This window comes from Amycolatopsis sp. DSM 110486 (assembly GCF_019468465.1).
GTDB lineage: Bacteria > Actinomycetota > Actinomycetes > Mycobacteriales > Pseudonocardiaceae > Amycolatopsis.
Window position 1 is genome coordinate 3,662,929 of the sequence record NZ_CP080519.1, and the last position, 57,671, is coordinate 3,720,599.

51 protein-coding genes (1 of these 51 running past the window's edge) are annotated in these 57,671 nt (G+C 70.7%); 26 read left to right on the plus strand and 25 right to left on the minus strand.

The window, feature by feature from the left end; genetic code table 11:
- Together macS and K1T34_RS17755 are read left to right on the plus strand one after the other, a co-directional pair.
- On the plus strand, positions 1–753 hold the 3' portion of the coding sequence (gene macS / locus K1T34_RS17750; RefSeq protein WP_220245360.1) for a MacS family sensor histidine kinase. The gene continues 450 nt to the left of window position 1, outside the view; only the last 753 of its 1,203 coding nucleotides appear in the window; its start codon lies beyond the left edge, outside the window; it ends in the stop codon at positions 751–753.
- Positions 750–1,400: a response regulator transcription factor gene (locus tag K1T34_RS17755; RefSeq protein ID WP_220245361.1), complete on the plus strand. Its 651-nt coding sequence runs from the start codon at positions 750–752 to the stop codon at positions 1,398–1,400. The genes macS and K1T34_RS17755 overlap by 4 nt, the downstream gene beginning before the upstream one ends.
- Positions 1,401–1,403: 3 nt before the next feature.
- Here the strand turns inward: K1T34_RS17755 and K1T34_RS17760 are convergent, their stop codons facing one another.
- On the minus strand, positions 1,404–2,363 hold the full coding sequence (locus K1T34_RS17760; RefSeq protein ID WP_255638567.1) for a hypothetical protein: 960 nt from the start codon (positions 2,361–2,363) through the stop codon (positions 1,404–1,406).
- A 159-nt stretch (positions 2,364–2,522) separates the two neighbouring features.
- On the opposite strand from K1T34_RS17760, the gene K1T34_RS17765 reads away from it, so the two are divergent.
- The gene (locus K1T34_RS17765; RefSeq protein ID WP_220245362.1) at positions 2,523–3,176 is read left to right on the plus strand and encodes a DUF1707 domain-containing protein; all 654 of its coding nucleotides are present in this window, start codon (positions 2,523–2,525) and stop codon (positions 3,174–3,176) included.
- Positions 3,177–3,245: 69 nt separating this feature from the next.
- On the opposite strand, the gene ptsP is transcribed toward K1T34_RS17765, so the two are convergent.
- The 4 genes from ptsP to K1T34_RS17785 form a co-directional block, all read right to left on the minus strand.
- Positions 3,246–4,892 (minus strand): phosphoenolpyruvate--protein phosphotransferase, encoded by a 1,647-nt coding sequence (ptsP, locus tag K1T34_RS17770; RefSeq protein ID WP_220245363.1) that lies wholly within the window; start codon positions 4,890–4,892, stop codon positions 3,246–3,248.
- Positions 4,885–5,622: a hypothetical protein gene (locus K1T34_RS17775; protein WP_220245364.1), complete on the minus strand. Its 738-nt coding sequence runs from the start codon at positions 5,620–5,622 to the stop codon at positions 4,885–4,887. Before K1T34_RS17775 ends, ptsP begins: the two co-directional genes overlap by 8 nt.
- Before the next feature lie 28 nt (positions 5,623–5,650).
- Complete coding sequence (locus K1T34_RS17780) at positions 5,651–6,523, minus strand: ribokinase (RefSeq protein ID WP_220245365.1); 873 nt, start codon at positions 6,521–6,523, stop codon at positions 5,651–5,653.
- 261 nt (positions 6,524–6,784) lie between these two features.
- A complete protein-coding gene (locus K1T34_RS17785; RefSeq protein WP_220245366.1) occupies positions 6,785–7,795 on the minus strand; it encodes a hypothetical protein in 1,011 nt (336 codons plus the stop codon).
- 98 nt (positions 7,796–7,893) lie between these two features.
- Here K1T34_RS17785 and K1T34_RS17790 point away from each other — a divergent pair, with 98 nt between their 5' ends.
- Entirely contained in the window at positions 7,894–8,304 is a 411-nt protein-coding gene (locus K1T34_RS17790) for a hypothetical protein (RefSeq protein ID WP_220245367.1), read from the plus strand.
- Between the two features lie 9 nt (positions 8,305–8,313).
- Positions 8,314–9,051, plus strand: a complete 738-nt coding sequence (locus tag K1T34_RS17795; protein ID WP_220245368.1) for a TetR/AcrR family transcriptional regulator — start codon at positions 8,314–8,316, stop codon at positions 9,049–9,051.
- Here the strand turns inward: K1T34_RS17795 and K1T34_RS17800 are convergent.
- Positions 9,048–9,215: an SDR family oxidoreductase gene (locus K1T34_RS17800; RefSeq protein WP_220245369.1), complete on the minus strand. Its 168-nt coding sequence runs from the start codon at positions 9,213–9,215 to the stop codon at positions 9,048–9,050. The two genes, K1T34_RS17795 and K1T34_RS17800, sit on opposite strands and share 4 nt — an antisense overlap.
- A gap of 96 nt (positions 9,216–9,311) precedes the next feature.
- On the opposite strand from K1T34_RS17800, the gene K1T34_RS17805 reads away from it, so the two are divergent.
- Both K1T34_RS17805 and K1T34_RS17810 read left to right on the plus strand, forming a co-directional pair.
- Positions 9,312–10,187, plus strand: a complete 876-nt coding sequence (locus tag K1T34_RS17805) for an ABC transporter ATP-binding protein (RefSeq protein WP_220245370.1) — start codon at positions 9,312–9,314, stop codon at positions 10,185–10,187.
- Positions 10,184–10,966 carry a hypothetical protein gene (locus K1T34_RS17810; RefSeq protein WP_255638568.1) on the plus strand — a complete coding sequence of 261 codons (783 nt, stop codon included), beginning with the start codon at positions 10,184–10,186 and terminating at the stop codon, positions 10,964–10,966. Before K1T34_RS17805 ends, K1T34_RS17810 begins: the two co-directional genes overlap by 4 nt.
- On the opposite strand, the gene K1T34_RS17815 is transcribed toward K1T34_RS17810, so the two are convergent.
- From K1T34_RS17815 to K1T34_RS17825, 3 genes are all read right to left on the minus strand, one after another.
- Entirely contained in the window at positions 10,963–11,586 is a 624-nt protein-coding gene (locus K1T34_RS17815) for a hypothetical protein (protein ID WP_220245371.1), read from the minus strand. The genes K1T34_RS17810 and K1T34_RS17815 overlap by 4 nt on opposite strands.
- Before the next feature lie 79 nt (positions 11,587–11,665).
- Complete coding sequence (gene leuS / locus K1T34_RS17820) at positions 11,666–14,563, minus strand: leucine--tRNA ligase (protein ID WP_220245372.1); 2,898 nt, start codon at positions 14,561–14,563, stop codon at positions 11,666–11,668.
- Between the two features lie 162 nt (positions 14,564–14,725).
- On the minus strand, positions 14,726–15,904 hold the full coding sequence (locus K1T34_RS17825; protein ID WP_220245373.1) for an esterase-like activity of phytase family protein: 1,179 nt from the start codon (positions 15,902–15,904) through the stop codon (positions 14,726–14,728).
- A gap of 65 nt (positions 15,905–15,969) precedes the next feature.
- Here K1T34_RS17825 and K1T34_RS17830 point away from each other — a divergent pair, with 65 nt between their 5' ends.
- Positions 15,970–16,389 (plus strand): SdpI family protein, encoded by a 420-nt coding sequence (locus tag K1T34_RS17830; RefSeq protein WP_220245374.1) that lies wholly within the window; start codon positions 15,970–15,972, stop codon positions 16,387–16,389.
- Here the strand turns inward: K1T34_RS17830 and K1T34_RS17835 are convergent.
- Both K1T34_RS17835 and K1T34_RS17840 read right to left on the minus strand, forming a co-directional pair.
- Positions 16,386–16,967 carry a YqgE/AlgH family protein gene (locus K1T34_RS17835; protein ID WP_220247264.1) on the minus strand — a complete coding sequence of 194 codons (582 nt, stop codon included), beginning with the start codon at positions 16,965–16,967 and terminating at the stop codon, positions 16,386–16,388. The genes K1T34_RS17830 and K1T34_RS17835 overlap by 4 nt on opposite strands.
- A 196-nt stretch (positions 16,968–17,163) precedes the next feature.
- Positions 17,164–18,456: a class I SAM-dependent methyltransferase gene (locus K1T34_RS17840; protein ID WP_220245375.1), complete on the minus strand. Its 1,293-nt coding sequence runs from the start codon at positions 18,454–18,456 to the stop codon at positions 17,164–17,166.
- A gap of 178 nt (positions 18,457–18,634) precedes the next feature.
- Here K1T34_RS17840 and K1T34_RS17845 point away from each other — a divergent pair, with 178 nt between their 5' ends.
- The 6 genes from K1T34_RS17845 (at position 18,635) to K1T34_RS17870 (ending at position 27,114) form a co-directional block, all read left to right on the plus strand.
- The gene (locus tag K1T34_RS17845) at positions 18,635–19,933 is read left to right on the plus strand and encodes an MFS transporter (protein ID WP_220245376.1); all 1,299 of its coding nucleotides are present in this window, start codon (positions 18,635–18,637) and stop codon (positions 19,931–19,933) included.
- Positions 19,934–20,049: 116 nt separating this feature from the next.
- Positions 20,050–20,421 carry a hypothetical protein gene (locus K1T34_RS17850; RefSeq protein ID WP_255638569.1) on the plus strand — a complete coding sequence of 124 codons (372 nt, stop codon included), beginning with the start codon at positions 20,050–20,052 and terminating at the stop codon, positions 20,419–20,421.
- Between the two features lie 27 nt (positions 20,422–20,448).
- The gene (locus K1T34_RS17855; protein ID WP_255638570.1) at positions 20,449–21,831 is read left to right on the plus strand and encodes a TNT domain-containing protein; all 1,383 of its coding nucleotides are present in this window, start codon (positions 20,449–20,451) and stop codon (positions 21,829–21,831) included.
- Entirely contained in the window at positions 21,832–24,078 is a 2,247-nt protein-coding gene (locus K1T34_RS17860) for an ADP-ribosylglycohydrolase family protein (RefSeq protein WP_220245377.1), read from the plus strand.
- A 28-nt stretch (positions 24,079–24,106) separates the two neighbouring features.
- A complete protein-coding gene (locus K1T34_RS17865) occupies positions 24,107–25,180 on the plus strand; it encodes an ADP-ribosylglycohydrolase family protein (protein WP_220245378.1) in 1,074 nt (357 codons plus the stop codon).
- Between the two features lie 41 nt (positions 25,181–25,221).
- Positions 25,222–27,114 (plus strand): TNT domain-containing protein, encoded by a 1,893-nt coding sequence (locus tag K1T34_RS17870; protein ID WP_220245379.1) that lies wholly within the window; start codon positions 25,222–25,224, stop codon positions 27,112–27,114.
- On the opposite strand, the gene K1T34_RS17875 is transcribed toward K1T34_RS17870, so the two are convergent.
- The 3 genes from K1T34_RS17875 to K1T34_RS17885 form a co-directional block, all read right to left on the minus strand.
- Positions 27,100–27,939, minus strand: coding sequence for a class I SAM-dependent methyltransferase (locus K1T34_RS17875; RefSeq protein ID WP_220245380.1), 840 nt, complete (start codon positions 27,937–27,939; stop codon positions 27,100–27,102). The genes K1T34_RS17870 and K1T34_RS17875 overlap by 15 nt on opposite strands.
- 22 nt (positions 27,940–27,961) lie before the next feature.
- Positions 27,962–29,302: a sensor histidine kinase gene (locus tag K1T34_RS17880; protein ID WP_220245381.1), complete on the minus strand. Its 1,341-nt coding sequence runs from the start codon at positions 29,300–29,302 to the stop codon at positions 27,962–27,964.
- A 186-nt stretch (positions 29,303–29,488) separates the two neighbouring features.
- Positions 29,489–30,934, minus strand: a complete 1,446-nt coding sequence (locus tag K1T34_RS17885; protein WP_220245382.1) for a CCA tRNA nucleotidyltransferase — start codon at positions 30,932–30,934, stop codon at positions 29,489–29,491.
- Between the two features lie 113 nt (positions 30,935–31,047).
- Between K1T34_RS17885 and K1T34_RS17890 the strand changes: the two genes are divergently transcribed.
- Positions 31,048–31,554, plus strand: coding sequence for an NUDIX hydrolase (locus tag K1T34_RS17890; RefSeq protein WP_220245383.1), 507 nt, complete (start codon positions 31,048–31,050; stop codon positions 31,552–31,554).
- A 14-nt stretch (positions 31,555–31,568) separates the two neighbouring features.
- Complete coding sequence (locus K1T34_RS17895; protein WP_220245384.1) at positions 31,569–33,734, plus strand: DUF6049 family protein; 2,166 nt, start codon at positions 31,569–31,571, stop codon at positions 33,732–33,734.
- 115 nt (positions 33,735–33,849) lie between these two features.
- On the opposite strand, the gene K1T34_RS17900 is transcribed toward K1T34_RS17895, so the two are convergent.
- Positions 33,850–34,026, minus strand: a complete 177-nt coding sequence (locus K1T34_RS17900) for a hypothetical protein (RefSeq protein ID WP_220245385.1) — start codon at positions 34,024–34,026, stop codon at positions 33,850–33,852.
- Positions 34,027–34,455: 429 nt separating this feature from the next.
- On the opposite strand from K1T34_RS17900, the gene murJ reads away from it, so the two are divergent.
- From murJ to K1T34_RS17940, 8 genes are all read left to right on the plus strand, one after another.
- Positions 34,456–36,195 (plus strand): murein biosynthesis integral membrane protein MurJ, encoded by a 1,740-nt coding sequence (gene murJ, locus K1T34_RS17905; protein ID WP_370643826.1) that lies wholly within the window; start codon positions 34,456–34,458, stop codon positions 36,193–36,195.
- An 82-nt stretch (positions 36,196–36,277) separates the two neighbouring features.
- The gene (locus tag K1T34_RS17910; protein ID WP_220245387.1) at positions 36,278–37,876 is read left to right on the plus strand and encodes a protein kinase family protein; all 1,599 of its coding nucleotides are present in this window, start codon (positions 36,278–36,280) and stop codon (positions 37,874–37,876) included.
- 31 nt (positions 37,877–37,907) lie between these two features.
- The gene (gene sigM / locus K1T34_RS17915; protein ID WP_220245388.1) at positions 37,908–38,570 is read left to right on the plus strand and encodes an RNA polymerase sigma factor SigM; all 663 of its coding nucleotides are present in this window, start codon (positions 37,908–37,910) and stop codon (positions 38,568–38,570) included.
- The gene (locus K1T34_RS17920) at positions 38,567–39,367 is read left to right on the plus strand and encodes a hypothetical protein (RefSeq protein ID WP_220245389.1); all 801 of its coding nucleotides are present in this window, start codon (positions 38,567–38,569) and stop codon (positions 39,365–39,367) included. Before sigM ends, K1T34_RS17920 begins: the two co-directional genes overlap by 4 nt.
- Before the next feature lie 104 nt (positions 39,368–39,471).
- Positions 39,472–40,464 (plus strand): thioredoxin-disulfide reductase, encoded by a 993-nt coding sequence (gene trxB / locus K1T34_RS17925; RefSeq protein ID WP_220245390.1) that lies wholly within the window; start codon positions 39,472–39,474, stop codon positions 40,462–40,464.
- A gap of 32 nt (positions 40,465–40,496) precedes the next feature.
- Positions 40,497–40,823 carry a thioredoxin gene (gene trxA, locus K1T34_RS17930; RefSeq protein WP_220240252.1) on the plus strand — a complete coding sequence of 109 codons (327 nt, stop codon included), beginning with the start codon at positions 40,497–40,499 and terminating at the stop codon, positions 40,821–40,823.
- Between the two features lie 280 nt (positions 40,824–41,103).
- Positions 41,104–42,252 (plus strand): N-acetylmuramoyl-L-alanine amidase, encoded by a 1,149-nt coding sequence (locus K1T34_RS17935; RefSeq protein ID WP_220245391.1) that lies wholly within the window; start codon positions 41,104–41,106, stop codon positions 42,250–42,252.
- Positions 42,253–44,306: 2,054 nt separating this feature from the next.
- Positions 44,307–44,615 (plus strand): SRPBCC domain-containing protein, encoded by a 309-nt coding sequence (locus tag K1T34_RS17940; protein WP_220245392.1) that lies wholly within the window; start codon positions 44,307–44,309, stop codon positions 44,613–44,615.
- Here the strand turns inward: K1T34_RS17940 and K1T34_RS17945 are convergent, their stop codons facing one another.
- The gene (locus K1T34_RS17945; protein WP_220245393.1) at positions 44,616–45,260 is read right to left on the minus strand and encodes a GNAT family N-acetyltransferase; all 645 of its coding nucleotides are present in this window, start codon (positions 45,258–45,260) and stop codon (positions 44,616–44,618) included.
- 183 nt (positions 45,261–45,443) lie between these two features.
- On the opposite strand from K1T34_RS17945, the gene K1T34_RS17950 reads away from it, so the two are divergent.
- Positions 45,444–46,763, plus strand: a complete 1,320-nt coding sequence (locus tag K1T34_RS17950) for a PLP-dependent aminotransferase family protein (protein WP_220245394.1) — start codon at positions 45,444–45,446, stop codon at positions 46,761–46,763.
- A 33-nt stretch (positions 46,764–46,796) separates the two neighbouring features.
- Positions 46,797–47,741, plus strand: a complete 945-nt coding sequence (locus tag K1T34_RS17955; RefSeq protein ID WP_220245395.1) for a D-alanine--D-alanine ligase — start codon at positions 46,797–46,799, stop codon at positions 47,739–47,741.
- On the opposite strand, the gene K1T34_RS17960 is transcribed toward K1T34_RS17955, so the two are convergent.
- The 9 genes from K1T34_RS17960 to rpmH form a co-directional block, all read right to left on the minus strand.
- Positions 47,742–48,353: a DinB family protein gene (locus tag K1T34_RS17960; RefSeq protein ID WP_220245396.1), complete on the minus strand. Its 612-nt coding sequence runs from the start codon at positions 48,351–48,353 to the stop codon at positions 47,742–47,744. It lies immediately after the preceding gene.
- 154 nt (positions 48,354–48,507) lie between these two features.
- Positions 48,508–49,527, minus strand: coding sequence for a ParB/RepB/Spo0J family partition protein (locus K1T34_RS17965; protein WP_220245397.1), 1,020 nt, complete (start codon positions 49,525–49,527; stop codon positions 48,508–48,510).
- Positions 49,524–50,450, minus strand: coding sequence for a ParA family protein (locus K1T34_RS17970; RefSeq protein WP_220245398.1), 927 nt, complete (start codon positions 50,448–50,450; stop codon positions 49,524–49,526). Before K1T34_RS17970 ends, K1T34_RS17965 begins: the two co-directional genes overlap by 4 nt.
- A gap of 87 nt (positions 50,451–50,537) precedes the next feature.
- Complete coding sequence (gene rsmG / locus K1T34_RS17975; protein ID WP_220245399.1) at positions 50,538–51,218, minus strand: 16S rRNA (guanine(527)-N(7))-methyltransferase RsmG; 681 nt, start codon at positions 51,216–51,218, stop codon at positions 50,538–50,540.
- Positions 51,219–54,832: 3,614 nt separating this feature from the next.
- The gene (locus K1T34_RS17980) at positions 54,833–55,408 is read right to left on the minus strand and encodes a R3H domain-containing nucleic acid-binding protein (protein WP_220245400.1); all 576 of its coding nucleotides are present in this window, start codon (positions 55,406–55,408) and stop codon (positions 54,833–54,835) included.
- A gap of 28 nt (positions 55,409–55,436) precedes the next feature.
- Positions 55,437–56,630 (minus strand): membrane protein insertase YidC, encoded by a 1,194-nt coding sequence (gene yidC / locus K1T34_RS17985; RefSeq protein ID WP_220245401.1) that lies wholly within the window; start codon positions 56,628–56,630, stop codon positions 55,437–55,439.
- 4 nt (positions 56,631–56,634) lie between these two features.
- On the minus strand, positions 56,635–56,967 hold the full coding sequence (gene yidD, locus K1T34_RS17990; RefSeq protein ID WP_220245402.1) for a membrane protein insertion efficiency factor YidD: 333 nt from the start codon (positions 56,965–56,967) through the stop codon (positions 56,635–56,637).
- Between the two features lie 5 nt (positions 56,968–56,972).
- Complete coding sequence (rnpA, locus tag K1T34_RS17995; RefSeq protein ID WP_220245403.1) at positions 56,973–57,404, minus strand: ribonuclease P protein component; 432 nt, start codon at positions 57,402–57,404, stop codon at positions 56,973–56,975.
- Between the two features lie 21 nt (positions 57,405–57,425).
- On the minus strand, positions 57,426–57,569 hold the full coding sequence (gene rpmH, locus K1T34_RS18000) for a 50S ribosomal protein L34 (RefSeq protein WP_220245404.1): 144 nt from the start codon (positions 57,567–57,569) through the stop codon (positions 57,426–57,428).
- Between the last annotated feature and the right edge of the window lie 102 nt (positions 57,570–57,671).

Consider the following 57,671-nt stretch of genomic DNA (forward strand, 5'->3'; position numbering starts at 1 on the left):
GGTGTGCTGCTGTGCGCGAGCAGCGTGCTGATCGGCATGGCGGCCACCACGGCGCGGCGCTCGGCGGACGCGCTCGCGCTGGCGTTGCGCACGGAAGCCGCGACGGCCGAACGGGAACGGCTCGCGCGCTCGATCCACGACAGCGTGTTGCAGGTGCTCGCGCGCGTGCGCCGGCGTGGCATGGAGGTCGGCGGCGAGGCGGCCGACCTGGCGCGGCTGGCCGGTGAGCAGGAGATCGCGTTGCGCGCCTTGGTGACCACCGAACCGTCCTGGGCGGTGGCGAGCAACGGGACCGCGGACCTGCGTTCGGCGTTGCAGCTGCTGGCCACGCCGTCGGTTCAGGTCGCGACTCCCGCGGGGACCGTGGACCTGCCGGCGCACGTGACTTCGGAACTGGTGGCCGTCACGCGCGAGGCACTGTCCAATGTGGAGAAACACGCGGGACCGGACGCCCGCGCGTGGGTGCTGCTGGAGGAACTGGCCGGGGAGGTCGTGGTGAGCATCCGCGACGACGGCCCGGGCATTCCCGAAGGCCGGCTGGCACGCGCGGAGGCCGACGGGCACCTGGGTGTGGTGGAGTCCATCAGGGGCCGGGTGCGCGATCTCGGCGGCACCGCGGCCCTGGACAGCGCTCCGGGCCGCGGCACGGAGTGGGAGGTGCGCGTGCCGAACACGCCGGTGCCGAACAAGACCGCGCCGAACAAGAACGTGCCGAACACGAACGTGCGAAACAAAACGAGGGGCGGACGATGACGATTTCCGTGATGGTGGTCGACGACCACCCCATGTGGCGCGACGGCGTCGCCCGCGACCTGGGCGAAAACGGCTTCGACGTCCGCGCCACGGCGCCCGACGCCCCCTCCGCCGTCCGCATCGCCCGCACGGTCAGCCCGGACGTCGTCCTGATGGACCTCAACCTCGGCGGCACCTCCGGCGTCGACGCGACGCGTGAGATCACGACGGAACTGCCGGACACACGGGTGCTGGTGCTGTCGGCTTCCGGCGAGCACTCCGACGTGCTGGAGGCGGTGAAGGCGGGTGCCTCGGGATACCTGGTGAAGTCGGCGTCCGCGGCGGAGCTGGTGGACGCCGTTCGCCGCACGGCCGAGGGCGATCCCGTCTTCACGGCGGGTTTGGCGGGGCTCGTGCTGGGGGAGTACCGGCGGATGGCCGACGCGCCTTCGTCCGCCGAACCGGCGCCGCCGCGGTTGACCGAACGCGAGACGGACGTGTTGCGGCTGGTCGCGAAGGGGCTTACCGCGCGCCAGATCGCGGAGCGGCTGGTCCTGTCGCACCGGACGGTGGAGAACCACGTGCAGTCGACGCTGCGGAAACTGCAGCTGCACAACCGCGTGGAACTGGCGCGGTACGCGATCGAACACGGCCTCGACGAGGACTGATCGCTACGAAGCGCTGACTGCGGCCGTCTGCAGAGCGCCGGTCAGCTTGGCTTTCCCGAGCCGCCACGCGGGTTCGCCTGGGTGCCAAGCCGCGACGACCCCGTCGTCGAGCACGAGGTCGCCATCGTCGGTCCAGTCCAGCGACGAGTGCTTGAGGTTCTCGGTGGCGAACGGCATCGACGGTGACTGCTGCCAGGTCAGGTCCGTGAGGTCGAGCAGCCACACGTCGCGGGTCTGGAGGTCGGAGTTGTGCCACGAGGGCGAGCCGAAGTCGACGGCCGCGAAGTTGCCTTCCCGGCTCGGGACGACCAGGGGATTGCTCTGGGCCACCGGCGGCTGGACCTTCTCGCGGCTCCCGTCGCGCAGGTCGACGACCGTCAGGTCCGTGAGGCCGCCGAGGATGAGCCGGTTGCCGATCGCGGCGAGAATGCTCGGGGCCTGCTGCACGGTGCGTCCGGTGTCGGGGTCGATGAGGACGTCGACGGTTTCGGCGGTGCCGTTGTTCACGGTGATCAGCAGGCCGCGGGAGGTTTCCTCCCGCAGGATCGTGGTGCAGCTCGCCGTGGTGCCGCCGCCCAGCGCCGAGCCGGCGAGCGACACGTGCTCGAGCCGGCAGCTGTCCGGGGCGTCCTGGCGGATGACCCACACGCTCTTGGCGTCGGCGCCCGGCGCGAGGCTCACCGCCTGGCCGAGCGGCGTGGCCACGCCCGCGTAGGCGTAGACGTCGAACGGCTGACAGGTCTGCTGGCACCGCGGCGAGGTGAGGATCACCGGGGTGCGACCGACGCGCTGCACCCAGACCAGCCGATCACCACCCGGCACGCCGGGCACGGTTCCCTTCGCGCCGGTGTCGGCGTCGAACAGGGTCGGTGGTGACGTGGCGAGCAGCAGCTGCACGTCGATCCCGCCGGTGGTGACCGACCCGGTGAGCCCGCTCGGCGGCGGCCCGCTCGGCCTGGGCATCGTCGTGGCCCTGGGGCTCGGAGCCGGGGTGGGGATCCCGCCCGTACACGCGGCCAGGAGGAAACTCGTCGCAACGAGGGCGACGCCGGCGCGAAATACGGGTCTGTTCAGGGTTTTTCCCCGATCTGACGAGGGAAATACGGTTCTACCATCGTTTGCATGGCCGAGGAAGAGACGACCGGCGCGGAGACCGCGACCGAGACGAAGCCGTTGACCGCGCGCGACATCCGGGTGTCGGACGACGAGCGCGAACACGTCGTCGCCGTGCTCCAGAAGGCGATCGGGCTGGGGATGCTCAACCTCGACGAGTTCACGGAGCGCACCGACAAGGCGCTGGCGTCGCGTACGCGCGGCGAGCTGAACGCCGTGCTCACGGATCTGCCCGGCCTGCTGCACCCGGGGGCCGCGCCCAGTTACCCGGCCTACCAGCCCCCGACCAGCACGTATGCACCCGGTCGGCGCCTCGAGCTCAACGCCAAGTACTCGTCGCTGCAGCGCGGCGGCCCGTGGCTGGTGCCGGCGGCGCTGGTCGTGCGCAACAAGTACGGCAGCACGAAGCTGGACTTCACCGAGGCCCAGGTGTCGACGCCGGTCGTCGAGATCGAGCTGGACTCCAAGTGGGGTTCGGTCGAGATCATCATCCCGCCGCAGGCCGCGGTGGACTACAACGCGATCACCGAGATCAAGTTCGGTTCGCTCGACGACAAGACCGGCAGCAACGGCCGCGCCGGCAACCCGCGCTACGTCATCACGGGCCGCATCCACGGAGGCTCGCTGGTCATCCGCAACCCTCGGCGGGGCTTTTTCGGCTGACCGGCGATGCGGTGCCGGACCCGGTTTTCCATCCGTCGGCCGGGTCCGGCTCCGTCTTTTTCAGTTCTTTTAGTTCGCTGCCGCGCGCGCCGTGGCCGGATCGGCGCTGGCCAGCGCGTTGGTTGCTTTCGCTTCCGCCTCGGCCAGCGTGACCGCAGCCAGCGAAGCGCCGACCGCCCGCACCGCCGCCGCGTTCATCGACAAGCTCGTGAGGCCCAGGCCCGCCAGCACCACCGCGAGCCGCGGGTCGGCCGCCGCTTCGCCGCAGACGCCGGCGGGCTTGCCCGTCGCCTTCGCCGCGTCGCCGATCAGCTTGAGCAGCCGCAGCAACGCGGGCTGCCACGGGTCGTTCAGCTTCGCGACGGCGCCGAGCTGCCGGTCTGCCGCGAACGTGTACTGGGCCAGGTCGTTGGTGCCGACTGACACGAAGTCGACGACGTCCAGGATCTCCCGCGCGGACAACGCCGCCGCCGGGATCTCGATCATCACGCCCGCGCGCTCGATGCCCGCCGCGCGCACGCGTTCGGCGAACCACGCGGCTTCCTCGGCCGTCGCGACCATCGGGGCCATCACGGAGACCAGCGCGCCCGAATCCTGGGCCGCGCCCGCGATGGCCTCGAGCTGGCGGTCGAGCACCTCGGGCCGGTCGAACGCCACGCGCAGGCCGCGCACGCCCAGCGCCGGGTTGGGCTCGTCGTCGGGGTTGAGGAAGCCGAGCGGCTTGTCGGCGCCCGCGTCGAGCGTCCGCACGATCACCGGCTTGCCGCGGAACGGCGCCAGCACCGCCGCGTACGCCTTGCGCTGCTCGTCGACGGACGGCTCCGCCGGGGCGTCGAGGAAGCTGAACTCGGTGCGGAACAGGCCGACGCCCTCCGCTCCCGCGTCTGCGGCCGCCTGCGCGTCGGCGGGCGAGCCGACGTTGCCGTAGACCTTGACGACGTGTCCGTCCGCGGTCTGGCCCGTGCCGTTCCACTCGGCCGGCCCCGAGGCGACGGCCATGAGGACGGGCGCCGCCGGGTCCGCCGGCCGGACGAGGCCTGTGTCACCGTCGACGGCGAGCGCCTCGGCGTCGAGGGCGAGCAGCCCGCGAACAGCCACGACCGCCGGGATCCCGAGCGCGCGGGCGAGAATCGCGGTGTGGCTGGTCGGGCCGCCTTCCTCGGTGACAAGGGCGAGCACCTTCGCGGGATCCAGCCCCGCCGTATCCGCCGGCGCCAGGTCCCGCGCCACCAGCACGCTCGGCGACACCAGCTGCGGCACTCCCGGCGGCGCGACGCCCAGCAGCTCGGCCACCAGCCGGTCACGCACGTCGCGCACGTCGCGCACACGCTCCGCCATGTACCCCCCGGCCGCGGCCAGCGCCTCGGCAAACCCTTCGGCCGCCTGGTGAACCGCGCGCGCCGCCGGCAGGTTCTGCTCCGTCACCAGCTTCTTCGCCTGCGCGGCCAACGCCGGGTCGCCCGCCATCGCCGCGGTGGTGATCAGGATCGTCGCGGCCTCACCGGTCGCGGTCTCGGCCTGCGCCTCCAGCCGCGCGGCCACAGCCTGCGCGGCGGGCTCGATCCGCGCGGCCTCGGCGGCGGGATCGGCCGGTGCGGGGGTGCTCGCGGGCTCACCGAACGGCTCGGGGACGCGCACGACGGGGCCGCTCGCGCGCCCCGGGCTCACCGCGACCCCGGTCAGGGTCACGTCGGCGGTGGACTGACTCTCAGGCATGGTCTAGACCATAGCTCAGATATGTCTCGATATCCCGGGGTGGCGCGCACAATCCCCGGGACCGCACTCGTTCCAGCACCGGTCGCACCTCCTCCTGCCACCACGCGTCGGCCAGCTCTTCGCGGCTGCGCAGCGGGCGGCCGGTCAAAGTCTGCCGGAAACCCCAGGCCTCCGCCGAATCCGCGAGACGGAACCAGTCGGCCGGCTCGTCGAGCCACAGGCCCACGCGCACGTCGTCGGCGAGCGGCACGCGTTCCAGGAACAGCCGTTCCGCGGTCTTCGACGGCAGATCGGCCAGCGTCAGGCAGCTCAGCGCGCACGCGACGGTGCTGATCCAGTGCACCTGGGCAGGCACCACCTTGGCGCCCCGCGCCCGGGCGAGCGCCACGCGGTGGTGGCCGTCCTCCACGAAGTACAGCTCGCCGAGGCGCACGAGCCGGACCGGCGGAAGGTCGGCCGCCGTGGTCGCGAGGGCCTCCCACCTCGGCCGCAGTGCGCGGTTGAGCGGCCGGAAGAACCGGTCGAAGTCACCGACGCGCGCGACCGTACCCACCACGCGCGTGACCGGGATGTCGCGGACGCCCTCGTCGGTCTCGGCCTGCCTGCCGAGCGCCGCCAGCGTCTCGTCGAGCGGCAACAGGGCCAGCGCGTCGGGACGGCGGGCGTCGGCGATCGCCTTCAGCTGTGCGGCGTACCCCCGCCACCAGGCGGAACCGAACGAATCGCCCATGTAAAGGACAACGCGGCCCGGCCGCGGGTCATTCCAGCTCGGCGGACGTCGGGTACGACGGCTGCGCACCAGGGCGGGTCACGCTCACCGCGGCCACCCGCACCGCACGGCGCGTAGCGTCGACGAGCCCCGCCCCCTCGGCCAGCGCGGCGGCGAGAGCTCCGGCGAACGCGTCGCCGGCGCCGGTCGTGTCGACGGCCTGGACCTGCGGCGACGCGACTTCCGTGACGCCTTCGGATGCCACCACCACGGCGCCCTTCGGACCCAGCGTGACCACGGCCGCGCGCGGGCCCAGCTCCAGCAGCTCGCGTGGATCGGCGCCGGGCGAGCCGAGCAGGTACGCGGCTTCGTGCTCGTTGACCAGCAGGACGTCGAGCGCGCCGAGCGTCTCGGGCGGCAGCCGGGCGGCGGGCGAGAGGTTGAGCAGCACCGGCACACCCTTCGCCGCGGCGCGCGCCACGGCGTGCTCGACGGTCGGCAGCGGCACTTCCAGCGACAGGACCACGATCTTCGCGCCGTCGAGGACCACATCGGTGAGGTCGCCGGGCGCCAGTGCGGAGTTGGCGCCGGGCGAGACGAGGATCGAGTTCTCGCCGTCGGGTGTCACGGTGATGTAGGCGATGCCGGTGGGCCTGCGGACAGTCCGCAGGTGCTCGGTGCCGACACCCGCGCCAGCGAGCGAATCACGCAGCAGCTCGCCGTACGGGTCGTCGCCGATCGCGCCGAGCAGAGCCACGTCCGCGCCAAGACGGCCCGCCGCGACGGCCGTGTTCGCGCCCTTGCCGCCGGGGGACAGGACGGTGTCGCCGCCCAGGACGGTTTCGCCGCCGGCCGGGCGGCGGTCAACGGGGACGACGAGGTCGGCGTTGGCGGAACCCACCACCAGCACGGCTGCACACATGGTCGACACCTTGCCACGGGTGCGCTCGGGCGCAGGTCACGCACCGTCCGTGCGCAAAAGTGAAGGTTTTTGTAACTTATCCGGCGCCCAGTGCGACAATCAGGCGAGCAGCGGCTGCCCGTCACTCGATCGGGGGATCCATGTCCCCCAGGCGTCACTTCTGACACGGGTTCCGCTCTTGTGGAGCGTCACTGTCCTAGAGCCAGTGGCGTTGCCCCGACCGGAAGCGCACCGGAGAGGGCATCGGGTCGCCGGCGCCGATCACGTAGCCCCCCGAGTGATCGGCGTCGGCGGCGCCCCGACCAGCGCGGCCACGGCCCGCGCGGCCGGCATCGAGACACCCGAAGCGAGCACGAAGTCGCCGCCATCGCGCGACAGCACGCGCACGACGCCGCCCGCCTCGGCCGTCAGGGCGGAAATCTCCTCGCGGCGCACCGAGACCCCGTTGTCGTACCGAGGTATCCACACCACACCGTCGCCGTCCACAGTGAACGCGCCCCGTGTGCCACGGTGCCGGGTCCACACCAGCGCGGCGACGCACAGCGCGACCGCGATCAGTCCGGGCACCGTGACCGGCAGCCACGTCCGCACGATGAGCACGGCCGCGAGCAACGCCACCGTGCCCCCGATCGCCGCCTGGCGCGCGCCCGAAGCCTTGCTCGCGCGCACCGTCACGCTCTCGCCGGCAGCCGGCGTTCGCTTCACCGAGGCCCACCGCACCACCGTCGCCGCCACCCGTTGCAGGCCGAACCCGCCGCGCCGGACCTCCAGGGACGGCCACCGCACCAGCCCCGGCCGCTCCGTCTCGACGGCGGCCGCCAGCCGGTGGGCCTCGCCGGGTTCGAACAGCGTCGACAGGACGAAGCCGTGGGGACCGCGGCGGCTGAACCGGTTGACCAGGCGATCCTCGGCAGAAGGAGCCAGGTACACCTCGACCCGGTTGTGCTTCTCGACCAGCACGACCGCGCTGAGGTCGCCCCACGGCAGCACGAGCCGCGCGTCGTGAACGGGGAACCGCAGGCCACGCGAAGTGACCTCGACGCTCAGCCGCTCCTTGCGCATGCCGCGCCGCCCGACGGGGATGCAGCCCAGCAGCACGAGCCCCACCAGGGCGATCACGGACCCGGCGTACAGACCGGCGCGGCTCACCGTCATGAGCACGCCGCCGAAACCCGCGATGAGAAGCCCGGGCACCAGCAGCAGCAACGTCGCCAGCCGCACCTGATCCGGTGGAACAGGCGCGGGGTAGGTGACCGTGGTGATTTCGTCCATCTCGGACGAAGTGTGACAGAACGCGCCCGGGGTTTCCCTACCCCGTTCGGCGGACGACCGGGTGTTTTCGCAGCTCAATGACCGCTAGCGTCGAACGCATGAAAATTTCGGACTGGAAACGAGTGGTCTACGCCCTGCTCGCCCTGCCCGCCTGCTTCGGCGGCAGACGCGCCCGGCAGCTGCTCGCGGAGCGACTCTTGAACGTCCCGCCGCGCGAAGGGACCCCTCGCTACCTGGCCGCGGCCGGGGTGAGCGTGGTGGCCATCCCGTTTTCGCTGCTCATCGGGTTCCTGGTGTGGCGGATCGCGACGTACGGCCTGTTCTGGGACCCCTCGACGGCCGACGAATCGTGGGGCGGACCGTCGCTCATCGGGGCCTGGCTCGTGCACTTCTGGTGCGCACTGGGCATGGTCGTGGTGGCCATGTGGGTGCTGCGTCCGCTCACCGATCTGCAGGCCCGGCTGCTCTCCGGCCACGTTGTTACGGGAACAACGGTGCCGACCACCTAGAATGTCCGGATGAGCAGCCCCACGCGAAGGGGCCGCGCGCGAGCGGCTACCGAGCAGGACATCCGCCGGACCGCCCGGAGACTGCTGGTCGAACAGGGTCCGGACGCCGTGACGCTCCGGGCGATCGCCCGGGAGCTGGGCATCACCGCGCCGGCCCTGTACCGCTACTACGAATCGCGCGACGACCTGGTGGAGAAGCTGCGCCTCGACGTGATCGCCGATCTCGCCGCCGAGCTCGCCGAGGACGTCGCCGTGCTCCCCGACGACGGGATGGCGCAGCTGTTCGCCATCTGCAAGGGCTTCCGCCGCTGGGCGCTCACGCACACCAAGGAGTTCACGCTGGTGTTCGCGTCGCCCACGGGCGGCGTCGGCACCACGGCGGGCAGTGCGCTGCACCGCCTCGACGAGCCGTTCGGCCGCATCTTCCTCGCCGCCGCCGGCCAAGTCCTCGCCACGCACGACCTGGTCATGCCGCCGAACGACGTCGTCCCGCCCGAGCTGCGCGACGACCTCACCGCGTTCCAGAGCGAGCTGCTCGCCGTGCTCGGCGAGTCGGGCCGCGCGATCGCGCCCGAGAAGCTGGACCTCGGGCTCACGTACCTGATGATCCAGTTCTGGGCGCGCCTCTACGGCCACGTGACGCTCGAGGTGTTCGGCAATTACCCGATCCCCGTGTCGAAGCCGGACATCCTCTTCGAGGCCATCCTCACCGACCTGGCCCGCGACGTGGGGCTGTACGCCGGTTAGGCCGTGTGGCCGCCGTCGACCGACAGCGTCGCGGCGGTGATGTACGCGCTCGCCGGGCCGGCGAGGTAGGCGACGGCGTCGGCGACTTCCTCGGCCGTGCCGTAGCGCCCGACCGCGGTGAGCGACTTCTGGTCGTCGGCGAACGGGCCCTCGGCCGGGTTCATGTTGCCTCGCTGCCACCCAAGAAGGTTCGGTTTCGCGCACGGCCGGACACGGTTTGTGACAAACTCACCTTCGGATCTTGAAGGGGAGGGCCGGGGTTGCTGCACGTCCAGGGGCTGGTGAAGGACTACGACGGGCGCCGGGTGGTGGAGGGCGTGTCGTTCGCGTTGCAGCCGGGCACGGTCACCGCGTTCCTGGGCCCGAACGGCGCCGGGAAGTCGACGACGCTGCGCATGATCTGCGGCCTGACCCGCCCCACGGCGGGCACGGCGACGATCGCCGGGCGGCGGTTCGCGGAGTGGCCCAACCCGGGGCACGTCGCGGGCGTACTTCTCGACGCGGCCGCCGTGCATCCCGGGCGCACGGGCCGCCACCACCTCGTGAACGGCGCCAAGCTCATGCGCCTGCCCAGCTCGCGCGCCGACCAGGTGCTCGCGCAGGTCGGGCTCAGCGACGCGGCGAACCGGCGCATCGGCAAGTACAGCCTCGGCATGCGCCAGCGCCTCGGGCTCGCGCACGCGCTGCTCGCCGACCCGCCCGTGCTCATCCTCGACGAGCCCATCAACGGCCTCGACCCCGAAGGAATCCGGTCCACGCGGCAACTCCTGCGCGGCTACGCCCAACGCGGCGGCACGGTGCTGCTGTCGAGCCACGTGCTGTCCGAAGTGGACCAGACGGCCGACCGCATCGTGATGATCGGCCACGGCCGCGTCGTCGCCGACGGGCCGCTCGCGAGCTTCGCCGGCCCCGCGCGGACGGTCGTGCGCACCAACGACGTGCCCAAACTCGGCACCGCCCTGCAGCGCGCGGGCCTCGACGTCCGACAGACCGGCCCCGACGCGCTTTCCGTCGCCGCCCCGACGGAGCGCGTCTCGGAGATCGCGTTCGCCGCACAGGTGCGGGTGCTCGGGCTGGCCGAGGAACAGCAGAACCTGGAAGAGCTCTTCTTCCGCCTCACGGGAGGTCCGCGATGATCCCGATGCAGACGCCTGTGCAGCAACAGCCGGCATGGGCGACCGGTGCTGCGAAGCGCGCCTCGTTCGGCGCGGTGGTGGGTGTCGAGCTGCGGAAGTTCGCCGCCACGCCGGCCGACAAGATCCTGCTGATCGCCGGACCCATCGCGGTGGTGCTGCTGTCGATCCTGTTCATGGTCGACCCGTTCAACCCGGTGACCATGCGCAAACAGCTGGGGACCGTGGTGACCACCATCCGGTTGGCGGCGATCCTCGTGGACGTCGCCCTGGTGAAGCTCATCGCGAGCGAGTGGCACTACCGCAGCGCCCAGCCCACCCTGCTCGCCCAGCCCTCCCGGCTGAGGTACGTGCTGGCCCAGGGCGCGATCGCCGCCGGTGCCTGGGTGCTCGTGGCCGGCCTGCACATCCTGATGACCTTCACCTACTTCGCTGGTGTGCTTGACGACCACGACGCCGAGAACCTGCTGACGATCCGGGTGGGCACCACGATCGGAGTGTGCCTGCTCGGGTCGTTCCTCATGACCCTGCTGGCCGTCTCGATCGCGTGGCTGATCCCGAACACCGCCGGCGCGATCGCCGCCTACTGCCTGATCTCGATCCTGTTCGTGATCGTGCAGGCCAATCAGGACTTCGCAGGCTGGGTCGATCCGGTCGAACCCGCGCGACAGCTCGGCGGGCTGTCCACGCACGGCCCGATCGCGCTGGCCACATCGCTGGTGCTCTGGCTCGGGGTCACGGCGCTCGGCGTCACTCGCGCTGCGCGGCGGGAAGCCGCCTAGCGGACAAGGGAGCCGCCGCCGGGATCGACCGCGGCGAAGTAGTCGCCCGCCATTTTGCGCAGCGGCGGGCAGTACTTGTCGGCGGCGCGGCGGTAACCGTCGATGGACGAGTCGTCCGCGCCGCCTTGGTGGAAGGTGTCGAACGCCAATGGCTCCGCGGAGCCGGTGTTCACGATGAGGGAGCAGCCGTTCATCCCGGCCGAAGTCACGGCGTAGTAGCGCCCGAGCAGGATTTCTCGGCGGAAGTGGCTGCTCAACCCCGATTCGGACATCCACGCGGACTGCCACGGGTCGGGTTGGCGGCTGTCGGCGGCGTCCGTGTGCACGACGAGTAGCCCATCGGCCGAGTTGATGTCGCAGGCCTTGACGTTCGGGTCGAAGGTCGGCTGGCTGGTGGCACCGAGTGCGGCGAGCAGAGCAGGGTTGCGCTCGAACTGGGTGCAGCTGTCGGGGAACACGTTGGGCCGGGTGGTCACCGTCGGCAGCTTGTCGTAGGCGATCGAGTCGGCGGGCAGGGTCGGCGCCGGCTTGCCCGGGGCCGGACCGGGCGCCACGGCGCAGCCGGTCAGAGCGAGGGCAGCGGCGAGTACCGGCAGAACGGTGAGCGATCGACTACGCACGGCGAGCACGTTACCGGCCCGGGCACGAGACCCGGGCCGGAACGCGCGAATTCACCAGCACTGAAACACCAGCGCCGATTCACAGCACGATGTTGACCAACCGCCCCGGCACCACGATCACCTTGCGCGGCGTCTTGTCGCCCACCAGCGCGGCCACCTTCTCGTCCGCCAGAGCCGCGGCCTGCACGGCCTCCGAAGCAGCATCCGCCGGCACCGTCACGCGCGCCCGGACCTTGCCGTTGACCTGGATCGGGTACTCCACCGAGTCCTCGACCAGGTACTGCTCGTCGACGACCGGGAAGGGGCCGTGGACCAGGGAGTCGACGTGGCCCATGCGGTGCCACAGCTCCTCGGCGACGTGCGGCGCCAGCGGAGCCAGCAGCAGCACCAGCGGCTCCGCCACCTCGCGCGGGGTGCCGGCAGCCGAGCCGTACACCTTCGTCAGGTGGTTGTTCAGCTCGATCAGCTTCGCGCCCGCGGTGTTGAACCGCATCTCCGCGTAGTCCTCGCGGACGCCGGCGATGGTGCGGTGCAGCAGCTTGCGGTCGGCCTCCGACGGATCGTCGGCGGTCACGCGCAGCTCACCGGACTGCTCGTCGATCAGCAGGCGCCACAGGCGCTGCAGGAACCGATGCGCGCCGACGACGTCCTTGGTCGCCCAGGGGCGGGACATGTCCAGCGGGCCCATGGACATCTCGTACACGCGGAAGGTGTCGGCGCCGTAGGTGTCCGACATCTCGTCGGGCGTCACGGCGTTCTTCAGGCTCTTGCCCATTTTCCCGTACTCCTGGGTGACCTCCTCGTCACCCAGGAAGAACTTGCCGTCGCGCTCCACGACCTCGTCGGCCGGCACGTGCACGCCGCGCTTGTCCTTGTAGGCGTACGCCTCGATGTAGCCCTGGTTGAACAGACGCCGGTACGGCTCCTTCGACGACACGTGGCCCAGGTCGAACAGCACCTTGTGCCAGAAGCGCGAGTACAGCAGGTGCAGCACCGCGTGCTCGACGCCGCCGACGTACAGGTCCACGCCACCCGGGTCGTCCACGCCGTGCTCGGCCGGGCGCGGGCCCATCCAGTAGGCCTCGTTCTCGGGCGCGCAGAACACGTCCGGGCTGTCCGGGTCGACGTAGCGCAGCTGGTACCAGCACGAACCCGCCCACTGCGGCATCACGTTGGTGTCGCGGCGGTACTTCTTCGGCCCGTCGCCCAGGTCCAGCGTGACCTCGACCCACTCGGTCGCACGCGACAGCGGCGGCGACGGCTCGGAGTCGGCGTCGTCCGGGTCGAAGGTCTTCGGCTTGTAGTCGTCGACGTCCGGCAGCACCACGGGCAGCTGGTCCTCGGGCAGCGGGATCGGCATCCCGGTCTCGTCGTAGACGATCGGGAACGGCTCGCCCCAGTAGCGCTGGCGCGCGAACAGCCAGTCGCGCAGCTTGTACTGCACGGTGCCCTCGCCGGCGCCCTGCTCCTCCAGCCACGCGATGATCGTCTTCTTCGCGTCGGCGACACCCATGCCGTCCAGCGACACGGTGTCATTGGCGGAGTTGATCGCCGCGCCCTCGCCGGTGAACGCCTCGCCGTCGAAGCCCTCGCCCGGGTCGACCGTGCGGACGATCTCCAGCTCGAACTTCTTGGCGAAGTCGTAGTCGCGCTGGTCCTGCGCCGGCACGGCCATGATCGCGCCGGTGCCGTAGCCCATCAGCACATAGTCGCCGATGAAAACCGGGATTTCCTTGCCGTTGACCGGGTTCACCGCGAACGCGCCGGTGAAGACGCCGGTCTTCTCCTTGTTCTCCTGACGGTCCAGATCGGACTTGCGCGACGTCGCCAGGCGGTACTCCGCGACGGCGTCGGCCGGGGTCTTCGCGCCACCCGTCCACACGGCCGGGTGCTCACCGGCCCACTCGGCCGGCGTCAGCTTGTCGACCAGCGGGTGCTCGGGCGCCAGCACCATGTAGGTGGCGCCGAACAGCGTGTCGGGTCGCGTGGTGAAGACCTCGATCTTCTCGTCCCCGGAAGCGCCGGCGGCGAACGCCACCCGCGCACCCTGCGAACGCCCGACCCAGTTGCGCTGCATGGACTTGACCTTCTCGGGCCAGTCCAGCAGGTCCAGGTCGTCGACCAGCCTGTCCGAGTACGCGGTGATCCGCATCATCCACTGGCGCAGGTTCTTGCGGAAGACGGGGAAGTTGCCCCGGTCGCTGCGCCCGTCGGCGGTCACCTCTTCGTTGGCGACGACCGTGCCCAGGCCGGGCGCCCAGTTCACCGGCGCCTCGGAGATGTAGACCAGGCGGTGGTCGTCGATGACCTTGCGGCGCTCGACGTCGCTCAGCTCGCTCCACGCACGCCCGTCGGGCGTCGGGCGCTCACCGGACGCGTACGCCTTCTCCAGGTGCTCGATCGGGCGCGCCTTGCCCGCCTGCTCGTCGTAGTAGGAGTTGAAGATCTGCAGGAAGATCCACTGGGTCCACTTGTAGTAGTCCGGGTCGATCGTCTCGATCGAACGGCGCTCGTCGTGGCCCAGGCCCAGGCGCTTCAGCTGGCTGCGCATCGTGGCGATGTTCGCCTCGGTGGTCGTGCGCGGGTGCGTGCCGGTCTGCACCGCGTACTGCTCGGCCGGCAGGCCGAACGCGTCGTACCCCAGCGTGTGCAGCACGTTGCGGCCGATCATGCGGTGGTAGCGCGCGTAGACGTCCGTGCCGATGTAGCCCAGCGGGTGCCCGACGTGCAGGCCCGAGCCGGACGGGTACGGGAACATGTCCTGCACGAACAGCTTGTCCGACGGCACCGGCTCGCCCTCGACCGCCAGCGCGCCCGTCGGGTTCGGCGCGTGGTAGGTGCCGTGGTCGGACCAGTAGTCCTGCCAGCGGCGCTCGATCTGCCCCGCGAGCTCCGCGGTGTAGCGGTGCGGCGGGGTGTTCTCGGCGCCGGGAGCGCCGTCACCCGTGGTCGGGGTGGGCGCCGTGGACTCTGTCATCGCCGTCTTCCTCCGTGATCGGACCACTCCAGAAACAACTCGACCCCTCAAGCCCGAAGGCATGAGGGGTCGCCGCGCCGGCCGGGCCAAGGGTTGGCCGAGTCAGCGCGGCAGGCCAAGGAGCAGCCGAGCCGTGTTCATACACTCATTTTAACGTGGTGGTCAAAGCTGTTCCGACGGGACTGCCAAAGCGATGACCTGCGTCACCTGCGTCGCGGAGAAGTTGTTGTCGCTCACGAAGACCAGGCTGCGCTCACCGTTCGGCAGCGCCGGGCCCCAGGTCATGCCCTCGACGTTGTCCACCGCGGAAACGTAGTCCGACAAGTCGGCGATCAGCTTCTTCTTCACCGGCTTCACGCCCTTCGCGCCGGCGAGCGATTTCACGTTCAGCACATTGGTCGCGCCGGACGTGTCGATCTCGTACACCCGCACCTTGTTACCCACACCGGTGACGAACGAGCGCTCCATCATGAGGAACTTCGTCGGGTCGAGCTGGTTCACCGCGAGCATCGAGGACACGCCGGTGTCGGCGAACGCGCCGGCCGGCACCGAGGTCGCGAACAGCTTCTCCTGCGGGTACGCGTACTGCGCGAGTACCTGGCCCGTCCGCGCCTGCAGGGTGACCCGCGAAAGCGCGCCGGACGTCGGGGTCGGCGGCGGGCCGTCCTGCAGCAGCGGCGCCTCGACCTCGCTGGCCAGCAGCGCGCCGAAGCCGGTGTAAGCGAGGCCTTCGAGCACGTAGTTGCGGCGCGGGCCGGCGTCGGCGGTCATCTTCTCGTCGGCCGGCAGCGGCAGGTCACGCACGTAGCGGCCGTCCCGGGTCGCCTCACGGATGGAGGGCTGGATGAACGAGTCCGCCAGCCGGTCGCCTTCCTGCGACCAGGTGTACCCGCCGGTCCACGGGTCCACGCGCAGCTCTTCGGGGTCGATCGTCTGCTCGTTCTGCGGCGCCGTCGGATCGTTCTGCGCGAGCGGTGGGTACGGCGTGCCGTCGGGACGCAGCAACGGCTTCGTGCCGGTGAACGTCACCGGGCCGAGGTGGTGGGCGTCGAGGGAGAACTTCGCCGTGTAGAAGCGGGCGGGGTTGATCGCGGAGCGGTCGTCGCAGATGAAGGCGTAACCGCCGGTGCGCGGGTCGAAGTCGATCGACGACAAGCCGCCGACGGTGGTGCCCTGGAACTGGAGGGCGTTGGGCACGAGCTGCTCGCCGATGAGGCGAACGGGGCGGGCGTGACTCTCCGAAAGAACCTCAGCGCTCGCGGCCGGAGCGGCGAGCAGGGAAAGGGGCAGTGCCCCGATCAAGGCGGCGGTGAGCACGCGGCGTCGCTGGGACGAAGACATGGCGTGTAGCACAACGGACGAGGGTATCCACCACGTTGCCGGGAGGTCACGCTTATCCTCAGGGGGTGTTCGCTATCGCGCTCGTCCCGATCGTGCTGGGTCTCGTCGTCGGCTGGGGTGGCTTCCTCGGCTTCCGCGAACGGCTGACCCGCGAAAGCGGTACTGGTGTCCGCACGGCGGCTTCGCTGCGCAGTGACGCCGCCTTCAAGCTGGCCAACCGGGTGGCGAGCGTGCCGACGCTCGCGGGCGGCGCCGTCGGCGTGATCGCCGGGCTGGCGGGCCTCGCCACCGGCACCACGGCCGGGATCGTCGCCGCGGCTTTTGTTGGTGTGCTGGGCATGCTGGTGCTGGTCGTGGGTGGCGGAGTGCTCGGCGCCCGCGCCGCGCTGACCGTGCCCGCTCCGGCTCCGGCCGCGCCCGCGGGCTGCAGCGGCTGCGCGTGCGGCTCGGGTGGCTGCGGCGTGTTCCAGAAGGCCGACAGCTAGTTCCGCTGCAGGTCGCCCGGGTGGGTGGCCAGCAACGCGATCGGCACGCCCTGGCGACGCAGCACCTGGCCCCAAAGGTCACGGTTGGGCGAGGCCAGGATGTCGCTCGGCAGCGCGGGCACGATGACCCAGTCGTCGCGCTCGATCTCGCCCGCCAGCTGCCCGGAGTCCCAGCCCGAGTAGCCGGCGAAGACGCGTACGCCACGCACCTTCGGCACGAGCGCTTCCGGGTCCGTGTCGAGGTCCACGAGCGCCACCGGCCCGCGCACGGCGATCACGCCGGGCACGCTCGCCGCTGTCTCGCCCGTGCGTAGCGCGGCCAGGCACAGAGCCGTTTTCTTCTCCACGGGACCGCCGACGAACACCGACTGCGGCTCCGCCACGTGCCCGCCCCAGTTGGGGAGCACGTCGTGCACCGGGACGTCGCTCGGGCGGTTCAGGACCACGCCGAGCGTGCCCTCGTCGCGGTGATCGATGACGAACACCACGGTCCGCTTGAAGTTCGGGTCGAACATCGTGGGTGCGGCGACCAGGAGCGTTCCCGGTTCAACCTCGGCGTCCGCTGGCACGCCGCCAATCCTCCCACTTCCCGCCCCGAGAATTTCGTCGGCACGGGAACACCAACCACTCGTGCCCCGTTGGGAACAGTAGGCCGGCGCACTCCGTGTCCCCCGGGCTCACTGAAGAACAGCCTTTGTGGAATACCAGTTCGGCTGGAGCCACACTGCGCCAAGCCGCCGAGAGGCGACCAAGTGCGCCGGCCGCCAACCTCCCTCAGCCGTGCCACGTCCGCGGTCGCAGCGGCAGGCCCGATGTGCCCTCGTCCGGAGTCCGCACCGCCAGGACCTGGTTCACGCCGATCTGGTTGCTCTCGAACGCGAGCGCCGAAGCCGCCATGTACATCCGCCAGACGCGGGCGCGACCGGCTCCGGCGAGCCCCGTGGCCCGGTCCCAGTCGGCTTCCAGATTGGCGACCCAGCGGCGCAGGGTCAGCGCGTAGTGCTCGCGCAGCGCTTCGACATCGCGCACCTCGAACCCGGCGCGCTCCAGCTGCGTCACGGTCGTGCCGACCGGCGCGAGCTCGCCGTCGGGGAAGACGTAGGCGTCGATGAACCCGTCCAGCTGGTACTCCGACTCGTCCTCGCGCGGCCGGCGGCCGATCTGGTGGTTGAGCAGTTTGCCGCCCGGACGAAGCAGGGCGTAGAGGTCGCGGGCGTACTCCAGGTAGCTCTCGGCGCCGACGTGCTCGGCCATGCCGATGGAGGAGATCGCGTCGTAGGGACCGTCGGAGACGTCGCGGTAGTCCTGCACGCGGATCTCCACGCGGTCGGTCAGCCCCGCCTCCGCCACGCGCTTGCGGGCGTACGTGGCCTGCTCCTCCGAGAGCGTCACGCCGACGACGTGCACGCCGTGCTCGCGCGCCGCGTGCAGCGCCATCGAGCCCCAGCCGCAGCCGACGTCGAGCAGGCGCTGGCCCTCGCGCACACCGAGTTTCCGGCAGACGAGCTCGAGCTTGTCGCGCTGGGCCGTCTCCAGGGTGCTGCTTTCGGACCAGTAGGCGCACGAGTAGACCATCGACGGCCCGAGGACGAGCTCGTAGAAGTCGTTGCCCACGTCGTAGTGGTGGCTGATCGCCCGCTTGTCGCTGCGCCGGGTGTGCCGGTGGCGGGGCCGGCGCACCTCCTCGGGCGGCCGCGGGGGCGGCAAGGGCGGTCCGGCGAGCTTCAGCAGCTCGCCGATGGCGCCCCGCACCTCCGGGTCCCGCAGTGCGCCGAGAACACTGCCGCCCGCCGCCTCGTCGCGCTCCCAGATCAGCCCCGAAATGGCCCCGAGCGCGGTGTAGAGGTCCCCTTCGAGGCCGAGGTCGCCGGACACCCAGGCGCGGCCCAGGCCCAGCTCGCCCGGCTTGAACAGCAGGCGACGGAGGGCGCGGCGGTTGCGCACCACGAGCACGGGCGCGCCTTCCGGACCGGCCTGGGAGCCGTCCCACGCTCGGATCTGCAGCGGGAGCTCAGCTCCGAGCAGCTTCTCTGCGGCACCCACCAGCCGCGACGCGGCGCCGGTCATAGCCACACCCCTCTCCCGAAGACGACAGTCGGACGTCTGTCCTCTACGTAAAACGCTTTCACACCCTTTCGCAGTCCCCCATAGGCGTCACAGCTCAGTAAAATCCCGCCGGTTCACTGGGCGAAGTGCGCTCATTAGGACCTTCTGGGCCGTTCACGCCGTAGCTACGCTGGCCCCCGTGACGATCAGCGCGACAACGGAGCGGATCGGGCCGAGGCTCCTGGTCCGTGATCGCGAGTTCCGCAGGCTGCTCTACACCCGGTTCGCCGCGCAGTGGGGCGACGGCGTGTACCGGGCGGGCCTCGCGGGTGCCGTGCTGTTCAACCCCGAGCGCGCCGCCGACCCGCTGGCCATCGCCGAGGGCTTCGCGGTGCTGCTGCTGCCGTACTCCGTGGTGGGACCGTTCGCGGGCGCGCTGCTCGACCGGTGGGACCGCCGGCGCGTGCTCGTGTTCGCGAACCTGCTGCGGGCAGTCGCCATCCTCGCGTCGGCCGCCGCGGTGGGCACGGGTCTCGGCGGGCCGGGGCTGTTCTCCCTCGCGCTGCTGGCCGAGGGCTTGTCGCGCTTCATCGGCTCGGGTCTTTCGGCTTCCCTGCCGCACGTGGTCCCGGCGCCGAGCGTCGTGTCCGCAAACGCTTTCGCGACCACGCTCGGGTCGGTGCTGGCCGTGGTCGGCGGTGGGTGCGCCATCCTGCTGCGCGTGGTCTTCGGCGCGGGCAACCTCGGCTCGGCCGAGACGACGGCGTGCGCCGCGCTGGGCGCGCTCGTCTCGGCGCTGATCGCCCGGCGGTTCACGCGCGGGGTGCTCGGGCCGACGGTCGTCGACGAGCCACCGAACCCGTTCCTCGCCGTCGCCCGCGGTCTCGCGGACGGCGCCCGCCACGCCTGGCGCGCGCCGAGCGTGACGGCCGGGTTCATCGCGCTGTTCGCCCACCGCGCGGCCTACGGCATCTCGCTGCTGGTCACCGTGCTGCTGATGCGCAACTACTTCACCGACAACGGAGTCTTCCGCGCCGGCCTGCCCGGGCTCGGGCAGATGGCCGCGCTCGCCGGCGCGGGCATCCTCGTGGCCGGGCTGCTCACGGCGCGGCTGATCCGCGGCTTCGGCCGGCTGCGCGCGATCCTCGGCGCGCTGCTGGTGGCCGCCGTCGCCCAGTCGGCGCTCGGGCTGCCGATGGTGCTGCCGCTGGCGTTGCTGGCGTCGTTCCTCATCACCGGCGCGGGTCAGGTGCTCAAGCTGTGCGTCGATTCGTCGATCCAGCTCGACGTCGCCGACGAGGCCCGCGGCCGCGTGTTCGCCCTGTACGACACGCTGTTCAACATCACCCAGGTGGCCGCCGTGGCCATCGGCGCGGTCTTCATCGCGGACAACGGGTACTCGCCGGGACTGATGATCGCGGCCACGATCTGCTACTTCCTCGGCGGCGCCGGTTACCTCGTGGCGCGCCGCCGCGCGGTGCCGGACCGGCCGAACTGATTCGCTGCCGCAAACCGTTGAGCCGAACGGGGTCAGTGATCGTCTCATTGGCATTAGAGTGACGCGTGACCCAGCCGGGTGAACCCCGGCGAGTGCAACCGACACGGGGGGCCACCGTGAGTACCGCAGGGGACGACCGCGCCCTGGAAGCCGCTCCTGCAGTGCTGACGTCTCCGGACGGGCTGGTCCGGGCCACCGTCGGCAGCGGCGGCACGCTGGGCCGGCTGGAGTTCGCTCCGGACACTTTCCAGCGCACCACTCCCGCCCAGCTCGCGTTCACCGTCCAGGCCCTGGTGCAGCAGCTCGCCGAGGCCCCGTTCACCGACGCCACGCCACAGCAGATGCCGTCCCCCCGTCCGACGCCGCGGCGCGTGCGCCCGCGTACGGCGCCTGCTCCGCAGAGCCCCGCCACGCAGGGCGCTGTGAAGCCGCAAGGACCGCTGCCTCCGCGAAGCGCCGTGCCGCAGCACCGGCGCCGCGGCTACTAACGCCGCGCACCGGATGTGCTGAGACCTGTGGAACCACCAATTTCCGAGTCCGACCAACACGGCCGGCTGGTCGAGATCGGGCGGCTGATCCGCGCCCACCAGCCCGACGAGGGCGCCCCCGCCGGCATCGGCTTCGCGCAGGTCGGCGACCACACCGAGGTCCAGCCGCGCAACACCGAGGCCGGCCCCGAGCTGGTCGGGATGTTCCACGCGCTGCGCGCCGGCATGTACCGCCAGGGCCGCGGCACGTGGCTGCAGGCGCGGTTCGTGCTCGCGTCCGACGGCACCTTCGACTTCGACTTCTTCGTCGACGGCGAACCCCAGTGGACGACCCCGCCCGACCCCGGTGCCTACCGCGACGAGCTCGAGACGTTCCCCCGCGAGGACGAAAACATCCCCGACTGGTGGCGGCTGCGCACCGGGCTGCCGCTCGGCGTCGAGTTCCGCCACGCCCGCCCCGCCGAGGTGGGGGAGGAGCGCGAGCCGCTGGCTGACGAGGAGCTGCCGCTCGTGCTGCAGTACCTCGAACGCGAGGCGCTGGTCGGCGACGCGCACCGCACCGACGGCACCTGGCTGTGGCCTGAGACCGTGTCCCACCAGCTGCGCCGCCACGGCATCGCGCCGGAGCCGGAGCTCGTCGCGCACATCCGTGAGCTGGGGTTCCAGCCGCCGTACGTCGAGCACCTGGTGCGCCGCACGGCGGAGGCCGACTTGCTGGGCCGTCCGCGTCCGCGACCCTCCGCCGAGGACGGGCAGCGCACCGCTGGCGACGTCGCCGCCGAGCTGGAGACCAGCCCCGACCCGGACCTGGCCGACGAGCAGCTGCTGGTGGTCCTCGTGCAGCGGCTCGGCTCGTTCGGCGTGTGGCCGCAAGCCTACCGGATCGGCGCCGTCGAAGCCGGCAAGTGGTGCCTGACCAGGGGCGACGACGGCTGGACCGTCACCTCGGCAGCCGGCAACGGCCAGACCTTCGAGCACCTCGCCGACGCGGCCCAGCAGCTGCTCGGCGCGCTCCTGCTGCACCCGGCCCGGCGGACAGGCGGGCGCGAGACCCCGCTCGAGACGGCGAAGGAAGTGGACGACTGGCCCATCCAGCCGGCCGCGGGTGACCCGCCCCTCACCCTGCTGCGCAACAAGAGACTCACCCGACTGTCCGAAGGTACGGTCGTCCTGCGCTTCGGGGAGGAACCGGGCAACCTGGTCCACCACGGCGAGGTACGGTTCGCCACGACGTCACTGCCACTCGAACGGGAACGAATGGCGCACACTTACCGCCTAAGAAGGTCACTCTACGTGGTCACCGGAGTGACGGTGCCCTGGGCGAACCTGCCGGGCGGAGCAGTGGCATACGTGTTGCCCAAGCCGATCGCGGAGCACGAGTCCGACGGAAGCCTGGAGAGGATCGAGTAGGTGGAAGCGGCGGAAGCGATGGAGAAGGTCGTGAACTGGCTACGCGCTGTGCACGGCCCCCAGATCGCCGGTCCTGGTGGGCTGCGGGTCGACCACGACCGCGTGCTGCGCATCCCCGAAGGCTGGTCGATCCCGTACAACACCACCGCGTACCTCGACGACGGCCGGCCGGACAAGGAGCTCTTCCCGCCGCCGTCGGTCGTCGTGCGTGAGCCGGACGGCGAGCTGCGCCAGGCACCTCCGAACCCAGGAGGGCTGAGCATCCCCGTGGCCTTCCCCGGCCAGGAGAGCTGGCGCGAAGTCGTGGACCCCGAGTACGTCAAGGCCGGGTTCGGCGAGCTCGGCGTGCCGCTTCAAGCCGTGGCCGGCTGGGTCAAGGTCGACAACGAGGGCCGCCAGACCGGCGACGAGCGCGAGAACCCCGAGTACAAGGCCGGTCCGATCCGCCGCGGCTACCCGAAGCCGGAGAACACGCTGGAGACGCTGCTCGCGTTCGCCAGCGTCGGCTGGCTCACGCGTGAGCAGCTGCTGATCGGCCTGCTGCGCTGCGATGTCTTCGTGCCGCTCGACCCCGAGACCGGCGCCACGGATCGCTTCTACTTCTCCGAAGAGCGCAACGAGCTGCGCGTCTTCAGCGCGACGCGCCACTTCCCGCCGCGCGAGCACTCCTGGTGGCGCGTGGACCTCGCCACGCTGGCCGAGTTCGAGCACCCGCCGAACCTCGTGATCAACGGCGGCCCGGCGACGTTCGAGGACGTCTCGGGCGACGATCTCTCCACCATCGCCAAGCGCTTCCCGCGCCACGAGCCGCGCATCGATCGGCACGGACGCGGCCCCGAGGCCGAGGAAGACCTCGAGCGCCTCACCAGCGACACCGCCACGCGCATGGGCCTGTCCGAGCCGGTGGCCGTGCCGCTGGTAGCGGCCGAAAACGCGCGTCGCCACGGCTTCGAGCTCACCGCCGAGGAGTGCCAGCGCACGGTGCTGGGCCAGTCGTGGCTCAACCGCCTCGCGATGGCGGAGCCGCCGCGCAGCAAGCCGAACGACTGGCGCGCCAACGGTCTCGTGCCGGGCTGGGACAACCTCGGCCGCGTGATCCCGCGCCTGGACACATTCGGCAAGTACCCCGACCGCGACCTCGAGAACTTCCGCTACGGCTGGCAGCGCGTCGCGGGCGCGTACGTGGGCTTCGCGCTCGGCGAGGCGCTCGGCATGGCCGTCGACCGGATGCGGCTCGACGAGATCGTCACGCAGTTCGGGGCCGAGGGCGTGGCCGACCTGCCCGTCGCGTTCGACCAGGCGGGCCGCATCGGCTCGCTGACGCAGCGGCTGCTGTTCTACACCGAGGCTGTGATCCGCAGCCCGCACCGCGAGCAGCCGGAGTCGCGCGACGTCGAGCAGCAGTTCCCGTCCGTGGTGCGCGGCGCGTTGATGCGCTGGCTGCACACGCAGGGCGCGCCGTACGACGACGCCGACGGCTGGCTCGTGAAGGTGCCCGACCTCCACGTCCGCCGCACCGCCGACGACGCCGAGCTCAACGCCTACCACGCGGCGGTCACCGGATCTCCGCAGGCAGTGCCGCTGACAGGCCCGACGTCGTTGATCGCCGCGCTGCCCGCCACGCTCATCGCCGCCGGCCCCGGCACGGGCTTCAGCGGCGGCGTGCGCCAGGCCGTGCGCGACCTCGTCGGCGTGACGCACCCGCACGAGGACGACCTGGCGGTGGCGACGTACCTGGCCTGGCTCTTCGAGCCGGTGCTCACGAAGGACGCGTTCAGCTATCCCGTGTGGAACCTCTCGCGCGAGATCCTGACCGAGCACAACACCACGTTCGTCAGCGGTCCCGAGTGGGCGCCGGTGAAGGCGATGGTCGCCGAGTCGGTGCCGTTCTTCGGCGAACACGGGCTGCCGGATCTGCGGATGCCCGAGCTGATCGGCGACGGCCAAGGCACGCTTTCGGTGCTCGGGCGCGCGTTCGCCGCGTTATCCGGGTTCGAGAACTACCCCGAGCAGGCCCTGCTGCGCGCGGTGAACCATTCCGGGCGCAGCGCGCTGACCGGGGCGATCACCGGCGCGTTGCTCGGCGCCCGCGTCGGCGTGCCCGGGCTGCCGCAGAAGTGGATCGAGCAGCTCGAGCTGCGGCACCTCATCGAACAGGTCGTCACGGACGCGTTGTGGCACTTCGATCGCCGCTCCGCGATGAGTTTCCTGGGCGAAGAGTGGGTGCAGCGCTACCCGCGGCACTGACGCCGCGAGGCTTCGAAAAGATGGGGTCATGGAGGCACAGCGGCTGAGGGGCTGCCTGCTCGCGGGCGCCATCGGCGACGCGCTCGGCGCGAAGACGGAGTTCGATTCGATCGAGCGGATCCGCGAGCTCACCGGGCCCGCCGGCATCACGGACTTCATCCCCGCGTACGGCGGCGAAGGGCGCTTCACCGACGACACGCAGATGACGCTCTTCACCCTCGAAGCGCTCATCCGCGCCCACGCGCAGCAGCGGCGGACCGGCAGCGCCGACGTCGTGCAGTCCGTGCAGCTGGCCTACCAGCGCTGGCTGCACACGCAAGGCGTGCCGTGGGAGCGGGCGCGCGGCCCGCACTCCGCGCTCGCGGCGCCTGACGGTGAGCTCGTGACGCACGCCGCGCTGTTCAGCCGCCGCGCACCGGGGCTCACGTGCTTCGGCGAGCTGGAGGCCTACGGGCGATCGGGCGTGCGCGGCAGCGTCTCGCGGCCGGTGAACAACTCGAAGGGCTGCGGCGGTGTGATGCGGGTGGCGCCCGTCGCGCTGTGGTCCGCCGACCCGGCCGAGGTGTTCCGGCTCGCCGCCGAGTTCGCGGCTCTGACCCACGGTCACCCGAGCGGGTATTTGTCGGCCGGCGCCTTCGCCGTGATCGTGCAGCAGTTGCTGGCCGGTTCGCCGCTGCTCGACGCCGTCGCTGTGTCCAGAGCCGAGCTGGTCCGCCACCCCGGTCACGAGGAGCAGGAAGCCGCGCTGGCGCAGGCCCTCGCGATGTCCGGCCCGCCGACGCCGGAGCGGCTGGCCGAGCTGGGTGAGGGCAACGTCGGCGAGACGGCGCTGTCGATGTCCGTGTACGTCGCGCTGACCACCGAAGATCCGGATTCCGCGCTGCTCGCGGCCGTGAACCACAGCGGCGACAGCGATTCCACGGGTTCGGTCTGCGGCAACCTCGTCGGCGCGATGTACGGCGAAGCGGCGCTGCGCGTCAGCTGGCTGGAGCGGCTCGAACTGCGGGACGTGATCGCGCGGCTGGCGGACGACGCGCTCGCCGAGTTCGGCCCCGACTCACCGAGTGACGAGGGTTGGTTCACGCGTTACCCGGTCGACTAAGTTCTTTCCCGGTCACCGGGGGAATTGGGGAGGAACCTGACGTGCGCTACCGGGTAGAGGCGGGAGACCGCCCGGACGGTTTGTACGCGACGCTGGACGACCGCACGTTCGCGGCCGAGCGCTCGACCACCGACGGCACGCTGCTGCTGTCCGTACCGCCGGACGAAGAGGCGCCCGCCGGGTTCGACCGCGAGCACGAGGGTCGCCCGGCGCGCGTGGTGCTGGCCACCGAGGTGCCGGCGACGTTCACGCTGCGCACGTACTGCGAGTACGACGACGAGCTGTTCGAGGTCGCGCCCGGAGACGGCAAGGAGCTGACGCTGCGCTGGACGCAGCACGACCCGGCGCGCGCCGCGCAGCTCGGCCTCACCGACTTCTCGACGACGGCCGAGGCCAAGCGCGTCACGGGCCTGTGGCAGCTGCGCCGCGACCAGGGCGAGCCGCGCCCGGAGCTCGACGCCGACCACGGCGCCCTGCTGCGCGCGATCGGCCGCACGCTGCGCGCCGTGCCCGGCGGCTGGACGCGCGTCGCCGCGCAGTTCCGGCAGGTCGGGGACTACGCGGAGCTGGAGGTCCGCGCGGTCGGCGACGAAAACGGGCCGGTGTCCGTGTCGCTGCCCGCGCCGCCGAAGCTGAGCGCGTTGTTCGCACGACTGCGCGCGGCGATGTACTCGCCCGACACCGGCACGTGGTTCCAGGGCACCTTCACGCTCGACACCGAGGCGCAGTTCGACTTCGACTTCGACTCCGAGCACGAGCCCACCTGGCGCGTCCCGCCGAACGACGGCGGCCGGCCCGCGCCCGAGTCGTACGCCGTGGAGCTCGCGCAGTACCCGCGCCCGCCCAAGGAGCTGCCCGACTGGCTGGCCGCGAAAGCCCACCAGCCCCTCGACGTCGCCTTCCGCCACGCCCGCGTGGTCGACGCGCACAACGAGAACGAGCGCCCGGTCGTCAACCGGCCGCCGGTGCCACCCGACCAGCTGCGCGGCGTGCTCGACTACCTGTTCCGCGCGCCCCTCGTCCTGCATCGCCCGCAGCCGCAGCACGACATCTTCGCCCCGGGCGCGCCGCCCGACGTGCCGCACGCCTTCCACACCGACGGCACCTGGGTGTGGCCCGCGGCCGTGCCGCACTACCTGCGCAAGTACGGCGTGCCGCCCGAGCCCGAGCTGGTGGACCACATTCGTGGTGCCGGCTTCCGTCCGCCGCTGGTGCGCGAGCTCGTCCGCGCGACGGCCGAAGCCGAGATCCTCGGCACCCCCCGCCCGACGCGCTCGGAAACCGAACTCCCCGACGACGGCCGCCTCGCCCGCGCCCTCCGCGGCGACGACCTGGGCCTCGACCTGCACGCCGCCGAGACGCTGACCTTGCTGCACCAGCGCCTGGTCGAACACGGCGTGCCTGCCGGCGCGTACCGGATCGGCGCCACCGAGGTGCCGCTCGCCGACGTCTGGACCCTGCGCCGCGCCGAGAACGGCTGGGAGGTCTCCCGCCCGCCGGCCGTCGCGCCCGTGGCCTTCGGCAGCCTGGCCGACGCCGCCCGCTTCCTCCTCGGCACGCTGCTCATGCTGCCCCCGCGCGCCGCCGACGAGTCCGACCAGCCCGCCGACTGGCCGATCCTGCCGCTACGCGGCGAGCCGCCCCTGAGCTTCTTCCGCGGCAAACGCGTCGTCGTCCTCCCCGCCGGCACCACGGTCCTGCGCTTCGGCAACGACGCCGGCAACCTCGTCCACACCTCCGGCACGCGCTTCGCCTCGACGTCGCTGTCCCCGGAACGCGAACGCGAGCGGCACGAGTACCGGGTGCAGCGCACGCTGCGGGTGCTCACCGGCATCACGGCCCCGTGGGGCCCTCAACCGGGCGGGGCGACGGCTTACTTGCTGCCGCGGCCGATCGCGCAGCACGTGGAGGCGGGGGCGCTATCCCGCGTGTGACCCACGCGCGGTGATCAGCACGGCGGGGGACCACCAGTAGTCGGCGAGCGGCTCCACCACAACGTCGGTGAAGCCCGCGATTTCAAGCTGAGCCACCCACGCCAACGCAGGCTGCTCCCAGTTCGTCCGCTCCGCACCCGCGGCGACGCCGAGCAGCACGGGCATCAGAAATCCTTGCGCGACAAGAGAAGCCCGGGCACCGTACTCGGCGACGCCGCGCTCGTATCGCGACACCAGCGACTCCAGAAAGTCCGGCGACCCCTCGTCCAGCACGGGGATGTCGAACTCCGCCAACACCAGCGTTTCCGTGCGCGGCCGCAGTTCTCGCAGCACCGCGGCCCGCACCGGGGGCCTCATGGACTGCATGGCGAACGTCGACTGTGCGAGGTTCCACGTGGAACCGTTCGCCCCGAGGAAGCTCTGCGCCGTCGCCTCGAAGCGGTTCGCGCCGGGCACGTCGACGGCCGCGAGTAGCGCCGCCGACGGCTCCACCAGGTCGATCCGCCCCGGCCGGAACGACGACTGCGCCAGCGCGGGCTCCACGGCCAGGCCGTCGCCGCAACCCAAGTCCAGCAACGATTCCGGGCGCAGCGCCGCATATCGAGCAGCCAGCGCAGCGCTCAGCCGCGAGTACAACCCCACGTTCCCGCCACCACGGATGAACGCCGTGAACGCCGCCGGCTGGTCGTACACCGGCCCGGACCCGTCCGTCGCGAGGTACGCGGAAAGCTCCGCCCCCAATGGCGAATCAGCCCGCGAGGCAAGCTCGATCGCCTGAGAAACATCCCCGGCCCGGTAAGCGGCAAGCGCGTCGACAAGGATCACGCGCTCGTGTCTAGCACCTGACTCAGAACGGCACCCACAACGTCACCCGCGTGCCGCTGCCGGGCGTCGACTCCACCAGGGCCGTGCCGCCGACCTCGCCGAGGCGCGCGTTGATCGACTGGCTGATGCCGAACCCCGCGGGCCGCGCATCAGGACTGAAGCCCTGCCCGTGGTCGCGCGTGATCACCGCGATTCCGCCGTCGCGTTCCTCCACGCGCACCACGACCTTGTCCGTGCCGGAGTGCTTCATCGTGTTGCGCAGCGACTCGCGCACGGCGTCGCGCAGCGCGATCTGGCGCACTTCCGACAGCGTGTCCTCGTCGAGCTCCGCGATCACCAGCTGCGCGCGCAGGCCGTCGCGCGCCATTTCCGCTGCCAGCGCCGCGAGCTTCTCGCCCAGGGGCCGCGACGCTTCTTCCTCGCGCTGCGCCGCCGCCGTCTCGATCGTCTGCCGCAGCTCCATCGCCTGGGCGCGGGCGAGCCGCTGCACCTCCACGAGCCGGTCGGCCGACTCGCCGGTGCCGCCGAGTGAGATGGCCTCCAGCGTCTGCAGCACGGTGTCGTGGAGCATCCGGTGCTGCTGCGCGCGTTCGGCGAGCCGTCCGTTTCGGATGCCGTAGGCCAGCGCGAGCCGCGTGCCGAGGCCGAGCAGGATCAGCGCGCCGATGCCGGTGAACAGCACTCCGAACATCGTCGGGTACAGCGACCAGGCCTGCGCGAAGTTCGCCGAGCCGCTGTTGAGGAAATCGGACAGCAGCCGCACGGGCAGGCTCAGCGCCGCCAGCGCCAGCCCCGACGGGATGCCGATCGCCAGCGTCAGCAAAGCGATGTCACCCAGCAGGTGTTTGTCCGCGACCCCGAGCGCGTCGTGGAACACCGACGTGGGCTCGGTCAGGCCGATGACCAGCTGAAACGCCACCGTGATGATCAGGTCCGCCACCAGCAGCCGCGCCGCGAGGTCGGAGCGGAAGGGCGACGAGCGCAGCATCCAGTAGATCCCGAACGCGCTCATCGCCATCGAGCACAACGCCACCAGCGCCACGGGCACCACGCCGGTCGAACCGTGCGCCGACACGAACGCGCCGAACGCGCCCGGCACCGCGACGATCCGGTAGGCCAGCGGCACCAGCACCACGTACCGCGCCGCGCGCAGCAGCAGCCCGTCGTTGTACCTGGCGTCCACCGCGCCCGCCATGCGCGAGATCCGCTTGAACGCCCGCAGCGGCGTCGGGTCGGCGATCTCGTCGGTGAGCCCGGTCGTCGCCGTCGCGAGCGCGGGCGTGCCGCGTTTCAACAGGGTGACGAGGAAGCTCGACGTGCGGGGCGGCCGGCCGTCCTGGTCCTCAGTTGCCTGCGCCGTCATCGATCTCCCCGGTACGGGGCGCGCCCCCTCCGGCAGCGCCCGGGGCAGCGAGTATTCCCGCTCGCCGGGCCGCGTTCCAGAGGCCAAAGGGGGATCTTGGCGGATTCGCGATCACGAATTCGACTCGTGTTCGTTCGAAGACCCCACGACGACCCCAGGGTGACCACCCGTGCCCGCAGCGCGAGATCACTCCGTGGGTGCGATGCCCTCCGACTCGGCCCACTTCTTGAGCTCGGCCACGGCCTCGTCGTGGTCCAGCGGACCGCGGTCCAGCCGCAGCTCCTTGAGGAACTTCCACGCCTTGCCGACCTGCGGACCGGGCTTGAGGCCGAGCAGCCGCATGATCTCGTTGCCGTCGAGGTCGGGGCGGACCCGGTTGAGGTCCTCCTGCTCCTTCAACGTCGCGATGCGCTGCTCGAGGTCGTCGTACGTCGCCTGCAGCGCGGCCGCCTTCTTGCGGTTGCGCGTGGTCGAGTCGGCGCGCACGAGCTTGTGCAGCCGCGTCAGCAGGTCACCGGCGTCGGTGACGTAGCGGCGCACGGCCGAATCCGTCCACTCGCCGTTGGCGTAGCCGTGGAAGCGCAGGTGGAGGAACACGAGCTGCGAGACCTGCTCCACGATCTCCTTGGAGAACTTGAGCGCCCGCAAACGCTTGCGCGCCATCCGCGCGCCCACGACCTCGTGGTGGTGGAAGCTCACGCCGCCGCCGGGCAGCAACTCGCGCGTCTCCGGCTTGCCGACGTCGTGCAGCAGCGCGGCAAGCCGCAGCACCAGGTCGGGCTCCGATGCCGGCTCGTGCGTGGTCTCCAGCTCGATCGCCTGCGCCAGCACGGTCAGCGAGTGCTGGTAGACGTCCTTGTGCTGGTGGTGCTCGTCGATCGCCAGGCGCATGCCGGGCAGCTCGGGCAGCACGTGATCCGCGAGGCCCGTGTCCACGAGCAGCTCCAGGCCCGGCCGCGGGTCGGGGGCGAGCATGAGCTTCGACAGCTCCGCCTGCACGCGCTCGGCCGTGATCCGCTCGATCTCGCTCGCCATCGACGTCATCGCCTCGACCACGCGCGGCGCGGCGGTGAAGCCGAGCTGCGAGGAGAAGCGCGCGGCGCGCAGCATGCGCAGCGGGTCGTCGGCGAACGACTCCTGCGGCGTCGCCGGGGTGTCGAGCACCTTCAGCCGCAGCGCGTCCATGCCGTCGTGGGGGTCGATGAACGTCTTCGTGACCAGGTCGATCGCCATCGCGTTGACCGTGAAATCGCGGCGCAGCAGGTCGCCCTCGATGGTGTCGCCGAAGGTGACCTCGGGGTTGCGCCCGACACGGTCGTAGCTGTCGGCGCGGAACGTGGTGATCTCGAGCGTGGTGCCCTTCTTGGTGACCCCGACCGTGCCGAACGCGATGCCGACGTCCCACACGGCGTCGCCCCAGTCGCTCACGATCTGCAGCACACGGTCCGGCCTCGCATCGGTGGTGAAGTCGAGGTCGTTCGAGAGCCGGCCGAGCAGCGCGTCGCGCACGCTGCCACCGACCAGGTAGAGACTGTGGCCGGCTCGCGCGAACCGCTCGGCCAACTCGTCGGCCAGGGGGGACACTCGCATCAGTTCCGTCACCGCGTTCTGCTGGGCGACCAGGTTGTTCACTTCATCCCACCATTAGCTGACAACGGGGAGTGGCGTCCACTACTACGGACGCCGTCGGACACGGACACGGAGAGCCAGCGTACCTGGGCAACCGTTTGCTCTAGCATCGCAGCATGCCTGGATCCGCCGGCCGCGCCGGAGCGCCGAAGCCGCGCAGAAGGCGCAGGCGGCAGCGGGGCAGGCGCCTGACCACGGTCGACGAGACGTCGGCCGGCGGACTGGTCATCGACGCCGGGCGGGAACACGCGGTGCTGATCGGCCGCCTCGACCGGCACGGCAGACTGCTGTGGTCGTTGCCGAAGGGCCACATCGAGGACGGTGAGACGGTGGAGCAGACGGCGATGCGCGAGGTGAAGGAAGAGACGGGCATCTCCGCGCAGGTCCTGCGCCCGCTGGGCACCATCGACTACTGGTTCGTGGCCGAACGACGCCGCGTGCACAAGACCGTGCACCACTTCCTGCTCGAGTCGACGGGTGGCGAGCTCTCCGACGAGGACGTCGAGGTCACCGAGGTCGCGTGGGTGCCGCTGGCCGAGCTGGAGACGACGCTGGCCTACGCGGACGAGCGCAAGCTGGTCCGTAAAGCCAAAGAACTTTTCGCGCACGACGAGCGCGCCTGAGAGGGAGCACCCGAGTGAAGCGGCCCGCCGCCTTCTTCCTGTCCCTGCTGGTCTTCGCAGCAGGCGCCCTTCTCGGCGCGCCCGCGCAGGCCCAGGACGCCGCCAGCCCCGAGCCGCCGCGCCTGCGGCTCGATCTCGACCAGCTCAACCCGCGCGTGATCACCACGTCCACGACGACGCTGACCGTGTCCGGCACCGTGACGAACATCGGCGACCGCCGCATCGCCCGTCCGCAGGTGCGGCTGCAGGTCGGCGAGCACCTGACCGGTGACCGCGAGCTGAAGGGCGTGCTGGCCGGCGAGCCGATCCAGGACAGCCCGCTCACCGACTTCACCACGCTCACGGAGACGCTGGAGCCGGGGCAGACCGCCAAACTCGCCGTCACCGTGCCGCTCACCGGCAAGAGCGCGCTCCAGCTCAGCCGGCCCGGCGTGTACCCGATGCTGGTCAACGTCAACGGCACGCCGGAGTTCGGCGGCCCCGCGCGGCTCGCGGCCGTGAGCCTGCTCATGCCGGTGCTGTCCGCGCCCGGGAAACCGACGTCGCCGGGCAAGCACGCCGACGTCAGCGTGCTGTGGCCCATCACCGACAGCTCGCCGCACGTGCTGTCGTCCCCCTACGGCGGCCGGCTCACGCTCACCGACGACACCCTCGCGGCCGAGCTGAGCCCCAACGGCCGACTGCAGTCCCTCGTCACGGCCGCCCGCGCGGCCCAGCAGTCGGACCCGAACGTCGGCGAGTCCTTGTGCTTCGCCGTCGACCCCGACCTGCTGCGCACCGTCAACGCGATGGCCGGCGGCTACGTCGTCGCCGGCGCACCGGGCAAGGGCTCGCAGCTGGCGCAGGACTGGCTGGCGCAGCTGCGCACGCTCGTCAACGGCCGCTGCGTGATCGCCCTGCCCTTCGCCGACGCCGACCTCACCACGCTGGGCAAGGTCCGCTCCGCCACCGGCACGCCCGACACCGGCCTGCTGAGCACGGCGCTCAGCGGCGAGGCGACGATCCGCGATCTCCTGCACACGCAGCCGCGCCCGGGCGTGCTCTGGCCCGACGGCACGCCCGACGACCAGGCGCTCACCGCGATGTCGGCGGCCGGCGTGCACACCGTGCTCACCGACGGGTCGAAGCTGCAGGCCGACGCGCCCGTCACCGGCCCCGTCTCGCTGCCGGGCGGCCTGCGCGCCCAGCCGATCGACAGCGTCATCGCCGGCGCCATGACGGGTTCCGCGCCCAACCCGCAGACCGCGACCACCGTCGGCGCCGCGACGCAGCCCGCGATCGCGAGCCAGAACGGCCTCGCCGCCATCGCGTTCGAAGCCGGCCTCGGCCGCACCGGCACCGAGCCGGGCACGCAGCTGCTCGTCGCGCCGCCGCGGCGCTGGGACGTGCCGGTGGGCGAGCTCACCGCGTTCCTCCAGCACGTGGGCCAGTTCCTCGGCCCCGGCGGCGTCGCCACCGCCACGCCCCTGTCCGACCTGCTCGACCAGAACGCGTCGGGCACGGCGTCGTTCGCGGCCGGCACCCACGACCAGCCGCTGTCGGGGGGCGGGGATGTCGCCGACGCCCTGACGGACCTCGACGGCCAGGCCGCCGGGCTGCTCTCGGCCATGCGGATGGACACCACGCACCGCGTGCCGCCCGAGGACATCGTCGCGCCGGTGCGCACCGCCCTCGTGCGCGGCGCGTCCACGGCCTACCGCGTGCCCTCGGGCAGCACGGCCGGCGCGAACGCCGACGCCGAGCTCGCCGCGATCCGCGACCAGGTGACCGTGGAACAGCCGAAGCAGACGATCGCGCTCGCGTCCGGTTCGTCACCACTGCCTGTGTTCGTGAGCAACGGCCTCCCGGTGGGCATCACCGCGCAGATCGCGCTGAAGAACGAGGTCGGCATCCGCCCCGAGCAGGTGCAGAACTGGTTCATCCCGGCCAAGGGCGGCCAGAACGAACTGCTGCAGATCGAGGCCCTGCGCGCCGGCCGCCTCAGCGTCGATGTGTCCTTGACCACCCCGGAGGGCACGCAGCTCGGCAGCACGGCGCGCTTCGAGCTGACCTCGACGGAGTACGGCCCGATCACGATCATCATCACCGTCGTCGCTGGTTGTGCGCTGCTCCTCCTGGCGTCGCGGCGGATCTACCGGCGGGTCAAGGAAGGCCGGGCCGCGAGGGCCGAATCGCGCTGAGTCCTCGGGGGACCGGGTATCGGAGGCCGTTCCCGATTACCCTGGGTCGACCGCTGCCACAATGGCAGGGACCCTGGCACCGAGGATTGGGCGCGCGTTGGACAGAGAGCCGGGCTTACCACCCGAGCGTGCGAGTCGTCCTCGGCGCGACGGCGCGCCTCCTCGTCGCGGCGAACGCACCGAGCAGCCGCGCCGCGCCGCCCGCGAAGGCCGGCGCCAGCCGCCGCCCCAGGGCCAGGTGCCGCCCGAACGTCGCCAGCCGCCGCCGCCGGCCAACGGCCGCACGCGCCACCTGCCGGTCCCCGCCGAAGAGCGCCCCCAGCGCCCGGCCCCCGACGAGCACACAGAGCGGCCGAAACGCCGCGTACCCCCGCCCGTTCAGCAGGGACAGCCGCGTCAGGCGTCTCGCGCCCAGGCGACCCCGCCGCCGCCCACCCGACGGCAGGCCGTTCCGCCGCCACCTCAATCACCGCCGCCGCAGGGCCGGGCGCCACTGCCACGGCCGGCCGCTTCGCCCTCCGGCCCCTTGCCGCAACCCTCCGGTCCGCCTTCGGGACCTCAGCCGCTGCCACCGACCTCCGGACAGCACCCGGTGCCGCCGACCCCCGCGCCCCACCGTGGCCGCGGTCCGCGTCCGGGCTCGCCGGTCCGCCCGTGGCAGGAGGAGGCGCTGCGCGACCCCGAGGCCACGCGCTTCATCCCGCGCACCGCCGGCGTCCCGATGCCCGCGTCGCGGTGGCCGCTGGCCGACCCCGACTCGATGCGTCCGTACGACGCGCTGGCCACGCAGGTCATGCCGCGGATCGGCGACGCGCCACTGGTGCGGCCGGTCGAACCGGGCAGCACCGGTGAGCAGCCGGCCACCTCGGCGAAGGCGCCCTCGCTCGCGAAATCGAGCGGGCGGATGGCGATCGCGTCGCTGATCAGCCGCATCACCGGCTTCCTCTGGAAGCTGTTGCTGGTGGCGGCGATCGGCGCGGGCGTGGCCAACGACTCGTTCAACGTCGCCAACACGATGCCGAACATCATCTTCGAGCTGCTCATGGGCGGTGTGCTCGCCAGCGTGGTGGTGCCGCTGCTCGTGCGCTCCCAGGACGACGAGGACGGCGGCGAGGCTTACACGCAGCGGCTGATCACAGTGGCGTTCACGCTGCTGCTCTTCGGCACCGTGATCGCGGTGGTGTGCGCGCCCGCGTTCACCTCGCTGTACGTGGACGGCTCCGGCCAGGCGAGCTCGGGGCTGACCACCGCGTTCGCCTACTTGCTGCTGCCGGAGATCTTCTTCTACGGCGTGTTCGCGCTGCTCTCGGCGATCCTCAACGCCAAGCACATCTTCGGCCCCACCGCGTGGGCGCCGGTGGTCAACAACATGGTGGTCATCTTCACGATCCTGGTCGTGTGGATCATGCCGGGGCAGATCGACACCGAGCACGTGTCGATCACCGACCCAAAGGTGCTCACTCTGGGCCTCGGCGTCACCGCCGGCATCGTGGCGCAGGCGATCATGCTGGTCCCGCCGCTACTCAAGTCGGGTTTCCGGCCGAAGTGGCGCTGGGGCATCGACAGGCAGATGAAGGAGTTCGGCGGCCTCGCGCTGTGGATCGTCGGCTACGTGGCCGTGAGCCAGGTCGGCTACACGATCACCACCCGGGTACTCACCAACGGCACCCCCGGCGGTGTCACGGCCTACGCCAACGCGTGGCTGCTGTTCCAGCTGCCTTACGGCGTCATCGGCGTCTCGCTGCTCACGGCGATCATGCCGCGGATGAGCCGCGCGGCCGCCGACGGCGACCACAAGAAGCTCATCGGCGACCTGTCCTACGCTTCGCGGATCTCGACGGTCACGCTCCTGCCGATCTCGGCGGTGATGACGATCGTCGGCTCGTCGATCGGCATCGCTCTGTTCACCATCGGCAAGGGCTCGGTCGAGAGCGCCGAGCGACTCGGCGGCGCGCTGGCGATCTCCGCGTTCGCGCTGCTGCCGTTCGCGTTGGTCCAGCTGCAGATGCGCGTGTTCTACGCGATGAAGGACGCTCGCACGCCCACCCTGATCATGGTTGTGATGACGCTGGTCAAGGTGCCGCTGCTGTACCTGTGCCCGGTGCTGCTCTCGCCGGACAACGTGGTGCTCGGCGTGATGATGGTCAACGCGCTCACGTACGTCGTCGGCGCGATGCTCGGTCAAGTCTGGCTTTGGGTCACGCTCGGCAACCTGCGCAGCAAACGGGTGCTCGGGGTGATCCTCTTCACGGTCGTCGCGAGTGTCCTCGGTGTCGGGGCCGCGTGGCTCGTGGGCCAGATCGTGCCCGACTCCTTGGGGCTCAAGCTGCATGCGTGGATCACGCTCTTCCTGCAGGGGATCGTGGGCATCGGCGTGTCGTTCGGCGTGCTCATGGCCCTGAAGGTGGAGGAGCTGAGGCCGGCGACGTCGAGGATCACCCGATTGATCAAGCGCGGGTAACGATTGATTCACGACTGACGACGCTTCCTCCAGACCTGATCCGGGTACCCTCGGGGCGGGAGCGCGACGCGGGAGAGAAGCGGTGGACACGAGACGGAGCGAACAGGCAGGGGAGGCCAACCGTGCGGGCATTCGTGCCCAGGGCGGTTCGCTGGCCCCGGGCCGGGTCGTCGGCGACGGCCGGTACCGCCTGCTCGCGCAGTTCGGGGTGGACGAACGAGCCGCCGCGCACCTGTGGCGGGCACGGGATGGGCAGCTCAAGCGCGATGTCGCGCTGACGCTGCTGGTCGGTGATCCGGCGGATCCGGAGGCGGCGAGGCTGGCCCGGCGAACGCTGGAGCGCGCGGCGCACGCGTCGAAGTTCGGCCACGGCGGGGTCGCGCGGGTGCTCGACGTGCTGAGCCTCGGCAGTGGCGTGACCTCGAACGAGGGACTTCTCGGCGTTGTCGTCGCGGAGTGGACCAAGGGCAGCGACCTGGTGGACCTGGTCGCGCAGCGGCCGGTGGCGCCGGCCGCGGCCGCGCGCATGGTGCAGGCGCTCGCCGAAGCGGTGGAGCACGCGCACCAGAACGGCCTGGTCCTCGGTCTGGACCACCCCCAGCGGCTGCGCCTGACGCCCAACGGCGCGTTGAAGCTGGCGTTCCCCGGCCCGCTGCCGGACGCGACGCTGCGCGACGACGTCAAGGCCCTCGGCGCCGTCCTTTACCTCCTGCTCACCGGACGCTGGGCGCTGCCGGGCGGGCCGCCCGCGATCCCTGCGGCGCCGTTGACCCCGCAGGGCCACGTCGTGCCGCCGCGGACGCTGGTCCCGGCCGTGCCGCCCGAGCTGTCCTCGCTGGCCGTGCGCACGATCGAGGACGGCGGCAACGGCGGGATCCGTACGAGCTCGGCCATCCTGCGCGTGCTCGACCAGGCCGCCGAGGCCGAGGAGCGCACGCAGCTGATCAAGGCCGTCGGCGAGAACGCCACGAGCGAGGCCGACGGCACGATCTGGACCACGAAGAAGCCGGTGAAGGACGTCGCGCGGCGGCGGAAGCTGGCGTTCGGCGTGACCGTGCTGGTGGTCGCCACCGTGCTGATCCTGGCGTGGGGCGGGTTGATGCTGATCAATCTGTTCCAGGGCGACTCCAAAGCGAGCGGTCCGACGATCAACGTCGCGGCGCCCTCGTCGAGTGCCGCACCGCCGCCCGCGAACTCGGCGGCGCCCCCGCCGTCGTCGCCGGCCGCGCCGAAGCTCGGCCAGGCGGTGGAGCCGAAGGCGGCCACGATCTACAACCCCAAGGGCTCGGGCGACAACTCCGGCCGGGTGAAGAACACGATCGACGGCGACCCGGGCACGGTCTGGCGCACCGACCAGTACCAGCAGCAGCTGCCGACGCTGAAGCCCGGCGTCGGGTTCGTGGTGCAGTTCGACGACCCGGTGAAGCTCGCGCAGGTGAAGATCGCGGCCGACAGCCCCGGCACGAAGATCGAGATCCGCTCGGCCGACACCAAGAACCCGAAGCTGGACGACACCAAGGTGGTCGGCACCGGTGACCTCAACGGCACCGACACGACGATCGACCTCCAGACGCCGACGGAGAGCCAGTACTTCGTCGTGTGGATCACCCAGCTGGGCGACGACAGCGACGGCGGCTTCATCAGCGAGATCGGAGACGTGAGCTTCCTGCCTGCGGGGTGATCGGCATCTCCCACTCAGTAGGCTCTGCCGGGTGACGGCTGCAGCTCCCACGGACGCGGATCTCATAGCGGCGCACGCCGCCGGTGACCCGCATGCGTTCAGCGAACTCGTCCGGCGGCACCGTGATCGTCTGTGGGCGGTGGCCCTGCGGACGCTGCGTGATCCGGAGGAAGCCGCCGACGCGTTGCAGGAGGCGTTCATCTCGGCCTTTCGCGCGGCGGGAAACTTCCGCGCCGAGTCGCAGGTGACCACGTGGCTGCACCGCATCGTCGTCAACGCGTGCCTCGACCGCATCCGCCGCAAGCAGGCGCGTCCCACCGTTCCCCTGCCCGAGGCCGGCTTCAACGAGCCGGCCTCGCCGCGCGACTCGATGTCCGAGAAGGAGACGAGCCTGCTCGTGCGCGAGGCGCTGGAGCAGCTGCCCGAGGAGCAGCGCGCGCCGATCCTGCTCGTCGACGTCGAGGGCTACTCCGTGGCCGAGACGGCGAAGATGCTCGGCATCGCGGAGGGCACGGTCAAGAGCCGCTGCGCGCGAGGACGGGGCAAACTCGCGAAGGTTCTGGGGCACCTGCGGAACCCGGATGCGAATGCGAACGTCCCAACTCACGAAAGCAAACGCAGGAGCGCCACTTCGGACGGGTCCCGGAGTGCCGGGCGAGCCGACCGCTCGCCGGGGAACGGGGAGGCACGATGACGGACGAGAGTCGGGGGGTCGGCGGGACCGTCGGTCCGCCTTGGTCTGTCGACGTGCTGGCCGACCTCCACGCCGGCGTGCTGGACGAACACGAGGCGGCGCGGCTGTGGCCGCGGGTGCAGGCGGACCCCGAAGCGCGCGCGATCATCGAAGCTCTCGAGGCGACCACGGCCGATCTGGCCGCTCTGGCTCACGAGCCGGCGCCGCCGATGCCGGCCGAGTTCGCCGCGCGGATCGACCACGCGCTGGCCGCGGAAGCCGCGTCCCGGCAGGTCGCCCCCTTTCCGGCGTCCGGTTCCGCTCCGGCACCGGCATCGCTTGAGCCCGGCGTGGCGCCCGTGGTGGACCTCGCGGCAGCACGGCGGCGGCGGAACAAGCGGCTCGGCTGGGGCGCGGGGATCCTGACGGCGGCCGCGGCGGCGATCGTCGCGATCGCCGTGACGGTGCCCGGCCCGGCCCAGGAAACCGGCACTGGCGTGGCCGCTCCCGCGCCGGCGGGACCGTCCGTGGGTAGCGACGGCAGCGGGGCGGAAGCGCTGCTGGGCGGAGCCATGGGCGTACGCGACTTCGGCCCGCTTCAGGACGAGCAGCGCCTCGACGCGTGCGTCAGCGCGGCCGGTCTGGACCCGGACGTGCGGCCGGAGGGCATCCGGCCGGTGACCGTCGAGGGCAAGCCCGGCGTGCTGGTCATCTACACGACGGGTCAGCTCGCGCAGTTCCGCCTGGTGGCCTTCGGGGCCGACTGCGGGCCGGGTCACGCCGACAAGCTGTTCGACAAGGTCGTCGGCAAGAAATAACCGCTGGTCGGGACGGGCGAGTAGCGGCCGTCACCGTCGGGAACACCGCCACCTACCATCGTGTTGAGACCAGAGCACAGGTCACTACGAGCGGAGGTTCACGGGTGGCTGCCGAGGAAATCAGGAACCTGATCGTCGTCGGGTCGGGTCCCGCCGGTTACACGGCTGCGGTTTACGCGGCTCGCGCGCAGCTCGAACCGTTGGTGTTCGAGGGCACGCAGTTCGGTGGTGCGCTGATGACGACCACGGAGGTCGAGAACTTCCCCGGCTTCCGCGACGGCATCCAGGGCCCGGACCTGATGGAAGAGATGCGCAAGCAGGCCGAGCGCTTCGGCGCCGAGCTGCGCGCGGAGGACGTCGAGTCGCTGGAGCTGACGGGCGACGTCAAGTACGTGGTCGCGAACGGCAAGCGGTACGCCGCGCGCGCGGTCGTCCTCGCGATGGGCGCTGCGGCGCGCTACTTGAACGTGCCCGGTGAGCAGGACCTGCTCGGCCGCGGTGTGTCGGCCTGTGCGACGTGTGACGGCTTCTTCTTCCGCGACCACGACATCGCCGTGGCCGGCGGTGGTGACTCCGCGATGGAGGAGGCGACCTTCCTGACGAAGTTCGCCAAGTCCGTCACGATCGTGCACCGCCGTGACGAGTTCCGCGCGTCCAAGATCATGCTCGAGCGCGCCCGCGCGAACGACAAGATCAAGTGGCAGCTGAACTCCGAGATCACCGGGGTGGAAGGCGACGGCACCGTCAAGGGCCTGAAGGTCACGGACACCAAGACCGGCGACGAGAAGACGCTGGACGTCACCGGTTTCTTCGTCGCGATCGGTCACGACCCGCGCAGCGCTCTGGTGCGCGGCCAGGTCGACGTCGACGAGGACGGCTACGTGGTGACGCAGGGGCGCACGTCCTACACGAACGTGCCGGGCGTGTTCGCGGCCGGTGACCTCGTGGACCGCACCTACCGTCAGGCCATCACGGCGGCGGGTTCCGGGTGCAGCGCGGCCATCGACGCGGAACGATGGCTGGCGGAGCACGGCGACGAGAACGCCCACGAGGCGTCCGAGCTGGTCGGCGGCGGCTACGGCGCCGGCACCCACTGACTTTCCGATACCGACCACCCGAAGGAGAAACCATGGGCAACAACACCGTCAAGGTGACCGACAAGTCGTTCGTGGACGACGTCCTGACCAGCGAAAAGCCGGTCCTGGTCGACTTCTGGGCGACCTGGTGCGGGCCTTGTAAGATGGTCGCCCCGGTGCTCGAGGAGATCGCGGCCGAGAACGGCGAGAAGCTGACCGTCGCGAAGCTCGACATCGACGAGAACCCGAACACGGCGCGTGACTACCAGGTGATGTCGATCCCGACGCTGATCCTGTTTCAGGGTGGCAAGCCGGTGAAGCAGATCGTCGGCGCGAAGCCGAAGGCGGCTCTGCTGTCGGATCTGAAGGACGTCCTCTGATCGAGGCGGCGCTGTCCAGCTACTGAGAACCCGGGCCTGCGGGAATCGCCTCGCGGGCCCGGGTTCTCGCACGTTCGGGCGAAGTGTCCGTGGCCATGATCACGCAGGTGCACGGGCGTGTCCGTCCTGCGGCGGCTTGCGCACTCCCGGGCACACCGACCGGGCCTGCGCGCTCACCGAGAGTTCACAGGGCACAATAGGTGCCCTGGGCTTACACCCACACAGGTTTTCTGTTTTCGCATCGAGCCGGTTTCGGTGCCCTAGGAAGAGCGAGGAGTGCATGCGGGTACTCCGCCGCGGTGACGCCGGTCCGGACGTCGCCGAGATCAGGTCGATCCTTGCCGGGATGGACCTGCTCCCGCCGGTGGCGGGGACCGAGCAGTACGGCACCTTCGACGCCGCCGTCGAGCACGCCGTACGGGCCTTCCAGCAGCGTCGTGGGCTGATCACCGATGGGGTGGTCGGCCCCGCCACGTTCCAGGCGATGAAGGGCGCGAGCTTCCACCTGGGGAGCCGTCCGCTGCAGTACATGCTGTCCTCACCCGTCCAGGGCGACGACGTGTTCGCGCTGCAGGAGCGCCTCACCGAGCTCGGCTTCGACGCCGGCCGCCCCGACGGGTATTTCGGCCCCCAGACCGAACGCGCCCTGCGCACCTTCCAGCGCGACATGCGCCTCGAACCCGACGGCATCTGCGGCCCGGCCACCATCCGCGAGCTGCACCGGCTTTCGTCGCCCCGCGCCCGCGGTGGCCGCCCCGTCTTCCTGCGCGAACAGGAACAGGTCCGCCAGGCCGGCCCCCGCCTGCGCGGCAAGCGCATCGTCATCGACCCCGGCCACGGCGGCGAAGACCTCGGCGTGGTCGCCGGCGGCCTCCGCGAAGCCGACATCGCCTGGGACCTCGCCCGGCGGCTGGAAGGCCGCATGCAGGCCACCGGCATGGAAGCCCTGATCTCGCGCGGCCCCAACCACAGCCCCACGGACTTCGAACGCGCCCGCTTCGCCAACGACGCCGGCGCGGACCTGTTCCTGTCGCTCCACAGCGACAGCAACCCCAGCCCCCGCGCCCAGGGCATCGCCAGCTTCCACTTCGGCACCGGCAACGGCACCACGTCCACCGTCGGCGAACTCCTCGCGGGCTTCATCCAGCGCGAGGTCGTGGCCCGCACCGGCCTCCGCGACTGCCGTACCCACTACAAAACGTGGGAAATCTTCACCCGCACGCGCTGCCCCGCCGTCCGCGTGGAGATCGGCTACCTCACCAACCCGGACGACAGCCGCAAACTCGGCGACCCCGCCTTCCGCGACATCGTCGCCGAGGGCATCCTCATCGCCGTCAAGCGCCTGTACCTGCTGGGTGAAGGCGACCAGCCCACGGGCACCTTCACCTTCGCCGACGTGCTGGCGCACGAGCTGGCCAAGGCTGAGTAACTCGTTTTCTACTTCACAACCCCCGCATCTTCGCGACTGAGCCGGGCCCTCCCTCCCGAGGCCCGGCTCACGTCTTTCCCTGCCGCCACTACGTCTTTCGGTCACTGCCCTCCACCACCTGACTCGCGCTGCGGTTCGCCTGCCCCGGATTGCTCGCCCTTGGCCGCTGGGCCGCGCGCAGTGGCATCTGGCACGACTGCGCGGCTGCAGGTCGCCGGGCTCGGCCATCGGCTCTCCGATACCGGCCTCCTGCCGCGACGGGCCGTTCTGCCGCCGCGGATCATCAGTCGCGGCTGAGCTCTGATTACCAACCACTGATCGCAGCTTCCCTCGACTCGCCACGGATCACCGAGGTGTGGGCCATCAGGCCAAGTTCCGATCACTGGCCGCCGATCGCTGCCCGGCCAGGGGACACAGGCCTCAACCCCAGTCACCGACCACCGGCCGCGACCTCCGATGACAGAGCCCTATCGCTTTCCGCAGCCCAGGTCAGTCGCCAGGCAATCCCACCGATTTCTGCAACCAAGCGCACTGCCCGGCCGACGCTGGGCACATGCTTTGTGGCGCCGGGCGCCGCCACCAAGGACCAGCCACTCGTTCCTGCGCCCAGGTGCAAGCCCTGCCATCGGCAGTAGTTCGCACTCAGCAGCCGGTGCGCTGGGTCCGGTTTCTGTTCACCGGCCCTGAACTCTGACGAATCCTCGATGCTCAGCAATGCGTCATCGCGGGCCCGCCGCCGCCGGGGCGCACCGCTCGTCGTCGAGGCCAGTCGCTGCGCAGAGACCCGGGCCGGGTTCCGACCGCTGCCCAGCGAGCTTCGATCAGCACTCGTTGGTCGATGGTCGCGAAGGCCGATCCGCTGGTCGGCGTCCACTGCGTGCTGGGGCCCGGTCGCGAGACCGGCTCCCCAGGTTTGTAGCTGCGTACTTTTGGTCGCGGGCCGTTGCTCGCTGGTTGCCAACTCAGACCGACGCAGTCAATGGCTCCAACTCGGGGCCGCGAGGAGTCAGCCGTCAGAATGCGTCGGCGCCGTTCGGCAGCCCTGGGTTGATGCCGCCGTTGGGCCCGGTTGGCGCAGCGAAGGCCCTTCGAGCTCGAAGTCGCCCAAGTCAGGACATACGGGAGCGGCCGGAAGTCACCGGCTCCTACCGCCGATCCGCTGCCGCTCCAGCCAAGGGTGCACGGCCCACCCAAAGCTCATCGCCGACGCCGAGCGGTATCCACCACACCCCAACCCGGCCGGACCCACCGTCACCGCAGCCTCGCGCCCCGACGTCCGCCCAACCCCGCACCCGGCCGTAGCACCTTCGGTGGACTTACCCACACCCACTCTGGGTAGTCGCTCACATTCGTCGCAACCAGCCGCACCCAAGGCGTGACGCACCGCCCACCGCTGGCGCCCTGTGCATAACTGCGGCCCAGACCTCACCCCAAGCGGTGCACGGGCCAACCCAGGTGGAGTAGTCCACCGCCAACCCCGCAACCGGAGCCACGCAACCGCTTCGACAGCCCCAGCCGACCGCCACAACCTATTGCGCCCGTCCCGCCGGGGACACACCACACCTTGGGGCAGCCCCCGCCCTCCTCGGGGGGCGTCCCCAGATCCAGTCTACTCATCCACAGGTTTTCCACCGCGCCTATCAGGGATCTGTGGATAACTCGGGGTTTCTTCCACAGTTGTGCACAGCTGGGTAAATCGGGTATTTCGGGCTGGGTAAGACCGTGGTAGGCGAGCGTCGCGAACATCTTTCGGGGGTGTGTCGAAGGGGTGGGGTCGGCGGCGACGTTCGGGGTGACGGGACAAGGAGGACTGCCATGGGTGGCACGAAGTTGACCTCGGACGATGCGGTGCGTACGGCAACTGGGCAAGGGTTCGGTGAGTGGGGTGAGGTGCTCGACGCGTGGGGAGCGCGTGGTCAGGGGCACAGGGAGATCGTCGGCCGGCTCGTCGAGGAGCATCGGTTAGGCAATTGGTGGGCACAGACAGTGACCGTCGAGTACGAGCGGTCCCGGGGGTTGCGGCCGCGCACGGGGGTCGGGACGGGCTGTTCACGGTGAGTGCGAGCCGGACGATCGAGGCGAGCGTCGAGGATGTGTACAACGCCGTGGCCGAACCGACCGCGAGGGAAGAGTGGCTCGACGGCGATCAGCTCAGCACCAGAACGATGCAACGGAACAGGTCGGCGCGGTTCGAGTGGGGCGACGGGGCTACGCGGGTCAACGTCGGGTTTGTCGACAAAGGTACGAAGACTCAGATCGCCCTGACGCACGAGCGCATTGTCGACGAAGAGACAACCAACGACTTCAAGGCCTACTGGCGCGACAGCCTCACCAAGCTCAAGAAGCAGCTCGAGAGCAGCTGATCAAGCCCGCCCGAGACTCGGCTCCGCGGTCGTGATCGTCACCTGGCCGAGCAGCCGCTCCAACGCCGCCTCGACGTCTTCCTTCCAGGTGATCGCCGAACGCAGCTCCAGCCGCAGCCGCGGCCACTTCGAGTGCGGCCGCACCGTCTTGAAGCCGACGCTCTGCAGGAAAGCCGCCGGCAGCACGCACGTGTGCTGGCCCATCGGGTCGAGCTCGTCGGGCACGGCGTCGCCGAAAGCCTCGATGGCGCGGACGCCGCGTTTGGTCAGGTCCTTCGCCACGGCCTGCACGAGCATCCGGCCGAGGCCGCCGCCGCGGAACTCCGGCAGGACCTGGAACGCGGTGAGCAGCACGGCGTCGGCGCTGGGCGGCGACGTGGGGAAGGCCAGGGAGCGCGGCACGGCGTTCGGCGGCGCGTACAGCACGAAGCCGACCGGCAGCGTGTCGCTGTAGACGATGCGGCCGCAGGAGCCCCACTCCAGCAGCACGCTGGAGACCCAGGCTTCCTTCTCGACCTCGGTGGAGCCGAACTCCTCCGCCTGGGCCTTGAGATGCGGCGCGAGCTCCCAGTAGACGCACCGGCGGCAGCTCTTGGGCAGGTCTTCGAGGTTGTCGAGTGTGACGCCCACCACGCGACGCGACACCTGAAACCTCCCCGAATCCCTCACGACCGGCATCCGCTCCCTGCAAGAGCGTAGGAACGACCGGAAGAGCCACTCGAAGAATAGGACGATGTGATGAGCGCCGGAAGAGCAGGGACCAGGAAGAGGCCCTGGTTACACTCGATGGATCTACCCGTAGGTACCACCGAGCCCTCAGGTGTGTCGATGACCGAGAACCGCCCCGTCAAGCCGCAAGCCGGCCGCCACAATCTCGACCCTCACCTCGACCGGTACGCAGCGCGCACCGCCGGGATGACCGCTTCGGAGATCCGGGCCCTCTTCGCGGTGGCGAGCCGGCCCGAGGTCGTGTCGCTGGCCGGCGGCATGCCGAACCTCGCCGCGCTGCCGCTGGACACGCTGTCGGCGCAGGTGGCGGAGATCATCGCCGACGAGGGTCTTGTGGCACTGCAGTACGGGTCGGCCCACGGCATCCCCACGCTGCGCGACCAGATCTGCGAAATCATGGCTCTCGAGGGCATCAAGGCGCACCCGGACGACGTCGTCATCACCGTCGGTTCGCAAATGGGCCTCGACATGGTCACTCGCCTGTTCTGCGACCCCGGTGACATCGTGATCGCCGAAGGCCCTTCGTACGTCGGCGCGCTCGGCTCGTTCGCGGCGTACCAGGCGAAGGTCGTGCACGTCGCGATGGACGACCAAGGGCTCGTGCCCGACGGGCTGCGCGAGGCGCTGCGGCAGGCCGAGAAGACGGGCCGGCGCGTCAAGTTCCTTTACACCATCCCGAATTTCCACAACCCCGCCGGCGTCACACTCGCTGTGGAACGTCGTGCGGAGATCGTGGAGATCTGCCGCGAGCACGGTGTGCTGATCGTCGAGGACAACCCGTACGGGCTGCTCGGCTTCGACGGCCAGACCTACCCGGCGCTGCGCTCGATCGACCCCGACAACGTGGTGTACCTCGGCTCGTTCTCGAAGACGTTCGCCTCCGGCCTGCGCGTCGGCTGGGTGCTCGCGCCGCACGCCGTGCGTGAAAAGCTTGTGCTGGCAGCGGAATCAGCGACGCTGTGCCCGCCCACGTTCAACCAGATGATCGTCTCGCGCTACCTCGCGACGCACGATTGGATGGGCCAGATCAAGAAGTTCCGCGAGAACTACCGCGAGCGCCGCGACGCGATGATCTCGGCGCTGAACCAGTACCTGCCGCCGGGCTGCTCGTGGACGATGCCCGAAGGCGGCTTCTACGTCTGGGTCACCGTGCCGGAAGGTGTTGACACCAAAGCGATGTTGCCGCGTGCGGTCACCGCGCGCGTGGCGTACGCGTCGGGTACCGGCTTCTACGCCGACGGTTACGGCTCGCGCCAGATGCGCCTGTCGTACTGCTACCCGACGCCCGAACGGATCCGCGAAGGCGTGCGCCGGCTCGCGGCGGTGCTGGAGTCCGAAATGGATCTCAGCCGCACCTTCGGTAGCGTGAAGGCACGCACCATCTCGGGGCCCGAAACCCCGTCGCCGGACACGGTCTGACCGGTCCGCAGCAAAACCTAAGGAGTTCCCACGGTGGTCGACCGTACCGTTGCCGTGCTCGCAGGCGGGCTTTCCCACGAACGCGACGTCTCCCTCCGTTCGGGCCGCCGGCTTTCGGCCGCGCTGCGCTCCGAGGGGCTCACAGTGGAGGAGTGGGACACCGACGCCGGGCTGATCGAGCGCCTGCGTACGCAGCGTCCTGACGCGGTTGTCGTCGCGCTGCACGGCGGTGAAGGTGAGAACGGCTCCGTGCAGACGGTGCTGGAAATGCTCGGCGTGCCCTTCGTCGGCACGAGTTCGCAGGGCTGCCGTCGCGCGTGGGACAAGCCGACCGCGAAGGCGTTCGTACAGCAGGCCGGTTTCTCGACGCCGGACTGGATTGTGTTGCCCCACAGCACTTTCCGTGAACTCGGCGCGCAGTCGGTGCTCGACGCGATGGTGGAGCGCCTCGGACTGCCGATGATCCTCAAGCCGGACCAGGGTGGCTCGGCGCTCGGCACGCAGGTCGTGCGCGAGGCGTCGGAACTGCCCGCGGCGATGGTCGGCTGCTTCGCATACGGCGACACCGTGCTGGCGGAACGCTTCATCGACGGGGTCGAGGTGGCCGTGACCGTCGTCGAAGGTGAGCACGGCGCCGAGGCGCTGCCGGCCGTCGAGATCGTGCCGGAGAGCGGCGTCTACGACTACACCGCCCGCTACACGGCCGGTCTCACCGACTTCTTCACGCCGGCGCGCATTTCCGAAGACGCGGCGAAGGCCGTCGGCGAGCTTGCCGTGGCGGCGCACCGCTGGCTCGGCTTGCGCGACATCTCGCGCACCGACGCCGTGATCACCGCCGACGGCACGGTGCAGTTCCTCGAGGTGAACCTGTCGCCGGGTCTCACCGAGACGTCGACGGTGCCGATGGCCGTCGAGGCGGCGGGGAAGTCGCTCGGGTCGGTGTTCGCGGATCTCGTGGCACGGGCCGTCGCCCGCTGATCACCGCGCTCGGTAGAGGTCGCGCAGCAACGCGATTTCGGCGCCGTGGTGCAGCACTTCCTGGTTGACCCACCACACGATCTCGAGGAACGGCTCGTCGGGATCGCTGCCGTGGGGATAGGTGCACAGGCCCACGGTGTCGAGTGCTGCGTCGTCGACGCTCAGCAAAGCTTTCCGCCACGCAGCTGCGCCGGTTTGGAACGCGGCGGTCGCGGTTGCGGCGTCGCCGGTGTCCACGTAGTCGTCGCGGGTCAGCGTGTGGCTGCCTGACGTGTGGTCGGCGCGCTGGATCAGCATTTCGCTCAGGTGGCTCAGCCGCCACGCGATCGTCGTGACGGGCGCCGGCGACGGGTGGGGGTGGGGAGCCGAGTCGCGGCCCCACTCGCCGCGGCCGGCGAGGAACGTCGCGCGCGGCCCCGGCCCGTCGGAGCGCCGCCGCACCGACCAACAGTCCGGCGTCGGCTCCCACCGGAGCTCGTCGTCGGTCATCGGTTCGACGGAGACGGGGGTTCCGTCGCCGCTGTCGACCGCCGGCCCGTCGAGCCGATCGACGAGTCGCTCGTACGCGAAGACGAACTGACTCAGTAGCGGAGCCAAGCGCGGAGGGATCACGGAACGCTCCTTCGGGAGAGCTGGTTCCGCCAACTCTCCCGGATTCCGCGCCGCACGACCGCCGATTTTTCCCGCGCCCGCGGCGACCACCCAGAGTGCTGGTCACTGTCCCGGTGAGCAATCATCACCGTGACGAAACGACCCGGGGTGATCCCTAGTCGGTTTCCTCTGTCCGATTCGCCGTTTTTTCGTTCGAGTTCGCGTCGATGAGCGAGACGATGCGTTCAAGGTCGTCGACCGAGCCGAACTCGAGAACGATGCGGCCCTTGCGGCGACCGAGGTCGACCTTCACGCGGGTGTCGAAGCGATCGGAGAGGCGGTTGGCCAACTCCTGCAGGCCTGGTGCCTGAATCGGCTTGCGGGGAGCGGCCTTCGGCTTCGCCGGCTTTTCGTTCTTCTTCAGCGTGACGGCTTCCTCGGTGGCGCGCACCGACATGCCCTCCGCGACGATCCGAGCCGCCAGCTCTTCCTGGCTCTCCGGATCTTCAAGCGACAGCAACGCCCGCGCGTGCCCGGCCGAAAGCACGCCCGCGGCTACGCGGCGCTGCACGGCCAGCGGCAGTTTGAGGAGGCGGATCGTGTTGGTGATGACGGGACGGCTGCGGCCGATGCGGCTGGCGAGCTCTTCGTGCGTGACCGCGAACTCGTCGAGCAGCTGCTGGTACGCGGCCGCCTCTTCGAGCGGGTTCAGCTGGACGCGGTGGATGTTCTCCAGCAGCGCGTCGCGGAGCATGGACTCGTCGGCGGTCTGCCGGACGATCGCGGGGATCGCCTCGAGCTCCGCCTGCTGCGACGCCCGCAGGCGCCGCTCGCCCATGACGAGCTCGTACTCGCCGTCGCCCAATTCGCGGACGACGATGGGCTGCATGAGCCCGAACTCGCGGATGGAATGTTCGAGTTCGGCGAGCGCTTCTTCGTCGAAGAACTGGCGGGGCTGCTTCGGGTTCGGCTTGACGGCGCTGACCGGGATCTCCCGGTAGACCGCGCCGGCGACCTCACCGCTGACGGGAGTCGCCGCGCCGTTGGCCGCGAACCAGCCCTTCTCCTCACGCGCCGCCTTGTCCGCGGACGTGCCACCTTCGACGGCGGAGGGCGCCGGGCCGGCCGTGGTGGCCGGCCCGGTCGGGATCAAGGCCGCGAGCCCTCGCCCCAGCCCTCCTCTGCGCTCAGTCATGCGGTACTGCTCCTTCCTTCGGTCGCGCCACGCTCCGCGATCTCCTTGGCGGCGTCGAGGTAGCTCATGGCGCCGCGTGAACCGGGGTCGTAGGAGAGCACGGTCTGACCGTAGCCAGGCGCCTCCGAGACCTTCACACTGCGCGGGATGACGGTCTTCAGGACAGTGTCGCCGAAGTGGTTGCGGACCTCGTTCGTGACCTGGTCGGCGAGCTTGGTGCGGCCGTCGTACATCGTCAGCAGGATCGTGGAGACGCGAAGCTCGCGGTTGAGGTGCTGCTGCACGAGCTCGATGTTGCTCAGCAGCTGCCCCAGACCTTCCAGCGCGTAGTACTCGCACTGGATCGGGATGAGCACCTCCTGCGCGGCCACCATCGCGTTGACGGTGAGAAGGCCGAGCGACGGCGGGCAGTCGATGAAGACGTAGTCGACGCCGATCTGATCGAGGACCTCGGACGAGAGCGCCTCCTTGAGCCGCGTCTCGCGGCTGGCCATGGAGACGAGCTCGATCTCCGCACCGGCGAGGTCGATCGTCGCGGGGACGCAGAACAGGTTCGCCGACTGCTCGCTGACGGCGGCCGCCTCAGCGAGCGACACCTCGCCGATGAGCACCTCGTAGATCGACGGCGTGCCCGAGCGGTGGTCGATGTCGAGCGCGGTGCTGGCGTTGCCCTGGGGGTCCAGGTCGATCACCAAAGTCTTCAGCCCGTGCACGGCAAGTGCGGCGGCCAGGTTGACGGTGCTCGTTGTCTTGCCGACGCCGCCCTTCTGGTTGGCGACCGTCAGCACCCGGCGATGGGTCGGGCGGGGGAGCATGCCCTCCTTCGGGTGCAGGACGCTCGCGGCGCGGACGGCTTCTTCGGCGATCGGCGTCCAGCCCAAGTCGTGGCCGGTGCTCGCAGGGTCGGACGGGCGGGGATTCACCGGTCTCGGCACCTCCTCTTGATAGACGACTCGTTGGCGTTCGGACCGCGGTGTTTCACGTGGAACGTCGCGGCCGCACTCGTACGCTTAGCTCCGCCTGCCGCGTGGCCGTGACGGCTTCGGTGGCAGGCGGCGGATCATCACGACCGTGCTGGGGACCTCGAGCACTGCCTTCCCACACTCGGCGAGTTCTGGATCGGCACCGCCGGCCTTCCGCACAGCCACGCGGTCCCGCTCGATTTCCTCTCCCGCGCTGGCCCCCTTGAGCGCGACCAGACGACCTTCGGGGCGAACCAGCGGAAGACACCAACCCGCGAGGCGAGCGAGAGGAGCAACAGCGCGAGCGGTGACGACGTCAGCACCACCCAGCTGCTCACGCACAGACCGCTCCTCGGCGCGTCCACGCACGATGGTGATCGGGAGTTCCAGCTTCTCGGCGACCTCGGCCAGCCAGTCGACCCGGCGGGCCATGGGTTCGAGGAGAACGATAGCGAGGTCCGGTCGAGCGATCGCCAGCGGCACACCCGGAAGCCCAGCCCCCGACCCGACGTCCACCACGCGCGCCCCGTCGGGAATCTGCTCCCCGATCACAGCCGAGTTCAGCACGTGGCGCTCCCACAACCGCTCCACCTCACGCGGCCCGATCAGCCCCCGCTCGACCCCATGCGTAGCCAGCAACTCCACGTACCCAGCCGCCCGGTCCACCCGCTCGCCGAACACCTCCGCCGCCGCGGTCCGCACCATCGCGGTGGCGCCGTCCAAGCTCACGAAACCCACTCCTCGGTCCGCGCGTTTCACGTGAAACGCGCTCGTTCGATTGTCCCCGATGCCGAGCCCAAATCGAGCCGACAGACCGCAACTGTGGACAACTCCACTCAGGGAGCCGAGTGTCCACAGCCGTGTTCCACGTGAAACCACGACGATGGGTGGCGCTCAGGGGGGCGCCGTTTCACGTGAAACGCCAGGCTTGTAATTCGTACCGAGCAAGCCTCGGAGGTTCGGTCCACGCGAAGGATCGAGTCGTGGTGCGCCAGATCGATCGGGTGCGGCAACTCGCCCGACGCTGCGTAGCCAACGGGCGGGCAGGGTCGACAAGCGCGCAAGCGAACTGACAGGCGGCGAAGTACTCCACCGCTAGGCGGGCGAGCCGGAGGATGAGGATCGTGGCCCGGCACCGCCAGGACAGGCCGACATGGCACCCATAGGCCCGCCGTCGGGCGCCGCCAATAGCCGAGGGATCCTCCCCGGCGAAAGGGTGCGAACGCTTGGGCAAGGGGATAGGCCGACAGTGGAGCAGGCGGCTTCGGCGGCGGCTCCAAAGGGGCCACCGAGAAACCGACACGGGGAACGGTCTGTCAGGCGAACCGGCAGCAGGCCCACGAGCGAACACGCCGCCGCACGAGGCGACCGGCCGACCGATCTGCGAATAGCGCAGCAGGCAAGCGCAGCAGCCGGCTCGGAATGCAAGCGGGCAAGCATGGAGGAGTGGCCGGAAGGCGACGGCACGGACCGCTCGCGAGCTGAACGGACGAACCAAGGAACACGAAGTCGCGCCCGGGGTCGAAGGTCATAGGCCGCCCTTCTTTGCCCAGCCTCCTCGGCTCGCAGCCCTCGCTTCGGCGCGCAAGCTGAGAAGTTCGGCGGGCACGGCGCAGCGGAGTGGTCGTGACACTGGTGCGGCTATCTGTTCGGTCGAGCGGCGGCTCCCGGATGAGTCAGGGCGCCCGAGGGGACGACGCTCGATCGGTCCGAGCGCGCGGCGGCGGCTTAGTGCAGGGCCGCGGCGGGGCATCCGCTCTAGCGGCTGCCTGGCGTGGGGACGTCCGGGCAATCGCTCGACTATGCCGGCGGACACCCGGCGGCCCGCGACGCGACCGCGCTCGCCGAGCGGTAGACGAGATGTGGGTCGCCGCGAGCGCGAGCCCGCGGGTCCGACCTCCGGAGCAGCCCGCGACCAGGCGGCTCGATGAGCCGCGTTCCCCGGAGCGGACTCTGCCGCCTCAACGTCCGGCGCCGAGCGAAACCGGCGGGTTCGGACGAGCTGGCTGGGTGAGGGTCTTAGCGAATACGGGTCTCATGGTGACGGCCCGGCGGCGCCGACCGGTGTTGTCTGAACCGACCCGGCCGGCCCAGGCGGGCGGACGACCGCAGCCGAGCCACTCCGAGCGCGCCCACCGAATGGGGGGCAGCGGCGCCACGGCGGCGGTCCGCTGGGTCGGATCCGCTTGCACCGGGCGCACCCGGGAGGCCGCTGGGCAGCGGGAGGCGACAGGTTCCAGCGAGTGCTGGCTGAGGCAAGTTCAGTCGGGGACCGAGGCGTGTGCAGATGTGCGCCGGGCACCACGTTCGGTCGATTGCGACGACAGCGCCGGAACGAGTCCGGGCGGCTTGGGTGGGCGCAGACTCGGTGAGTGCGGAGTCGCGATGGAGACGTTCGGTTGGCCGAGCGGACTTCTCCGTGTGTGCGTGGGTGGCGCGTTCGGGTCGGCTGGGAGGGCGGCAGCGGAGAACCTCGCCTAGATAGTCGGTGGATGGATATGGAACCTCGGCGGAGTGAGGTCGCGTCGCCTGAAGGCCCGCGGGCGGTAGAGCCGCGTTGCCACGGGTGCGCTCGCGTGGCGAGTTCAGTCGACTGAGTCGGCAGAACCCAAGAAGCTCCGCGCGCTGGGTGGTGGATGGCTGGGGCGTGGGGTCGCGGCAGGAGCTGGGCGGGGGTTGAGCCGTCATGCCCGGAGTGCGCGCGGTGGGTCGGGTGGGTGCGCCGGAGCATGGTCGGTCAAGTTGGGCGGTGGGTTGGTGTGGGGCCCCGGCCGGCTCGGGCCCGGGTGTGGAGGCCGGTACCAGCTGGCGATCCGCGACGGAGTCAGCCTTGGTGCTCGGGCAGCCGGAGTGGCTCTGGGGGAGGCCGCGGTAGGTAGTTGGGGGTGGGGATGGAGCCGAGCCGCGGTGAGGTCGGGGCGCTGCGGAGCGAGCGGACGGAGCGGGTGCGGAGCACGGGCCGTGCAGTCCGACGCCCCGTGAGCCGCGATGTCCGGAGCGGGGTCAGGCGGCGCGAGCAGGTGCGCGGTCCAGGGCGCGGGAGCGGGGTTCGGACCAAGGTGGCAGGGCTGCAGCTGCAGCAGCTGGTTCTGGCCAATGTGGCGAGGCGGCAAGTGCCCGAGCGGATCCGAGCCGCAGTTGCGAAACGGCACTGCGATCAGCACCAGATCGGGCCCAAGTCACAACGGCAAGGCGATCGGTACGAGAGGGGGTTCAGGCCACGGCGTCACAGCGACGAATGCGGCAGCCGGTTCAGGCCAAGAACTAAGGCGAAGGGGCGGCACAGCGTTGGGGCACGGCAGCAAGCGCTGAAGCAGATCCGGGCCACTGTGCCAAGGCGATGGGCACGGGAGGGGTTCGAGCCACGGGCCTAAGCGACCGCGGCAGCAGCGGGTTCAGGTCGCAAGGGCACAGCGATTAGCGCGGCAGCCGATCCGGGCCAGGGCGGCAAGGTGACGGGCGTGGGGATGAGCATGAGCACGCGGTGTGGCCGCCCAACGCGGGAGCCGGTTCGGCGCATGGCGGCAAGGTGATCGGCGTGGGGAGCCGCTCCGGCGCACGGTGGTGAGGCGGCCCAGCGCAGGAGCCGGCGGGCGTGCGACCGTGGAGAGCAGGTCCTGGCATGTGATGAACCGATGAGCGTGGCGGCTGCGTGCGGGGCACGGCGGCAAGCGCGGAGGCCGAGCCGGAGCACGGCCGCGAGGCGACAGGTGTGAGGAGCCGTTCCGGGCACGCGGCGAGGAGACCGAGCGCGAGAGCCGGCGACACGCGGCCGTAGAGGACGGGCCCAGCACGTGATGAGGCGATGAGCGCGGCAACAGCGTGCGGGGCACGGCCGCGAGGCGACAGGTGTGGGGAGCCGTTCCGGGCACGCGGTGAGGCGGCCCAGTGTGGGAGCCGACGGCACGCGGCTGTGAAGGACGGGCCCGGCACGTGATGAGGCGATGAGCGCGGCAGCAGCGTGCGGGGCACGGCGGTGAGGTCGCCCAGCCCGGGAGCCGGCGGCGGGCGTGGACGTGAGGAACGGGTCCGGGCACGTGATGAAGCGATGAGCGCGGCAGCAGTGCGGGGCGCGGCGGCAAGCGCGGGAGCCGGTTCGGGGCACGGCCGCACGGCGGCAAGGCGACCGGCGTGAGGAGCCGTTCCAGGCGCGGCGGTGAGGCGGCCCAGTGCGGGAACCGGCGGCGCGCAGTACGGCGGAACGAGCAAGAGAGCGGAGACAAAAGAAGCGGCCCACCGGAAGTCCGGCGGGCCGCTTCTGCTCAGTGCTTCGCATTACTCAGTGATGCGTCCAGATCACCCGCAGCAAGCCGTGACGGCCGCAAGGATGGTGTCCAGGAGGCTCAGCCCTCCGGGAAGATCACCACGCGGCGCTTCGGGTCTTCGCCCTCGCTTTCGCTCGTGACGCCGTCCACGGTGGCCACCGCGTCGTGCACGACTTTGCGTTCGAAGGGGCTCATGGGCTGCAAGCGGACGCGCTCGCCGCTGGACAGGACGGACTCGGCGGTGGAGCGGCCGAGTTCGCGGAGCTCTTCGCGGCGGTCGGCGCGCCAGCCGGCGATGTCGAGCATGAGGCGGCTGCGGGAGCCCGTCTCCTGCTGGACGGCGAGGCGGGTGAGTTCCTGCAGGGCCTCGAGCACGGTGCCGCGGGGGCCGACGAGCTTTTCGAGGTCCTCGCCGCCGTCGATGCTGATGATGGCGCGGCCGGCTTCGACGTCGAGGTCGATGTCGCCGTCGTAGTCGAGCAGGTCGAGCAGGCGCTCGAGGTAGTCGCCGGCGATGTCGCCTTCCTGCACGAGCAGGTCGTCGCCGCCCTGCTTCTCGTCGGCGGCCTCGGCGGGGGCACCCGCGGCGGGTGCGGCCGAGGCCGTGGTCTCTTCGTCCTGATCGGCGTCGATCGTGTCGACCGTCTCCGACATCATTCGTCTCCTCTCCGAACCGGACGCGTCAGCGACGCTTCCGGCCCGACTTCCTGGTCGAGTCCTTGAGGAGCCCCGGAACCCCGGTTCCGTTCTCCTTGTTCGATCCGTTCTGGGCCGGCTGCTGCGCAGGCTTCGACGGGGTCGCATCGGTGTCCGGCTCGGACGGCGTGGACTGCGAGGCAGCCTCGGCCGAGGCGTTCTTCTTGCTCTCCACGCCACCCGAGGAAGACGGGGACTTCGTCTGCGCGAAACCGTGCGCCGAACCCGCCTTGCTCACCTTGCCCTGCTGGTCACCGTTGCCGGACGGGTTGTTCTTCTTCTGCTGCACAGGCTTCTGCCCGACCTTCGGAGCCGTCGGCTTCTGCCCGGGCTTCGGCCCGAGCGACGCTCGCTTCTCCGCGGCCTCCGCCTTGCGCGCGGCCTCTTCCTTGTCGATGCGCGTGTACACGAGCCGCTGCTGCATCAGCGTCCAGCCGTTGTTCGCCAGCCAGTAGAAGAGCAGGCCGAGCGGGAACAGGGCACCGAACACGAGCACGCCGAGCGGGAAGATGTACATCGTCAGCTTGTTCATGATCGCGGTCTGCGAGGTGGCCGACGCGGCGTTCTGCCGGGCCACGGAGTGCCGCGCGGTGAGGTGCGTGGCGATCGACGCGATGATCATCAGGGGCAGCGCGACCGGGAGCACGTTCCAGTGGAACCCGGGAGCCGCGACACTGCCGCTGACCACGCCGACGCCGTTGTAGACCGCTTCACCCAGGTTGACGCCGAAGAGCTTCGCGGTGACGTACGACTGGACATCGTGCTGGTTGAAGAAGTAGTTCTCCGTCTTCACGCCACCGCCGGGCGGCAGGATCGTGAACGCGCGCAGCACGTGGTTCAGACCGATGAACACCGGGATCTGAAGAATCATCGGCAGGCAGCTGCCCAGCGGGTTGACGCCATGCTCGCGCTGGAGCTTCTGCATCTCCTGCGCCTGGCGCTGCTTGTCGTTCGCGTACTTCTTCTGGAGCTTCTTCATCTCCGGCGCGAAGTCTTGCATCTTCTTCATCGACCGGACCTGGTTCACGAACGGCTTGAACATGATGCCGCGGACCGTGAACGTCAGGAAGATGATCGCGAGGATCCAGGAAATCGCCGATGCTTCCCCGAACGCGAACCCGAATACCTTGTGCCAACACCACAAGATGAAGGACACGGGGTAGTAGATGAAATCGAGCACTGAGCTACTCCTCGATCGGTGTTTCAGGCAGGTGGTGGCGCCACGAGAACTTCTCGGGTACCGGATCGCGGCCCGGCGGTGTCCACGGGCCGCACCGCCCCAGCCGGCGCAGCGCGAGGTAGGAGCCGCGGCCGGCACCGTGCCGGGTCAGGGCTTCGACTGCGTACGCGCTGCAGCTCGGGTAGAAGCGGCAGGCCGGCGGCAGGAAAGGCGAGATCGCCTTGCGATAGAACTTGATGGGGAGGAGCAGCACCCACGCGACCGGCCCGGGGCGGCGCGGGGCCGTCTCCCCGGTGACGTCGGTGCCGCCGTGGGTGTGCTCGGGAGTGGCTTGCATTGCCGTTACACCGCTGATCCGTGGTCGGGGGCCGCGTCCTGCTGACGCGGTTGCCGGGGAGCATCTTCCCCGGCGGCGCGGCGGGACGAGGTGAGTCCGAGCCGGCGCAACGCCGCGTCGAGATCGGCGCCGAGCTCCGCGCTCGAAGCGGACGCCGCCGGAGGTAATGCCCGTACGACCAACGAGCTGCCCGGGGGCAGTGTTCCGAGTCGGGCCGAAACGAGATGACGCAGTTGCCGGGTCACTCGATGGCGGACCACCGAGTTCCCGACGGCCTTGCTCACCACAAAACCCGCCCTGGCCGCATCGGGTGCGGCCGCGGACGGGTCCGTGGTCAACGCGTGGACGACGAGGCGACGCCTGCCTGCCCTGGAGCCCCGGCGGAGAACGACCCGGAAGTCTTCACTCCGCCGTAGACGTGCGGCTGCGGGCAGCACGGCGCGCCTCGACGAGCCGGATCAGGCGGACAGCGCGCCGCGGCCCTTGCGACGACGAGCCCCCAAGATGGCCCGGCCGGCACGGGTCCGCATGCGGAGGCGGAAACCGTGGGTCCGCGCGCGTCGGCGGTTGTTCGGCTGGAAGGTGCGCTTACCCTTGCTCACTGCTACTCCTGTGTCTCGGCCGTCGGGCGACGGATTTTCGGCCGTCTACCGGCATGTCGTGCGGGCGCACGGCAGTCTCTGGTGTCTCCTACCAACGTGTGG

Excerpts from the sequence above, each read along its gene's own strand:
- K1T34_RS17755 (WP_220245361.1), top strand. The coding sequence starts at position 750 with ATGACGATTTCCGTGATGGTGGTCGACGACCACCCCATGTGGCGCGAC.
- K1T34_RS17760 (WP_255638567.1), bottom strand. The coding sequence starts at position 2,363 with ATGCCCAGGCCGAGCGGGCCGCCGCCGAGCGGGCTCACCGGGTCGGTC.
- K1T34_RS17765 (WP_220245362.1), top strand. The coding sequence starts at position 2,523 with ATGGCCGAGGAAGAGACGACCGGCGCGGAGACCGCGACCGAGACGAAG.
- ptsP (WP_220245363.1), bottom strand. The coding sequence starts at position 4,892 with ATGCCTGAGAGTCAGTCCACCGCCGACGTGACCCTGACCGGGGTCGCG.
- K1T34_RS17775 (WP_220245364.1), bottom strand. The coding sequence starts at position 5,622 with ATGGGCGATTCGTTCGGTTCCGCCTGGTGGCGGGGGTACGCCGCACAG.
- K1T34_RS17780 (WP_220245365.1), bottom strand. The coding sequence starts at position 6,523 with ATGTGTGCAGCCGTGCTGGTGGTGGGTTCCGCCAACGCCGACCTCGTC.
- K1T34_RS17785 (WP_220245366.1), bottom strand. The coding sequence starts at position 7,795 with ATGGACGAAATCACCACGGTCACCTACCCCGCGCCTGTTCCACCGGAT.
- K1T34_RS17790 (WP_220245367.1), top strand. The coding sequence starts at position 7,894 with ATGAAAATTTCGGACTGGAAACGAGTGGTCTACGCCCTGCTCGCCCTG.
- K1T34_RS17795 (WP_220245368.1), top strand. The coding sequence starts at position 8,314 with ATGAGCAGCCCCACGCGAAGGGGCCGCGCGCGAGCGGCTACCGAGCAG.
- K1T34_RS17800 (WP_220245369.1), bottom strand. The coding sequence starts at position 9,215 with ATGAACCCGGCCGAGGGCCCGTTCGCCGACGACCAGAAGTCGCTCACC.
- K1T34_RS17810 (WP_255638568.1), top strand. The coding sequence starts at position 10,184 with ATGATCCCGATGCAGACGCCTGTGCAGCAACAGCCGGCATGGGCGACC.
- leuS (WP_220245372.1), bottom strand. The coding sequence starts at position 14,563 with ATGACAGAGTCCACGGCGCCCACCCCGACCACGGGTGACGGCGCTCCC.
- K1T34_RS17825 (WP_220245373.1), bottom strand. The coding sequence starts at position 15,904 with ATGTCTTCGTCCCAGCGACGCCGCGTGCTCACCGCCGCCTTGATCGGG.
- K1T34_RS17840 (WP_220245375.1), bottom strand. The coding sequence starts at position 18,456 with ATGACCGGCGCCGCGTCGCGGCTGGTGGGTGCCGCAGAGAAGCTGCTC.
- K1T34_RS17865 (WP_220245378.1), top strand. The coding sequence starts at position 24,107 with ATGGAGGCACAGCGGCTGAGGGGCTGCCTGCTCGCGGGCGCCATCGGC.
- K1T34_RS17880 (WP_220245381.1), bottom strand. The coding sequence starts at position 29,302 with ATGACGGCGCAGGCAACTGAGGACCAGGACGGCCGGCCGCCCCGCACG.
- K1T34_RS17890 (WP_220245383.1), top strand. The coding sequence starts at position 31,048 with ATGCCTGGATCCGCCGGCCGCGCCGGAGCGCCGAAGCCGCGCAGAAGG.
- murJ (WP_370643826.1), top strand. The coding sequence starts at position 34,456 with ATGCCCGCGTCGCGGTGGCCGCTGGCCGACCCCGACTCGATGCGTCCG.
- K1T34_RS17920 (WP_220245389.1), top strand. The coding sequence starts at position 38,567 with ATGACGGACGAGAGTCGGGGGGTCGGCGGGACCGTCGGTCCGCCTTGG.
- trxA (WP_220240252.1), top strand. The coding sequence starts at position 40,497 with ATGGGCAACAACACCGTCAAGGTGACCGACAAGTCGTTCGTGGACGAC.
- K1T34_RS17935 (WP_220245391.1), top strand. The coding sequence starts at position 41,104 with ATGCGGGTACTCCGCCGCGGTGACGCCGGTCCGGACGTCGCCGAGATC.
- K1T34_RS17950 (WP_220245394.1), top strand. The coding sequence starts at position 45,444 with ATGACCGAGAACCGCCCCGTCAAGCCGCAAGCCGGCCGCCACAATCTC.
- K1T34_RS17965 (WP_220245397.1), bottom strand. The coding sequence starts at position 49,527 with ATGACTGAGCGCAGAGGAGGGCTGGGGCGAGGGCTCGCGGCCTTGATC.
- K1T34_RS17980 (WP_220245400.1), bottom strand. The coding sequence starts at position 55,408 with ATGTCGGAGACGGTCGACACGATCGACGCCGATCAGGACGAAGAGACC.
- yidD (WP_220245402.1), bottom strand. The coding sequence starts at position 56,967 with ATGCAAGCCACTCCCGAGCACACCCACGGCGGCACCGACGTCACCGGG.